The 57,023-nt window shown below is 71.3% G+C and carries 52 protein-coding genes and 2 pseudogenes (2 of these 54 cut by a window edge); 29 read left to right on the forward strand and 25 right to left on the reverse strand.

The window, feature by feature from the left end:
- The 3 genes and pseudogenes from OG870_RS46140 to OG870_RS46150 form a co-directional block, all read right to left on the reverse strand.
- Window positions 1-1,061 carry the 5' portion of an RICIN domain-containing protein gene (locus OG870_RS46140; protein ID WP_405623086.1) on the reverse strand. Its footprint begins 1,156 nt before the window's first position, so the window shows 1,061 of its 2,217 coding nt (coding positions 1-1,061); it begins with the start codon at window positions 1,059-1,061; the stop codon falls past the left edge of the window.
- A 54-nt stretch (window positions 1,062-1,115) separates the two neighbouring features.
- Window positions 1,116-1,991, reverse strand: a pseudogene (locus tag OG870_RS46145) (chitinase); the annotation flags it as partial.
- A gap of 364 nt (window positions 1,992-2,355) precedes the next feature.
- A complete protein-coding gene (locus tag OG870_RS46150) occupies window positions 2,356-3,042 on the reverse strand; it encodes a lipoprotein (RefSeq protein WP_266528139.1) in 687 nt (228 codons plus the stop codon).
- Between the two features lie 74 nt (window positions 3,043-3,116).
- Between OG870_RS46150 and OG870_RS46155 the strand changes: the two genes are divergently transcribed.
- Window positions 3,117-3,905, forward strand: coding sequence for a maleylpyruvate isomerase family mycothiol-dependent enzyme (locus OG870_RS46155; RefSeq protein WP_327692231.1), 789 nt, complete (start codon window positions 3,117-3,119; stop codon window positions 3,903-3,905).
- A 194-nt stretch (window positions 3,906-4,099) separates the two neighbouring features.
- Here OG870_RS46155 and OG870_RS46160 read toward each other — a convergent pair whose 3' ends face one another.
- Window positions 4,100-4,915, reverse strand: a complete 816-nt coding sequence (locus OG870_RS46160) for a class I SAM-dependent methyltransferase (RefSeq protein WP_266928170.1) — start codon at window positions 4,913-4,915, stop codon at window positions 4,100-4,102.
- A 171-nt stretch (window positions 4,916-5,086) separates the two neighbouring features.
- Between OG870_RS46160 and OG870_RS46165 the strand changes: the two genes are divergently transcribed.
- Window positions 5,087-7,192, forward strand: a complete 2,106-nt coding sequence (locus OG870_RS46165; RefSeq protein WP_327692232.1) for a DUF1996 domain-containing protein — start codon at window positions 5,087-5,089, stop codon at window positions 7,190-7,192.
- Between the two features lie 71 nt (window positions 7,193-7,263).
- On the opposite strand, the gene OG870_RS46170 is transcribed toward OG870_RS46165, so the two are convergent.
- The 3 genes from OG870_RS46170 to OG870_RS46180 form a co-directional block, all read right to left on the reverse strand.
- Window positions 7,264-7,560 (reverse strand): hypothetical protein, encoded by a 297-nt coding sequence (locus OG870_RS46170; RefSeq protein ID WP_266928166.1) that lies wholly within the window; start codon window positions 7,558-7,560, stop codon window positions 7,264-7,266.
- A gap of 103 nt (window positions 7,561-7,663) precedes the next feature.
- The gene (locus tag OG870_RS46175; protein ID WP_266928164.1) at window positions 7,664-9,241 is read right to left on the reverse strand and encodes a glycerol-3-phosphate dehydrogenase/oxidase; all 1,578 of its coding nucleotides are present in this window, start codon (window positions 9,239-9,241) and stop codon (window positions 7,664-7,666) included.
- On the reverse strand, window positions 9,238-9,837 hold the full coding sequence (locus tag OG870_RS46180; RefSeq protein ID WP_266528153.1) for a TetR/AcrR family transcriptional regulator: 600 nt from the start codon (window positions 9,835-9,837) through the stop codon (window positions 9,238-9,240). The genes OG870_RS46175 and OG870_RS46180 overlap by 4 nt, the downstream gene beginning before the upstream one ends.
- A gap of 81 nt (window positions 9,838-9,918) precedes the next feature.
- Here OG870_RS46180 and OG870_RS46185 point away from each other — a divergent pair, with 81 nt between their 5' ends.
- Window positions 9,919-11,514, forward strand: a complete 1,596-nt coding sequence (locus tag OG870_RS46185) for an FAD-binding oxidoreductase (RefSeq protein ID WP_266928385.1) — start codon at window positions 9,919-9,921, stop codon at window positions 11,512-11,514.
- A gap of 60 nt (window positions 11,515-11,574) precedes the next feature.
- Entirely contained in the window at window positions 11,575-12,456 is an 882-nt protein-coding gene (locus OG870_RS46190; protein WP_266528155.1) for a YegS/Rv2252/BmrU family lipid kinase, read from the forward strand.
- Between the two features lie 9 nt (window positions 12,457-12,465).
- On the opposite strand, the gene mgrA is transcribed toward OG870_RS46190, so the two are convergent.
- Window positions 12,466-13,509 carry an L-glyceraldehyde 3-phosphate reductase gene (mgrA, locus tag OG870_RS46195; protein ID WP_327692233.1) on the reverse strand — a complete coding sequence of 348 codons (1,044 nt, stop codon included), beginning with the start codon at window positions 13,507-13,509 and terminating at the stop codon, window positions 12,466-12,468.
- Window positions 13,510-13,642: 133 nt separating this feature from the next.
- Here mgrA and OG870_RS46200 point away from each other — a divergent pair, with 133 nt between their 5' ends.
- From OG870_RS46200 to OG870_RS46235, 8 genes are all read left to right on the forward strand, one after another.
- A complete protein-coding gene (locus OG870_RS46200; RefSeq protein ID WP_266528161.1) occupies window positions 13,643-14,095 on the forward strand; it encodes a flavodoxin family protein in 453 nt (150 codons plus the stop codon).
- Window positions 14,096-14,220: 125 nt separating this feature from the next.
- Window positions 14,221-14,694 (forward strand): carboxymuconolactone decarboxylase family protein, encoded by a 474-nt coding sequence (locus OG870_RS46205; RefSeq protein WP_266528164.1) that lies wholly within the window; start codon window positions 14,221-14,223, stop codon window positions 14,692-14,694.
- Between the two features lie 129 nt (window positions 14,695-14,823).
- Window positions 14,824-16,431, forward strand: a complete 1,608-nt coding sequence (locus tag OG870_RS46210; protein ID WP_327692234.1) for a serine/threonine-protein kinase — start codon at window positions 14,824-14,826, stop codon at window positions 16,429-16,431.
- 91 nt (window positions 16,432-16,522) lie between these two features.
- On the forward strand, window positions 16,523-17,716 hold the full coding sequence (locus OG870_RS46215) for a serine hydrolase domain-containing protein (RefSeq protein WP_266928156.1): 1,194 nt from the start codon (window positions 16,523-16,525) through the stop codon (window positions 17,714-17,716).
- A gap of 81 nt (window positions 17,717-17,797) precedes the next feature.
- Window positions 17,798-19,438 carry a phosphoglucomutase (alpha-D-glucose-1,6-bisphosphate-dependent) gene (pgm, locus tag OG870_RS46220; protein WP_266528173.1) on the forward strand — a complete coding sequence of 547 codons (1,641 nt, stop codon included), beginning with the start codon at window positions 17,798-17,800 and terminating at the stop codon, window positions 19,436-19,438.
- A 168-nt stretch (window positions 19,439-19,606) separates the two neighbouring features.
- Window positions 19,607-20,467, forward strand: coding sequence for a PP2C family protein-serine/threonine phosphatase (locus OG870_RS46225; protein ID WP_266588050.1), 861 nt, complete (start codon window positions 19,607-19,609; stop codon window positions 20,465-20,467).
- 50 nt (window positions 20,468-20,517) lie between these two features.
- Window positions 20,518-21,513, forward strand: coding sequence for an MASE1 domain-containing protein (locus tag OG870_RS46230; RefSeq protein ID WP_266588052.1), 996 nt, complete (start codon window positions 20,518-20,520; stop codon window positions 21,511-21,513).
- 111 nt (window positions 21,514-21,624) lie between these two features.
- A complete protein-coding gene (locus OG870_RS46235; protein ID WP_266528182.1) occupies window positions 21,625-21,942 on the forward strand; it encodes a hypothetical protein in 318 nt (105 codons plus the stop codon).
- A gap of 33 nt (window positions 21,943-21,975) precedes the next feature.
- Here the strand turns inward: OG870_RS46235 and OG870_RS46240 are convergent, their stop codons facing one another.
- The 6 genes from OG870_RS46240 to OG870_RS46265 form a co-directional block, all read right to left on the reverse strand.
- Window positions 21,976-22,443, reverse strand: a complete 468-nt coding sequence (locus OG870_RS46240) for a hypothetical protein (RefSeq protein ID WP_266588054.1) — start codon at window positions 22,441-22,443, stop codon at window positions 21,976-21,978.
- 138 nt (window positions 22,444-22,581) lie between these two features.
- Entirely contained in the window at window positions 22,582-24,063 is a 1,482-nt protein-coding gene (locus OG870_RS46245; RefSeq protein ID WP_266588056.1) for an HAD-IA family hydrolase, read from the reverse strand.
- Window positions 24,064-24,173: 110 nt separating this feature from the next.
- Window positions 24,174-25,259 (reverse strand): ABC transporter ATP-binding protein, encoded by a 1,086-nt coding sequence (locus OG870_RS46250; protein WP_266588058.1) that lies wholly within the window; start codon window positions 25,257-25,259, stop codon window positions 24,174-24,176.
- Window positions 25,256-26,086, reverse strand: coding sequence for an ABC transporter permease (locus tag OG870_RS46255; RefSeq protein ID WP_327692236.1), 831 nt, complete (start codon window positions 26,084-26,086; stop codon window positions 25,256-25,258). Before OG870_RS46255 ends, OG870_RS46250 begins: the two co-directional genes overlap by 4 nt.
- On the reverse strand, window positions 26,074-26,970 hold the full coding sequence (locus OG870_RS46260; RefSeq protein WP_327692237.1) for an ABC transporter permease: 897 nt from the start codon (window positions 26,968-26,970) through the stop codon (window positions 26,074-26,076). The genes OG870_RS46255 and OG870_RS46260 overlap by 13 nt, the downstream gene beginning before the upstream one ends.
- Window positions 26,967-28,118, reverse strand: coding sequence for an ABC transporter substrate-binding protein (locus OG870_RS46265; protein WP_266588064.1), 1,152 nt, complete (start codon window positions 28,116-28,118; stop codon window positions 26,967-26,969). The genes OG870_RS46260 and OG870_RS46265 overlap by 4 nt, the downstream gene beginning before the upstream one ends.
- Before the next feature lie 210 nt (window positions 28,119-28,328).
- Here OG870_RS46265 and OG870_RS46270 point away from each other — a divergent pair, with 210 nt between their 5' ends.
- Complete coding sequence (locus tag OG870_RS46270) at window positions 28,329-29,069, forward strand: GntR family transcriptional regulator (protein WP_266528203.1); 741 nt, start codon at window positions 28,329-28,331, stop codon at window positions 29,067-29,069.
- A gap of 88 nt (window positions 29,070-29,157) precedes the next feature.
- Here the strand turns inward: OG870_RS46270 and OG870_RS46275 are convergent, their stop codons facing one another.
- Window positions 29,158-29,892, reverse strand: a complete 735-nt coding sequence (locus OG870_RS46275) for an FAD binding domain-containing protein (RefSeq protein WP_327692238.1) — start codon at window positions 29,890-29,892, stop codon at window positions 29,158-29,160.
- Window positions 29,893-30,110: 218 nt separating this feature from the next.
- On the opposite strand from OG870_RS46275, the gene OG870_RS46280 reads away from it, so the two are divergent.
- The gene (locus tag OG870_RS46280) at window positions 30,111-30,791 is read left to right on the forward strand and encodes an alpha/beta family hydrolase (RefSeq protein WP_266588068.1); all 681 of its coding nucleotides are present in this window, start codon (window positions 30,111-30,113) and stop codon (window positions 30,789-30,791) included.
- Between the two features lie 22 nt (window positions 30,792-30,813).
- Here OG870_RS46280 and OG870_RS46285 read toward each other — a convergent pair whose 3' ends face one another.
- Window positions 30,814-32,121 (reverse strand): alpha/beta fold hydrolase, encoded by a 1,308-nt coding sequence (locus OG870_RS46285; protein ID WP_405626665.1) that lies wholly within the window; start codon window positions 32,119-32,121, stop codon window positions 30,814-30,816.
- 41 nt (window positions 32,122-32,162) lie between these two features.
- Window positions 32,163-33,395, reverse strand: coding sequence for a carbohydrate-binding protein (locus OG870_RS46290; RefSeq protein ID WP_327692239.1), 1,233 nt, complete (start codon window positions 33,393-33,395; stop codon window positions 32,163-32,165).
- 181 nt (window positions 33,396-33,576) lie between these two features.
- Here OG870_RS46290 and OG870_RS46295 point away from each other — a divergent pair, with 181 nt between their 5' ends.
- Both OG870_RS46295 and OG870_RS46300 read left to right on the forward strand, forming a co-directional pair.
- A complete protein-coding gene (locus OG870_RS46295) occupies window positions 33,577-35,271 on the forward strand; it encodes a hypothetical protein (protein ID WP_327692240.1) in 1,695 nt (564 codons plus the stop codon).
- 175 nt (window positions 35,272-35,446) lie between these two features.
- On the forward strand, window positions 35,447-35,755 hold the full coding sequence (locus tag OG870_RS46300) for a hypothetical protein (protein ID WP_266588074.1): 309 nt from the start codon (window positions 35,447-35,449) through the stop codon (window positions 35,753-35,755).
- A gap of 156 nt (window positions 35,756-35,911) precedes the next feature.
- On the opposite strand, the gene OG870_RS46305 is transcribed toward OG870_RS46300, so the two are convergent.
- Both OG870_RS46305 and OG870_RS46310 read right to left on the reverse strand, forming a co-directional pair.
- The gene (locus tag OG870_RS46305; protein WP_266528222.1) at window positions 35,912-36,700 is read right to left on the reverse strand and encodes an SGNH/GDSL hydrolase family protein; all 789 of its coding nucleotides are present in this window, start codon (window positions 36,698-36,700) and stop codon (window positions 35,912-35,914) included.
- A gap of 33 nt (window positions 36,701-36,733) precedes the next feature.
- Window positions 36,734-37,738 carry a LacI family DNA-binding transcriptional regulator gene (locus OG870_RS46310; protein WP_266528225.1) on the reverse strand — a complete coding sequence of 335 codons (1,005 nt, stop codon included), beginning with the start codon at window positions 37,736-37,738 and terminating at the stop codon, window positions 36,734-36,736.
- A 227-nt stretch (window positions 37,739-37,965) separates the two neighbouring features.
- On the opposite strand from OG870_RS46310, the gene OG870_RS46315 reads away from it, so the two are divergent.
- Both OG870_RS46315 and OG870_RS46320 read left to right on the forward strand, forming a co-directional pair.
- Window positions 37,966-38,886: an amidohydrolase gene (locus OG870_RS46315; RefSeq protein WP_327692241.1), complete on the forward strand. Its 921-nt coding sequence runs from the start codon at window positions 37,966-37,968 to the stop codon at window positions 38,884-38,886.
- A 12-nt stretch (window positions 38,887-38,898) separates the two neighbouring features.
- Window positions 38,899-39,399 carry a cysteine dioxygenase gene (locus tag OG870_RS46320; RefSeq protein ID WP_266588078.1) on the forward strand — a complete coding sequence of 167 codons (501 nt, stop codon included), beginning with the start codon at window positions 38,899-38,901 and terminating at the stop codon, window positions 39,397-39,399.
- Window positions 39,400-39,572: 173 nt separating this feature from the next.
- Here the strand turns inward: OG870_RS46320 and OG870_RS46325 are convergent, their stop codons facing one another.
- A complete protein-coding gene (locus tag OG870_RS46325; protein WP_266528233.1) occupies window positions 39,573-39,965 on the reverse strand; it encodes an ATP-binding protein in 393 nt (130 codons plus the stop codon).
- Window positions 39,966-40,301: 336 nt separating this feature from the next.
- Between OG870_RS46325 and OG870_RS46330 the strand changes: the two genes are divergently transcribed.
- Window positions 40,302-41,393 (forward strand): PP2C family protein-serine/threonine phosphatase, encoded by a 1,092-nt coding sequence (locus OG870_RS46330; RefSeq protein WP_266528236.1) that lies wholly within the window; start codon window positions 40,302-40,304, stop codon window positions 41,391-41,393.
- A 49-nt stretch (window positions 41,394-41,442) separates the two neighbouring features.
- On the opposite strand, the gene OG870_RS46335 is transcribed toward OG870_RS46330, so the two are convergent.
- A complete protein-coding gene (locus OG870_RS46335; RefSeq protein WP_266528239.1) occupies window positions 41,443-41,841 on the reverse strand; it encodes an OsmC family protein in 399 nt (132 codons plus the stop codon).
- A gap of 201 nt (window positions 41,842-42,042) precedes the next feature.
- Between OG870_RS46335 and OG870_RS46340 the strand changes: the two genes are divergently transcribed.
- A complete protein-coding gene (locus OG870_RS46340) occupies window positions 42,043-42,489 on the forward strand; it encodes an OsmC family protein (protein WP_266528242.1) in 447 nt (148 codons plus the stop codon).
- A 39-nt stretch (window positions 42,490-42,528) separates the two neighbouring features.
- Here the strand turns inward: OG870_RS46340 and OG870_RS46345 are convergent, their stop codons facing one another.
- The gene (locus OG870_RS46345; RefSeq protein ID WP_266528245.1) at window positions 42,529-43,425 is read right to left on the reverse strand and encodes a PfkB family carbohydrate kinase; all 897 of its coding nucleotides are present in this window, start codon (window positions 43,423-43,425) and stop codon (window positions 42,529-42,531) included.
- Between the two features lie 192 nt (window positions 43,426-43,617).
- Between OG870_RS46345 and OG870_RS46350 the strand changes: the two genes are divergently transcribed.
- The 4 genes from OG870_RS46350 (at window position 43,618) to OG870_RS46365 (ending at window position 48,868) form a co-directional block, all read left to right on the forward strand.
- A complete protein-coding gene (locus OG870_RS46350) occupies window positions 43,618-44,421 on the forward strand; it encodes a lysozyme (RefSeq protein WP_266588082.1) in 804 nt (267 codons plus the stop codon).
- Window positions 44,422-44,531: 110 nt separating this feature from the next.
- Window positions 44,532-45,011: a GNAT family N-acetyltransferase gene (locus OG870_RS46355; protein ID WP_405626662.1), complete on the forward strand. Its 480-nt coding sequence runs from the start codon at window positions 44,532-44,534 to the stop codon at window positions 45,009-45,011.
- Between the two features lie 149 nt (window positions 45,012-45,160).
- Window positions 45,161-46,699, forward strand: coding sequence for a CYTH and CHAD domain-containing protein (locus OG870_RS46360; RefSeq protein WP_266588084.1), 1,539 nt, complete (start codon window positions 45,161-45,163; stop codon window positions 46,697-46,699).
- Window positions 46,700-46,927: 228 nt separating this feature from the next.
- Complete coding sequence (locus tag OG870_RS46365; RefSeq protein ID WP_266588086.1) at window positions 46,928-48,868, forward strand: glycoside hydrolase family 97 protein; 1,941 nt, start codon at window positions 46,928-46,930, stop codon at window positions 48,866-48,868.
- A 109-nt stretch (window positions 48,869-48,977) separates the two neighbouring features.
- On the opposite strand, the gene OG870_RS46370 is transcribed toward OG870_RS46365, so the two are convergent.
- Window positions 48,978-50,621 carry a M1 family aminopeptidase gene (locus tag OG870_RS46370; protein ID WP_327692242.1) on the reverse strand — a complete coding sequence of 548 codons (1,644 nt, stop codon included), beginning with the start codon at window positions 50,619-50,621 and terminating at the stop codon, window positions 48,978-48,980.
- 305 nt (window positions 50,622-50,926) lie between these two features.
- Window positions 50,927-51,541, reverse strand: a pseudogene (locus tag OG870_RS46375) (hypothetical protein); the annotation flags it as partial.
- 94 nt (window positions 51,542-51,635) lie between these two features.
- Here OG870_RS46375 and OG870_RS46380 point away from each other — a divergent pair.
- The 5 genes from OG870_RS46380 (at window position 51,636) to OG870_RS46400 (ending at window position 56,478) form a co-directional block, all read left to right on the forward strand.
- Complete coding sequence (locus tag OG870_RS46380; RefSeq protein ID WP_327692243.1) at window positions 51,636-52,265, forward strand: hypothetical protein; 630 nt, start codon at window positions 51,636-51,638, stop codon at window positions 52,263-52,265.
- 183 nt (window positions 52,266-52,448) lie between these two features.
- A complete protein-coding gene (locus tag OG870_RS46385; protein WP_266588659.1) occupies window positions 52,449-53,828 on the forward strand; it encodes a diacylglycerol/lipid kinase family protein in 1,380 nt (459 codons plus the stop codon).
- Entirely contained in the window at window positions 53,821-54,474 is a 654-nt protein-coding gene (locus OG870_RS46390; protein ID WP_266588090.1) for a phosphatase PAP2 family protein, read from the forward strand. Before OG870_RS46385 ends, OG870_RS46390 begins: the two co-directional genes overlap by 8 nt.
- Before the next feature lie 251 nt (window positions 54,475-54,725).
- Window positions 54,726-55,676 (forward strand): peptidoglycan-binding domain-containing protein, encoded by a 951-nt coding sequence (locus tag OG870_RS46395; RefSeq protein ID WP_327692244.1) that lies wholly within the window; start codon window positions 54,726-54,728, stop codon window positions 55,674-55,676.
- A gap of 226 nt (window positions 55,677-55,902) precedes the next feature.
- Window positions 55,903-56,478: a transcriptional regulator gene (locus OG870_RS46400; RefSeq protein WP_266588094.1), complete on the forward strand. Its 576-nt coding sequence runs from the start codon at window positions 55,903-55,905 to the stop codon at window positions 56,476-56,478.
- 99 nt (window positions 56,479-56,577) lie between these two features.
- On the opposite strand, the gene OG870_RS46405 is transcribed toward OG870_RS46400, so the two are convergent.
- Window positions 56,578-57,023, reverse strand: partial view of a BlaI/MecI/CopY family transcriptional regulator gene (locus OG870_RS46405; RefSeq protein ID WP_266588096.1) — the 3' portion only. 172 nt of this gene lie beyond the right edge of the window; only the last 446 of its 618 coding nucleotides appear in the window; its start codon lies beyond the right edge, outside the window; its stop codon occupies window positions 56,578-56,580.

Below are 57,023 nucleotides of genomic sequence, written 5' to 3' on the forward strand. Positions count from 1 at the left end.
GTGAGCCACTGCTGCTGCGAGCCCGACCGGACCTGCCCGTCGACCTCGGTGTCGGCCATGTACCCGCCGCTGGACCAACCGCCGTCGTCGAGCTGGAGGTTGCCCCGCAGATGGATACGCCGGTACGGCGCCGCCTGGGAGACGGCCCACCGGTCGGTGCCGGAGGCCGGGGTGACGGACAGGTTCTCCGCCGAACGCCAGAAGTTCTGGGTGGCGTTGCCCTGGAACCAGTCGGCCTCCGCGTGCACCGCGCCCCGGATGGTCACGTCGTCGGGGGACAGGCCGAGACCGGCGACCTGCGTGTAGAAGCCCACGTTGGCGTCGGCGTCGTAGGTGCCCGGCTTGAAGAGGAACGCCTTGCGGGCGGTGCCGAACTGGTTGGTCTCCTGCTGCGCGAACGCGGCATTGAGGCTGCTCTGGACCGTGGCGGCCGGGGTCGACGGGTCGAAGACGGTGACGTTCGGCCCCAAGTCCGGTGTGCCGGGCGGCTGTTGGGCATCGACGGGATTGACGTAGAACGACTGCGCGGTGCTCGCGTTGCAGGCGTACTGCTGGAGCTGGACACTGTCCGCGGTGGAGGCGGACGGCACGTCGAGGCACTTGCCGCTGTTGCGGTTGACGAAGTGGTAGGCGCCGTCCTCCTCGGGGACCGCCTGCCACTGCTGGTTGGCGCCGCCGCCGTACGTCCACAGCTGCACGGGCGCGCTGTCCGCCGTGGAGACGTCGGTGACGTCCCAGACCTTGGCCGGGTCGGCCCGGTTGCCGATCTGGACGCGGCCGTCGGAGGCGTCCTGGAAGCGCCACTGCTGGGCCTGTCCCGCGTTGCACGCGTACTGCTGTACGGCGGTCCCGTCGGCGGTACCGGCGCCGCGGGCGTCGACACACTTGCCGCTGCCCTTGTTGACGACGGTGGCCCAGCTCGTGGGCAGTGTCGCCGCCTGGGCGCCCTGTGCGGTGTGCGGCAGGACGGCGGCGAGACCGGTGCCGGTCGCGGCGAGCGCGAAGGCGGTGAGCAGGATGCGCAGGCGGCGGCTGCCGGTGGTTCTCGTGGATCCGGGCACGGCTGTCTCCCATTGCGGGTGGGGGGTGGGAAGTGCGTACGTCCGGGGCGGAGTTCAGCCGGTGTACTGGGCGAAGACGCGCGTGTAGTCCCAGGCCTGCTGGCCGACGCCGGAGCAGCTGTCGGCGGGGCCGCCCGTGCACGGCCGGTCGCGGTTGGCGGACCAGAAGGTGAGCCGGGCCAGATGGTGCTGCTGGGCGTAGCCGAGGATGGTGCGGAAGTCGGCGACGGTGACCTTCTCGTTCTGGTCCGTGATCCCGTTCATGGAGGAGATGCCCATGGTCCGGTAGGCCTGGTCGTCGCCGTAGCCGTAGGCACTCCGGAGCGCGGACTTCAGCCCCTCGGCGGCCTGCTTGGTGAGCGTGCCCATGTTCTTGCCCGCCCCGCCGAAGTCGAACGGCATGACGGCCCAGGCGTCGACGGACAGCCCGGACGAGGCCGCCCGCCTGATCAGGCTCGTGTCGGGTCCGCTCTGGTCCGTGCCGATGGTGATGTACACCTTCAGCCCGGGGTTCTTCGCCTTCACGGTCTTCAGCGCGTCCACCGTGCGCTGCTGCACGGTCGGGTTGCTGTAGGCGTCGGCCTCGATGTCGATGTCGATCGCCTTCAGGCCGTAGGCGTCGACGACCTTCTGGTACGCGCCCGCCAGTTCCCCGGAGTTGGAGCAGGAGCTCTCCAGCTTGTTGCCGCTGTAGCCGCCGAAGGAGGGGATGACGTCACCGCCGTTGCCGCGCACGGTGTTGACGGTCCGCTGGTCGACCCCGCCGGTCAGCGGTCGACTGCCGTCCCACTGCGGATTGCAGTGTCCGTTGCTGAGGACGAAGGCGAGCGTGAACCACTTGACGCCGGTGGCGTTGGTCACGGTGGTGGGATCGGGCGGGCTGCCCCAGCCGTTGTAGAGGTATGGCGCGACGGCCATCGGGGCGGGCGCGGCGGCCCCTGCGGGCGAGACGGCGAGGGCACTGGCGGACAGGGCGCACAGGGCTATGGCGATGCCGCCGCGCAACACGCTGGTGCGGGTGGGGGGTTGGGCGTTCATGAGGGGGGATCACAGCCTTTCGTCGGCCGCGGACGGTGGGGGTGGAGGCAGCACGCCCCGTTCACATGACTGAACTTGGGGCGTACTCGTGAAGCGGTGTGACCGGGAACCTAAAGGTCTGAACCAAACACGTCAAGAGATGAAGCCGCAGTGACACGAGTCCGCTTCATCTCTTCAAGAAATGAGCGGTGGCGGGACCCCTTCATCGGAGTCCCGCCACCGCTTTCGTTGTATCGATCCGCCTGCCCCTGAACCGCTACGCCGTGCGAAGGGTCCGCTTCGCCAGCTCGAACGCGGGGAGCATCGCCCGGTGTTCCCCGTCGTCCAGCCCTCCGAGGTGCAGGACGACCGGTCCGCGCGCGGTGGTGACGGCGAGGGCGTGCTCCTGCTTGGTCTCGTCCAGGAGCTCGCTCGTGTACTGGTACTCCACCTCGACGCCGTCGAGGTCGCCCGCCGTGAAGGTGCGGTACTCAGCCCTGCTCGCACCGTCCTCGGCCGCCACGAAGGCCTTCAGTACGGTGCGTGCGTCGTCGGCGCCCGGTTCGCCGGTCCAGACGCGGAGGAAGCCGATGTTGCCCGCGGGCTTGGCGTCGACCTCACACGCCGCCGTGACCGGGCCCTGGCGGAGGAGAGCGGCCGCGATGTCGGAGCCGAGGTCGCCGGAGTCCCCCGTACCGTCGCCCGAGGCTGCCTCGGCATCGACGGCCTTCGCCTTCCAGTTCCTGGCGATGTCGAAGGTGACGGGCAGTTCGCAGGCCGAGCCCGGCGCCCCGATCGTCGTACCCCTCTCGGCGGCTTTCGCGCCTGGGCCGGACGAGTCCGCCGTCGCCGGTGTGCTCGCCCGTGTCCCCCCGCCCGACGTCTCGGCACAGCCTGTCAACACCCCGGCCAGCAAGGCCGCATGGACCAGCCTCAGCCGTGTGTTCCCCGCCCCGACCGGCATGTGCCGTCTCCTCTCGATCAGGCAGGACACGATATCCGAGCGCCGGCGGAGGGCCCCGCTGGCAGGATGGGCGGGTGGCCTCGCTGACCTTCGACGACTACTGTCACGCAATCGTCTCCCAGACCGACCTGCTCAGAAGCCGGATCCGAGGGGCCGACACGGCCACTCCGGTGTCCACCTGCCCGGGCTGGGACCTCGGCCGGCTGCTGCGGCACGTGGGCGGAGACCATCGATGGGCCGAAGAGGTCGTACGGACGAGGGCCGTCGAACCCGTCCCCGGCGACGGCGTCGACGATCCCGCCGCATACGCGCATGTGGGCGACGACGAGCCGGCCGACTGGCTCGGCGCAGGAGCCGCTCGGCTCAGTGCGACTCTGCGCGGTGCCGGGCCCGTTGCGCAGGTCTGGACGCCGGCCCACGAACAGTCGACGGCGTTGTTCTGGGCCCGGAGGATGACCCACGAGACCGCCGTCCACCGCGCCGACGCCGCACTGGCGACCGGCGCCGAGTTCCCGCTCGACGACCGCATCGCGGTCGACGCGGTGGAGGAGTGGCTGGAGTTCTCGACCGTCCCCGAGGCCTACGAACCCGGACCGCAAGCACCCGGCCTGCTCGGTGCACGCCGTACGCTGCGGTTCCAGGCACCGGGCAGCGGCGACTGGCTGGTCGACCTGACCGGCGACCGGCCGGCCTGGAGGCCGTGGTCCGCGGAGGCCGCGGAGGCCACCGTGACCGTACGCGGACCGGTGACGGACCTGCTTCTGTTCCTCTATCGCCGCCCCGCGCCTGCCGTCGAGACCCGAGGCGACACGGAACTGCTCGAACTGTGGCTCACGCGCACCGGGTTCTGGCTGGAGGCGTAGAAGGCGCGGAACGCTGACGGCAGTTGTGGTCGGACGATCATGGGACGCCTGGATACGGGCGTGGCGCAGGACACGCGGCAGGGCGGATTGCCCGAGGTGCGCGGCTGGCCAGGATAAGGCTCGCCTCGCGGACGCGCCCCACGAGCAAGTGATCCGCATCTCGGCGGCACCGCCACGATCCTGCCCACTCGGGTTCAGCCGGCGACAACTCCTGCCTTACGGCCCCGTACCGCCCAGGCGCGCGCCCGCAGTGCGATCGTGCCGTCCGGGTGAACCGGCACCCGCTCGCGCAACGCCTCCCGCAGCCGGTCCCGGGCTGTCGGGGCGAGCGAGGCCACATAGCCGGGTGCGGGGCCCTGGCCGGCCAGGAACGGATCCCACAGGTCGGCGAAGTCGGTGAAGAGGGTGGGGACTTCGACGGGGGTGACCTCCACGTCGACCAGGTCGGCCTCGCTCCACAGCCGTCGTAGCGGGGCCGGGTGGCAGAGCGGGAATCGGTGGCCCTCGTCCAGCGCCGCCCCCGACGTCGGATCGACCGTCGTCACGGCGTCCCAGAAGTGCCGTAGGAACTCCATGCGTTCGGCGTAGTCCCATACGTATGCGGCGACCAGCCCGCCCGGCGTCACCACGCGCGCGGCCTCGGCGACCGCGGCGCCGGGCGCGGGGAGGAAGTTCAGGACCAGCCCGCTGACGGCCACGTCCACCGCGCCGTTGCGCACCGGCAGAGCCAGCGCGTCAGCTGTCGCGAAGTGGGTCGGCGGGGACGTGGCCGCGCGGGCCGCCGCCACGAATCCCGCGGACCGCTCCACGCCGAGCAGCGTCCGCGGCCGGCAGCGAGTCGCCACCGCCGCGGTCAACGCGCCGCAACCGCAGCCGATGTCCAGCCAGCGCGCCCCCGGCCCGCAGCCCAGCCAGGTCAGGAACCGGTCGGCGACCACTCGGCTCCATCGCCCCATGTACCGCTCGTAGGCGATCCCGGCGGTCCACACGTCGAAGTCCCGTTCGGCCACGATTCCACTGTGCCGCGCGGCCCGAGACCGCGCCACGCGTGGGCGCTCGGGGGCACGCGCTTTCTGAGAGGTTCCTATGAATCTGTGAGGCGGCTGAACACACCGGTGGCGCCGTCCGTATGTGGCGAGGGATTTGTATGCCCGACCGCCGTGATCCGTAGGAGAACTCTCGTGGGACGCAACACGCGCAGACGCCCGACAGGCCCACGCCGCGCAACCTTTGCGGCATTCGCGCTGATGCTGGGCGGAGGCGGGTTGGTGGCGGCCAATGTCTACGCCTCGGCGACGGAAGGCGGTTCGGGTACGGAGGGAGCGCAGACGCGCAGCGCCGCCGGCACCATCGACTGCCCTGACGTCGGCAGCAAGTTGACGCAGGTCCCGGACCAGGCACGGGGCGACGTCGACAAGGAACTCGCCTCGATGGACCAGCAGATAGCCGAGGCCTACCAGCGGCTGCAGGCGGCGACGCCGGAGCAGCGCCAGGACGGTGACTACACCGACGACACGGTCATGAAGCCGCTGAAGGAGAAGCGGAGCGAGAGCCTCGACCGCATCGGCGACGCGATGGACCAGGCCGGCCGGCGTCCCGACGGGCTCGACTCCATGGCGGACTGCTCGATGCGGGCCTGGAACAACCAGAACGGCGGCCAGAACGGTGGCCAGGACGCGGGTGGTTCCCAGAACGGCCAGCAGCAGGGGCAGGGCGGCCAGCAGAACGGGGACGGCCAGCAGAACGGCGGTGGCCAGCAGGGTGGCAACGGCGGCCAGGCCGGCAACGGGCCGGTTGCTGCGGACTACCAGGACATCAACACCGTCCAGCCCAACTCCTCGGCGCCGGACCTGAATTCGTTCGCCTCGAAGGGCACCTTCACCACCAGCTGCGGCGTGAACGCGGGCGGTCTGTTCAACTCCGACAACGTGATCGTCGCCCCTGGTGTCACCAACGGCGCGCACCACTTCCACGACTACGTCGGCAACCAGTCCAACAACGCCTTCGCCAGCGACGACGACCTCGCCAAGGCCGACACGAGCTGCGAGAACCCCGGCGACAAGTCCACGTACTACTGGCCGGTGGTGCGCCTGCAGAACGGCAGCCAGGAGCAGGACGCCGACAAGCCCGGCGGCGGGATCGAGGGCAACGCCGGTGAGATCGTCACGCCCAAGCAGGTCACGCTGACGTTCATCGGCAACCAGCGCAGCCAGGTCACGGAGATGCCCCGACTGCTGCGCATCATCACCGGCGACGCCAAGGCGTTCGTCAACGGCCCGGGCAACGCCAACGCCTCGTGGAGCTGCACCGGGTTCGAGGACCGGCAGCTCAAGGACAAGTACCCGCTGTGCCCGCAGGGCAGTGACGTGGTCCGCACCTTCAAGTTCCAGAGCTGCTGGGACGGCCGCAACATCGACAGCGCCAACCACCGCACCCACGTGGCCTTCGAGGACGCCGCCGGCAACTGCTCGAACGGCTTCAAGGCCATCCCGCAGCTGGTCCAGCGCATCGTCTACGACGTCAAGGCGCCGAGTCTGCAGGACGGCGGCCGTACGACCCCGCTGTTCGCGGTGGACTCCTTCCCGGAGCAGCTGCACAAGCCGGTCACCGATCACGGCGACTTCATCAACGTGTTCGACGAGAACCTCATGAAGGAGGTCGTGTCCTGCATCAACGGCGGCCGTGCGTGCGGTGCCGGCACGAACGAGGACCCGGGTTCGGACGACGGAGCGACCCAGCAGCCGACTGACAAGCCGACTGACAAGCCGACTGACAAGCCGACCGAGAAGCCGACCGACCAGCCCACCGCTCAGCCCACCGAGGACCCCACCACGCCGCCCGCCGGTGACGACAACGGGAACTCGGGCAACGGGAACTCGGGCAACGGCAATTCGGGCGACGGGTCGGGCAAGGGCAACTCCGGCAACGGGTCGGGCGACCAGACCGCGCAGCCCACGACCGCCGCGCCGGAGACCACACAGCCGGCGGGCGACGACGCGCCCACGCTGTCGAGCACGACGGAACCCCGCGTCTACGCGTCGTCCAAGGCATCCCGGAGCGCCGCGGGCGCGCCGCAACAGGGCGCCTCGTCCGACGACAGCTCCACCCAGGCCCAGGCGGCAGGCGGGAACGACGACGCTTCCGCCGCCGGCCAGACCGAACCGCAGGCGGTCCAGGGCGGGCTGGCGGAGACCGGCACGACCCTGTGGCCCGCCCTGGCCGGCACGGTCCTGCTGGTCGCAGGTCTGTTCCTGCTCACCCGCACACGGCGCCGTTACGTGCGCTGACGCGAAGGGGCGCTCGGACCAACCTCCCGGTCCGGGCGCCCGTCCGCGTTCGGGCCTGCCCGCGCGAGGCCCTACCGCTCGGACCGGCGGCTCGTGTGCTCGGAGCGTCTGACCCTCTCGCTGACGTCGGCCTCGACCTCGTTGCGAGGTGTTCCCGTTTCCTTCGCGTACTCGGTGACCGAGGTCTGTGCCTCGCGGGCCAGATCCCGCCAGGCACGCAAGGCGGTCTCGTACGTGTCGGTCTGCTGTCCGGGCCAGCCGCCCTGCTGGGTCGGGGGGCCGTACGAGCGGCGCAGCTCCTCGACCCTGTGGTGCGCCTGGTCGGCTGCGCGCTGCTTCTCCACCAGCTCGTCGAAATGATGTGTCACGCAAATGGAGCATATGCGGGCATTTGCGATTTCGCACGCCGGGCCGAGGCCGCAGCCTGAGCGGATGAGCCTCAGCCCTGCCGGGACTTAGCCCTGCCGGGCCTCAGTCCTGCCGGTCCAGCACCTCGCCGAGCAGTTCCCGCGCGGTGTCCAGTGCCGCGGCGCGGTCCGTCGGCACCAGGCCGATCCGGGTGCGGCGGTCGAGTACGTCGGCCTCGTCGAGCGCGCCCTCGTGGCGCACCGCCCACAGCAGCTCGGCCGCGGTCACCGGGTGTCCCGGCAGGACCCGCTCGCCGAGCCGGGGGTCGTGCTCGCCGAGCGCGAGGACGGCCGACGCCTCGGTGCCGTAGCGCCGTACCAGGTGGCGCGGTGCCGGCAGCGCGTCGAGGGCGCGAGGGGACGCGGCGCCGACGAGCGGCAGCGATGCGGTGGGGGAGGGGCCCGCGGTGAGGTGACGGCCCGCGACGGCGGCGTCCACCGCGTCCTCGGCCATGCGCCGGTACGTGGTGAGCTTGCCGCCGACCACCGTGATCACGCCCTCGGACGAGGTGAGCACCGCGTGCCGGCGGGAGATGTCGGCTGTCCTGGCCGTGGCGCCGGAGCCGGCCTCCGGTGTCGTGTCCAGCAGCGGGCGCAGCCCCGCGAAGGCGCCGACGACGTCCTGGCGCCGGACCGGGATGTTCAGGACCGAGCCGAGGACGTCGAGCAGGAAGCCGATGTCCGTCTCGGGGACCTCCGGCACATCGGGGATGTCGCCCTCGACGGGTTCGTCGGTGAGGCCGACGTACACGCGGCCGTCGCCCTGCGGCAGGACGAGGACGAAGCGGTTGGTCTCCCCGGGGATGGGGATGTGCAGGCCGGCCGGGACGGGGCCGAGGTCCTCCGCACGCAGGATGAGGTGCGTGCCGCGCGAGGGCCGAATGCGGATGCCGTCGACCAGTCCGCCCGCCCAGACGCCCGAGGCGTTGATCACCGCGCGGGCCCGGATCTCGCCCTCCTCGCCGGTGAGTTCGTCACGGACGCGGGCGCCGGAGCCGGTGAGTTCCAGCGCCCTGACGCGGGTCAGGATCCGTGCACCGTGAGCGGCCGCGGTGCGCGCGACGGCGGTCACCAGACGCGCGTCGTCGACGAGCCGCCCGTCCCAGGACAGCAGGCCGCCGCGCAGGCCGTCGGTGCGCAGGGCGGGGGCGAGATGGCGGGTCTCCACCGCGGACAGCCGGCGCGGCGCCGGCAGCGTGGCCCGCGCCGTACGGGCCGTCACACGCAGCGCGTCACCGGCCCGGAACCCCGCCCAGGCCAGCGCTGCCTGGCCCCGGCCGACCAGCGGAGTCAGGGGCAGGACGAACGGCTGCGCGCGCACCAGATGGGGTGCCGTGCGCTCCATCAGCACCCCCCGCTCGACCGCGCTCTCGTGGGCGACGTCGAACTGCGCGGAGGCGAGGTAGCGCAACCCGCCGTGGATCAGCTTGCTGCTCCAGCGGGAGGTGCCGAAGGCCAGGTCGTGGGCGTCGACGGCGACGACACTCAGCCCGCGGGCGGCCGCGTCCAGCGCGGCCCCCGCTCCGGTGGCGCCGAGCCCGACGACGAGGACGTCCACGGCCGGGCCGCCGACGGTCTCGGTCAGCTCGCGCGAACGCCGGGCGGCGGACAGGGACGATCCGGCGGCGGGGCTGTGGCTCATGGGGTGAGGGTCCTCTCCAGGATGGAGCGCAGCTCCGTGAGGAAGGCCGCGGAGTCCAGTTCCGCGTCGTCCTCGTCGGTCATGGTCCGCAGGGACAGGGTGAAGGACTGGACGATCAGCAGCAGGGAGCGGGCCTGGCGCTCGGGGTGGCCCGCCCGGACCGATCCGTCGGCGTGTCCTTCCTTCAGGCCGTCCGCCAGCAGCTCCAGGAGCGCGATCTGGCTCGCGCCGCGGCGGTCCAGCACATAGGGCAGGAGCAGCTCGGGATCGACGTCGACGATCTTCCGGAAGAGGGGATGGGCGCGGAACGAGTCCACCCCGGCCACGAGCCCGTCCACGAGCAGGCCGCGCGCGTCCGCCCCCGGCCGGCGCTCGGGTATCGCCCGGGTGGCCACCTCGACCCACTCCCGGGTCATCAGGTCACCGACGAGGGTGCGCACATCGGGCCAGCGCCGGTACAGCGTCATCCGGGAGACGCCCGCGCGGCGGGCCACGTCGGTGAGCGTCGTACGACGGACCCCGACGGCCAGGACGCAGTCCCGCACCGCGTCGAGCACCGCATCACTGTCCGAGCTGTTGTGACGAATAGGCGTCATGTGTCACAGTGTAACGTCTCGGCGCCCCACGGCGTCGCCAGGAGACGGAATCGCTCGAATCGACCGGTGAGGACGACAGTCATGGACATGCTGTGGAGTGGCTGGGGCGATCCGGCCAAGGCGGCGCCGCTGCCCGACACGGTGATCGGGCTGTTGCGCGATCTGCTCGGCGTCAAGCCGCGCAGCGCCGAGCCGGTCGGCCTCGTGGACATCGCTGTTGCGGAGGGGCAGTTGGAGCCTGCCGCGCACCACGCCCTCGCGGCCGCCGTGGGCGGCGAGGAGTACGTGCGCACCGACGCCGAGACCCGGATCCGGCACACCCGCGGCAAGTCCACCCCGGACCTGCTGCGCATCCGGGAGGGCGACACCGCGGACGCCCCGGCGGCCGTGCTGCTCCCGGCCGGCCACGAAGAGATCGTCGCCGTGCTGCGCGCGTGCGCCGAACACGGCCTGGCGCTCGTCCCGTTCGGCGGCGGCACCTCCGTCGTCGGTGGCCTCGCTCCCGCGCGGGGCACGTTCGTCGCCCTGGACCTGCGGCGCATGGACGGCCTGCTCGCCCTCGACCCGGTCTCTCGCACCGCCACCCTGCAACCGGGCCTGCGCGCCCCGCAGGCCGAGGCGCTGCTCGCCGAACACGGCTTCACCCTTGGCCACTTCCCCCAGTCCTACGAGTGGGCCACCATCGGCGGATTCGCCGCCACCCGCTCCAGCGGCCAGGCGAGCGCCGGTTACGGCCGCTTCGACGAGATGGTCCTCGGTCTCACCCTCGCCACCCCCGAGGGCACCATCGACACGGGCCGCGCCCCGCGCTCGGCGGCCGGCCCCGACCTGCGCCAGCTCGTCCTCGGCTCCGAGGGGGCCTTCGGCGTCATCACCGCCGTGACGCTCCGCGTCCACCCCGTCCCGCAGATCCGGGTCTACGAAGGCTGGCGCTTCGCCTCCTTCGAGGAAGGGTCCGCGGCCCTGCGCAGACTCGCCCAGGACGGGCCGCGCCCGACCGTGCTGCGCCTGTCCGACGAGACGGAGACCCTGATCGGCCTCGCCCGGCCCGACGCCATCGGAGCGGCCGACGCCCCGACTGCCGTCGGCTGCACGGCTATCGCCGGCTACGAAGGCACAGAGGAGGACACCTCGTACCGCCGGGAACGCGCCGCGGCCGTCCTGCGCGAGTGCGGCGGCACCCCCCTGGGCGAGGAGCCGGGCGCACACTGGGCCCACGGCCGCTACTCGGCCCCCTATCTGCGCGACGCCCTGCTCGACGCGGGCGCCTTCGCCGAGACACTGGAGACCGCGGCCTACTGGTCCCGCATCCCGGAGCTGTACGCCGCCGTGCGCGACGCGCTCACCACGACCCTCACCGAGGCCGGCACCCCGCCCCTGGTCATGTGCCACATCTCCCACGTCTACGAGAACGGCGCCTCGCTGTACTTCACCGTCGTCTCGGCGCAGGGCGAGGACCCCGTCGCGCACTGGACGCCGGCCAAGCACGCCGCCAACGAAGCGATCCTCGCCGCGGGCGGCACGATCACCCACCACCACGGAGTGGGCACCGACCACCGCGACTGGTACGTCCGCGAGGCCGGCCCGCTGGCCGTCGACGCGCTGCGTGCCGTCAAGCGGCGACTGGATCCGGTGGGACTGCTGAACCCCGGCGTGCTCCTGCCCCTCGACGACTGACCCGGCACCTCGTCAACCCCTGCCCGGCACCATCGACCCGTCCGCCCCGGAGGCACACCGATGCGACAGTTCACCGCCGTCGTCAACCCCACCGCGGGCGGATCCACGTCGGCCGCCGCGCTGCTCGCCGTGGCCCGGCTGCTGCGCGAGGCGGGCGCCGAGCTGCAGACCGAGTACAGCCGCAGCCTGGCCCACGCCCAGGAACTCGCCCGGCATGCCGGACAACAGGGCCGCGTCGTGCTCGCCGTCGGCGGGGACGGCATCGCGGGCGGCATCGGCGGCGCCCTCAGCGGCACCGGCTCCGTACTCGGCCTGGTCCCCGCGGGCCGCGGCAACGACTTCGCCCGAGCTCTCGAACTCCCCACACAACCCCCGGCGTTGGCCAAGGTGCTGCTCCATCACGAGCCGCGCCCGGTCGACACCATCGAGGTCGAGTCGGCCACCCACGACCGCACCGTCGTCCTCGGCAGCGTGTACGCCGGCGTCGACGCCCTCGCCAACCGCCACGCCAACCACGCGAAACTCCTGCGCGGCGCCGCCTCCTACTACGCCGGCGGCCTGCGCGCCGTCACCACCTGGCGGCCCGCCCGCTACCGCGTCACCGTCGACGGCGTGACACACCAGCACACCGGCTACACCGTGGTGGCCGCCAACTCCGGCTACTACGGCTCAGGACGCCTCATCGCCCCCGCCGCGCGCGTGGACGACGGCCTGCTGGACGTGGTGATGATCAGCGAGGCGCCCCGGCGGCTCTTCTTCACCCTGATGAACGAACTCAGGACGGGCACCCACGTCGACCGGCCGCAGGTGCGCATCCTGCGCGGCAGGGAGATCAGCATCTCCGCAGACCGTGACGTGCCCTACGGCGCCGACGGAGAGGTCGAGGCCGTCCTGCCCGTCACGGTCAGAGTCCTGCCCGGAGCGCTGCGCGTGCTGTGCTGAGCGCCCGGTTCAGCCGAGGTTCCCGGTCCGGGCCTCACGCCACAGGTCGACACCCCCGTCGGTGAGGTACTTGTCGATCTCGGTCAGCTCCTCGGAGCTGAAGTCGAGGTTGTCCAGCGCGGCGACGTTCTGCTCCAACTGCTCCGTGCGCGAAGCGCCGATGACCAGCGACGTGACCCGCTCGTCCCGCAGCGCCCAGGCGAGCGCCATCTGCGCCAGGGTCTGCCCGCGCCGCGCCGCGATGTCGTTGAGCGCCCGCAGCCGGCCCAGCATGTCCTCCGACAGCCACGCCGTGTCGAACGACGTGCCCGCCGCGGCCCGCGAACCCTCGGGCACGCCGCCGAGATAACGCCCGGTCAGCAGCCCCTGGGCGAGCGCGGTGAACCCGATGACCCCGAAACCCTCCTCCTGGGCGGCGTCCAGCAGACCGTCGGTCTCGATCCAGCGGTTGAGCATGTTGTACGACGGCTGGTGGATGAGCAGCGGAGTACCCAGGTCACGCAGGATCGCGGCGGCCTCACGGGTGCGCTCGGCGTCGTACGAGGAGATGCCGACGTAGAGGGCCTTGCCCTGGCGCACCGCCGTGTCGAGCGCGCCCATCGTCTCCTCCAGCGGGGTGCCGGCGTCGAGACGGTGGGAGTAGAAGATGTCGACGTAGTCCAGGCCCGTGCGCCGCAACGACTGGTCGAGCGAGGCGAGCATGTACTTGCGGGATCCGCCGCCCTGACCGTACGGGCCGGGCCACATGTCCCAGCCGGCCTTGGTGGAGACCACCAGCTCGTCGCGGTACGGCGCGAGGTCCTGCTTCATCAGCCGCCCGAAGTTGATCTCCGCGGAGCCGTACGGCGGACCGTAGTTGTTCGCCAGGTCGTGATGGGTGATCCCGAGGTCGAACGCGTGCAGGGCGATCTCGCGCTGGGTCTCGAAGGGCCGGTCGTCCCCGAAGTTGTGCCAGTAACCCAGGGAGAGAAGGGGGAGGTCGAGGCCCGAACGTCCGGTGCGCCGGTAGCGCATGGTGCCGTTGTAACGCTCGGGATCTGCGAGGTGGCTCATGGGGCACACTGTGCTCGCGCACGATTCTGAAGTCCAACAACTCCCTTTCATCGGATTCAGCGGTGTCTTCTCTGAATCGGCTCTGAATCGGGTCGGCATCGGGTCGGCATCGGCTCTGAGTAGGGTGCGGGGTGTGCCCACCCTGCTGATCGTGCATCACACGCCCTCGCCCCACTGCCAGGCCCTGCTGGAGGCCGTCGTCTCCGGCGCGACCGCACCCGAGATCGAGGGTGTCGAGGTCGTGCGGCGGGCGGCACTGGCGGCCACGGCGTCCGACGTCCTGGCCGCCGACGCGTATCTGCTCGGCACCCCGGCCAACATCGGCTACATGTCCGGAGCCCTCAAGCATTTCTTCGACCAGATCTACTACCCGTGTCTGGACGCCACTCAGGGCCGCCCCTTCGGTTACTACGTGCACGGCGGCAGCGACGTCACGGGCGCGGTGCGGGGGATCGAGACGATCACCACCGGTCTCGGCTGGCGGGCCGCCGCCAAGCCCGTCACCGTGACCGGGCAGCCGGCCCGCTCAGACATCGAGGCATGCTGGGAACTGGGCGCGACCCTCGCCGCCGGACTGCTGGACTGACCGAGCCGAAGGCATCGTCGAAGGCAGGGGCCCGGCGAGACGCAGGTCACATTCGTGTGTGTCACATCGGGCCGAGCCGTGCCGTCAGAGAGGTGTAGGCAACGACGACGACACTGGAGCACACCATGGAAGCTCGCCTGAACCTCTTTGAGAACGCGGTCGCGACCAAGGTCTTCCGGCACCTCAACTCGGCGGGCAAGGCCGTCTCGGATTCGACGCTGCCGCACGCCACGCAGGAGCTCGTGAAGCTCCGTGCCAGCCAGATCAACGGCTGCGGCATGTGCACCGACATGCACACCAAGGACGCGCTGGCCGCCGGGGAGGACCCGCAGCGACTGCACCTGGTCGCGGTCTGGCGCGAGGCGAAGGTGTTCACCGAGGCCGAGCGCGCCGCCCTGGAACTGGCGGAGCAGGGCACCCGCATCGCCGACGCGGCGGGCGGCGTCACGGACGAGGCCTGGGCCAACGCCGCCAAGCACTACGACGAGGACCAGCTCGCCGCCCTCGTGACCATCATTGCCCTGATCAACATGTACAACCGCTTCAACGTGATCGTTCAGCAGCCCGCCGGCGACTACCAGCCGGGCATGTTCGGCTGACGCGCGGCACCCGACGACACGCACGGGCCGGGCGGTCTCCCCGCCCGGGCCGTTCAGCCGCGCCACGGACGGCCGCCGACCTCATGCCCGGGGCCACGTGCGCATTTCGCGCCCCTTATGCTCCTCGCCATGAACGAGGGGGACACCGACAGACGGGTCGTCGACGGCCGTTTCGAGCTTCAGGCCCGGCTCGGTGGTGGCGGAATGGGCACGGTGTGGCGCGCCCGCGACCTGCTGCTGCACCGCAGCGTGGCCGTCAAGGAGGTCCGGCCCGCCGACCCGGACCTCGCCGAGTACGACCCGGACTCGGCACGGATGCTGCGGGAGCGGGTGCTGCGCGAGGCCCGCGCCCTGGCCCGCGTCCAGCATCCCAACGTCGTGACGATCCATCACATCGTCGACGGCGGCGAGGGCACCTACCCGTGGATCGTCATGGAACTCGTCGAGGGCGGTTCCCTCGCCGACCGGCTGGCCCGCGGCCCCCTGAAGCCCGCCGAGGCCGCTCGCACGGGTCGCGGAGTCCTCGACGCGCTGCGCGCCGCGCACGACGCGGGCGTCCAGCACCGCGACGTGAAACCCGCCAACGTGCTGCTGCGCACCGACGGCCGGCCGGTCCTCACCGACTTCGGCATCGCCGCGATCCGTGATGCCACCGCGCTGACGGCCACCGGATCGATCATCGGCACCGCCGACTTCATGGCCCCGGAGCGCGTCACGGGCGGCGACGGCGGACCCGCGTCGGACCTGTGGTCGCTGGCGATGATGCTGTACGTGGCCGTCGAGGGGCGGCATCCGCTGCGGCGCGGAACGACCCTGGCCACCCTGGCCGCCGTACTCCACGAGGACGTACCCCCGCCCGTGCAGGCCGGGCCGCTGACTCCCGTACTGGCCCGTGTGCTCGTCCGTGATCCCGCGGCGCGTCCGGACGCGGAGACCGTCGACCGGCTGCTGGCGGCCACGGCAGAGGCCGGCGACGAACCCACGGTCACCTCGTATCCCCTGGCGCCCCCGCGGAACGCCGCCTCGGTCCCGGTCCCTGATCCCTCCGACACCGTGATGCCCCGCCCCGACGCCCGACGAACGCTGCGGGCAGCGCTCGCCGCGGTGGCGGTCGGTGCCGTGCTGGCGGGCGGAGTTGTGTGGGTGGCCCTGTCGGGCGGCGACGGCGACCATACGGCGGCGCCGACGGGCAAGGACCGCCGGACGCACCGGGCAGGTTCGAGTCCCACCGCCTCGACTTCACCCCCTTCGGCCACAGTGACCGGCTCGACCGCCAAGGCCGGCAACCTGCTCACCCCGAACGGCATTCGGACGGTGATCAAGGCTCTGGAGGAAGCATCGGGAAGCGACAGCTTCGGTGACTTCTACATCTATCCGGACCACGCGTCGGCCGCGATGATGGTGGACGGCAGCCGGACCCACTACGTCGACTACGACTACCGCGCCGGCAGCGGGGCGGAGCAGGGAATCATCAAGGGCACCTTGTCCAGCGACACGGAGCCGGTGAGCCTGAAGAACTTCCGATGGGACGCCGTGCCCGCCCTGTTCGCCCGAGCCGAGAAGGAACTGAAGGTCGACAAGCCGACATCCCGGTACCTGGTCGTGAAGCAGCCGGACAACGTCTTCGGTACCCCGGCCGGAATGGCCGTCTATCTGAGCCACGATTTCAATGGCGGCGGCTACCTGGAGGCGGACACCCTGGGCAAGGTGAGGAGGGTGGTGCCGGCCGACGGTTGAGCCGTTCGGCCGGATGCAGCAGCCGGAAGAGCTTCACTCCGCGCACCGGGCAAGGCTTGGCCTGCACGATCGGCCTGCCATGGGAGACCTGATGCCCCTTCGCTCCGCCCCGGCCCGCTCCTTCCGCCTCCGTTCCCGGCTGCGCGCGACCTGTGTCGTCGCCGTCTGCGTGACAGCGCTCGGCCAGGCACCCGCGAGTACCGCCGCCGCTCCCGCACCGCGCGACGCCGACCTGCGCGACCAGCTGGAGCAGCTCGTGCACGCCCCGGGCGGACCGCCCGGAGTGATCGCAGTGCTGCGTCGGGACGGTAGGAGCGAGGTCGTGAGCGCGGGCGTCGCCGACCTTGCCACGGGCCGTCGCCCGAGCCCCGACGACCACATGCGCATCGCCAGCACGGCGAAGGCCTTCAGCGGAGCGGTGGCACTGAGCCTGGTCGACCGGCACGCCCTGCGCCTGGACGAGACCCTGGGCGAGCGGCTGCCACAACTGCCCAGCGCCTGGCACCAGGTCACCCTGAGACAACTCCTCAACCACACCAGCGGCCTGCCGGACTTCACGGAGTCCGCCGAGTTCCTGAGCATCCTCGCGGCCGACCCGCACCACCACTTCGACTCCCGCCACCTGCTCGACTTCGTCGCCGACCGGCCCCTCAACTTCCCCCCGGGCACCGAGTACCGCTACTCCAACTCCGACAACATCGCCGTCGCCCTGATGGCGGAGGCGGCGACCCGCACCCCGTACGAGCAACTGCTGCGCACGCTGGTCTACCGGCCGTTGAAGCTGCGGAACACCAGCCTTCCCCAGGACTGGCGGATCCCCGCGCCCTATCTGCACGGCTATGACGTGACCCCGCCCGAGCCCCCGGAGGATGTCAGCGAGGCCCTCAGCGCCTCCGGTTCCTGGGCGTCGGGCGGCATCATCTCCACGCCCGCCGACATGACCCGCTTCATCCGCGGCTACGCCGGCGGTGCGCTCTACGGCAGAAACGTCGTCCGCGAGCAACGGCGCTGGATCGAGGGCGCGTCCGAACCCGCGGGCCCCGGCGCCAACATGGCGGGTCTCGCCATCTTCCGTTACGCGACCCGGTGCGGCGTGGTGCTCGGGCACACCGGCAACTTTCCCGGATACACCCAGCTGATCGCCGCCACCCCCGACGGCCGCCGGTCCCTGACGTTCTCCGTCACCACCCAGATCAACCAGGAAATGAAGCCGGACCTGTTGAGCCGGCTGCGCTCGGTCCAGGAGAACTTCGTCTGCGCGCTGCTGAACCGGTCCGGCCACTGACGCGGCCTCGCATGCCGCGGCCATGACGAGGGAAGATGGGGCGGCAGGCGTTTTGGTCAACCGATGTGGAGGAGCGGGCACATGCAGCACGAGCGAGCGGGTCAGCAGGCCGGCCCCGAGGATCTCGTCGACGTCGCCCGGCTGGTCACCGCGTACTACGCGCTGCACCCGGATCCGGCCGACCCGGGGCAGCGGGTGGCTTTCGGCACGTCAGGACACCGCGGATCGTCCCTGACGACCGCGTTCAACGAGGACCACATCGCCGCGACCAGCCAGGCGATCTGCGAGTACCGCGCCGACCAGGGCACCGACGGTCCGCTCTTCCTCGGCGCCGACACGCACGCCCTCTCCGAGCCCGCACGGGTCACCGCCCTGGAGGTGTTCGCGGCCAACGGCGTCACCGTGCTCATCGACAGCGCGGACGGCTACACACCCACCCCCGCGGTGTCGCACGCCATCCTCACCCACAACCGCGGCCGCACCTCCGGCCTCGCCGACGGCGTGGTGGTCACCCCCTCGCACAACCCGCCCGCCGACGGAGGCTTCAAGTACAACCCGCCGAGCGGCGGACCGGCGGGCTCCGAGGCGACCTCCTGGATCCAGGACCGGGCCAACGACATCATCACGGCCGGCCTCAAGGACGTACGGCGTATCCCGTACGCCAGGGCCCTCACTGCCGAGACCACCCGCCGTCACGACTTCCTCGGGGCCTACGTCGCCGACCTGCCGCACGTGCTCGACCTGGACGCGGTCCGCGCCGCCGGAGTGCGCATCGGCGCCGACCCGCTCGGCGGCGCGTCGGTCGGCTACTGGGGCCGTATCGCCGAACAGCACCGGCTCGACCTGACCGTGGTCAACCCCCTCGCGGACCCCACCTGGCGCTTCATGACGCTCGACTGGGACGGCAAGATCCGTATGGACTGCTCGTCGCCGTACGCGATGGCCTCGCTCATCGAACAGCGCGACCGCTTCCAGGTCGCAACGGGCAACGACGCCGACGCCGACCGGCACGGCATCGTCACGCCGGACGCGGGGCTCATGAACCCCAACCACTACCTGGCCACGGCCATCTCCTACCTGTACGCCCACCGCAAGGAATGGCCGGCCGACGCGGGCATCGGCAAGACCTTGGTGTCGTCCGGGATGATCGACCGGGTCGCCGCGGACCTGGGGCGCCGGCTGGTCGAGGTGCCGGTGGGATTCAAGTGGTTCGTGGACGGGCTGGTGGGCGGCTCGATCGGCTTCGGAGGGGAGGAGTCGGCCGGGGCGTCCTTCCTGCGCCGTGACGGCTCGGTGTGGACCACCGACAAGGACGGCATCATCCTGGCGCTGCTCGCCTCAGAGATCATCGCGGTCACCGGTAAGACGCCGTCGGAGCACTACGCCGCCCTGACCGCCCGCTTCGGCGAGCCGGCCTACGCCCGCATCGACGCCCCCGCGACCCGCGAGGAGAAGGCGCTGCTCGCCAAGCTGTCGCCCGCGCAGGTCACCGCCGACACCCTGGCCGGCGAGGCGGTCACCGGGGTGCTCACCGAAGCCCCGGGCAACGGCGCGGCCATCGGCGGCATCAAGGTGAGCACCGAGAACGCCTGGTTCGCGGCCCGTCCCTCCGGCACCGAGGACGTGTACAAGATCTACGCCGAGTCGTTCCGCGGCCCCGACCACCTGCGCCAGGTGCAGGACGAGGCGAAGGACGTGGTGATGGCGGCCCTCGGCGGATGAAGCGGTGGGTGACAGGGCGGCTGCCCGACTGTGACGGGCCGTGACGAGGCGAACCGGCGCAGCCTCGAAGGGGTCCCCTCACCCACCATGTCGCTATCATCCTCTGAAGCGCATAATCTGGGGTTTTGCCCCGATGGGGCCACGGCCCACGGCCCCGCCGGAGTGATCATGTCCCTCGAGCGCCCGACAGACGACGGCGACGAGCTGCTCGCCAGACTCGGGTCCTTGACCGCCCAGGCACGCGAGCTGGCGGAGCTGCAGCGTTCCCGGGTCGAGCTGGCCGTCGCCCTGCAGCGCGGCATGCTGCCCCGGGACCTGCCCGCCGCCCCGGGCCTCCACCTGGCCGTCCGCTACGCACCGGCCTTCCACGGCCTCAACGTGGGCGGCGACTGGTATGACGCCTTCACCATGCCCGACGGGCGCATCGGCCTGTCCATCGGCGACGTCCAGGGCCACAACATCGAGGCGGCCGCCTTCATGGGCCAGGTCAGGGTCGGCCTGCGCGCCCTCGCCGCCGTCACCGGCGATCCCGGCGAGCTGCTCTCCCGGACCAACGACCTCCTCCTCTCCCTCGGCACCGACCTCTTCGCCACGTGCACCTTCATGCGGCTCGACCCGTCCACCGGGGTGCTGGAGAGCGCCCGGGCCGGACACATCCCCCACATCTGGGCCACCGCGGACGGACAGTCCGGCATCGCCGAGGACGAGGGCGGGCCGCCCCTCGGCATCGAGGAAGGAGTGCAGTACCCGGTCTCCCGATACCGCCTGACCACGGGCGGCGTGTTCGTCCTGCTCACGGACGGCGTGGTGGAAGGGCCGTCGCTGCATGTCGACGAGGGCCTCGAACAGGTGGTGCGGCTCGCGGGTATCGCCGCGGTCGCCGGGATGGAGGCCGACGCACTCGCCGCCGGTGTGATGAAGGTGGCCGAGCGCGTCGGCCACGAGGACGACGCGGCCGTACTGGTCGTCGGACACGATGGGCCCGACCGCCGGCGGCCGTGGACCGACGGGCCCGACCGGCGGCCGTAGCGCCGGGCCGCCCTTCTCCCGCCTCGCCGAGCGGCTGACATCGGTGTCTGATGGCAGCTGTGGTGGCTATCCAGGACCTGCGGCGGCCGGCCGTCTTCGCCTTCCAGGCGCTGACCGTCGCCGCCTGCTACTACGCCGCCGGGCGGCTGGGTCTCCTGCGCCAGCTCGTCGTCGGGGACGCGGTGGTCACACCCATCTGGCCGCCCATGGGCGTCGCGGTCGCCTGTCTGCTTCTGTTCGGTCTGCGTGCCTGGCCCGGCATCGCCCTCGGCGCACTGTTCGTCGTCATGTCCATCACCTCACTCCAGCCCGCCGTCATCGGCACCCTCGTCGGCAACACCGCCGCCCCCGTCTGCGCGTACTACATGCTGTGCAAGGTGGGCTTCCGCACCGACCTCGCCCGCTTACGCGACGGCGTCGCCCTGGTGTTCCTGGGAGCCCTCACCGCCACGCTCGTCAGCGCGACCGTCGGCGCCGGCCTCCTTGTCCTCACGGGCAAACTCGCCACGCAGAGCTTCTGGCTCGTCTGGTCGGCCTGGTGGGCCGGTGACGCGATGGGAGTCCTGATCGTCACCCCGGTCCTGCTGGTGCTGTACGGGGCGCGCCGGCAGCCGCCCACCCCCCGCTGGAAGGAGGCCGTGGGCCTGACCCTGGTCGCCTGCGTCCTCGTGCCCTTCGCCACCCACAGCGCCGTGAGCCTGCTGTTCCTCGTCTACCCGCTCCTGATCTGGGCGGCCCTGCGCTTCCGGCTCGCGGGCAGCATGCTGTGCGCCCTCTTCGCCTCCGTCATGGCCACGATCGCGGCGACCGACCAGGTCGGACCGTTCGCGGGAATACCCCGGATCCAAGTGATGATCAAACTCCAGGCGTTCAACGGCGCGATGGCGCTGACCGCTCTGCTCCTGTCAGCGGTGATCACCGAGCAGTTCAACACCAGAAACTCGGTGGAGCAGGCCTGCCAGGAACTCGTCGAGGTTCTGGAACACCTCACCGCGGGGGAGGCCACGCAGAGCCGGTTGCCCGTGGAGGCCGATGACCGGCCATGACGTCACCCGCGAGGGGGCATTGCGTGGGCAACGCCTCGATGCGGGGTACTGGACGATGTGCATCGCGACGGAAGGATCGCGACGGAAGGACGGAAGGACGGAAGGACTGCCATGACGACATTCGTGATCACGGTGCCCGGCACCTTCACCACCGACGCCGGAGCACAAACGCGAGCGGAGCTGAAGCGCGCCCTGCGCCCGGCCGATCCGCACCGCACACACATGGGGAGCGCCGAGGACCTCGACGTCCTCAACGTGAACGAGGACAACACCTTCACCATCCGCCTCACCATCGAGGCGGACAGCGGTCCCCGCGCCGAACTCGACGCCCGGCAACTCGCGGAATCGGCACTGGAGGCAGCGGGCCTGGATCCCGGTACGGCGCCGCTCGGGCCTGCCGTGATCACCGGCATCGACTCCGGGGCGTGAGCGTGCAGCTGAACGGGCCGTTGAGCGGCGAGTTCAGTTCCACAGCGGATAGGTCACCGTCCGCGGGAACGTGTCCGGCCTGGCGCCCTGGTACACGAGGGTCATCCGGGTGTAGTGCTGCAGCCGGGGGTGCTTCTTCCAGTGCTTCGGGTGATCCAGCCGTACGAAGACGCGGTACGCGTGGAACCTGCCCGCCGCGCAGTAGGGCTTGCAGTCGTTGACGATGTTGACACCCCGGGCCTTCGCCGCGGTCCGGCCCCACTGCGACCAATGCATCGAGGCCAGGCGGCTGTTGCCGTCACCGCAGGCCAGCACGAAGGCGGTGGGGCGCACGTCCGCGTGCCAGAAGCAGTCGACGAGCACGGGGACGCGGGCCTGCTGCCGCACCGTGTGCGAGGCCGCCGGCGCCGTCGGCCGGGCCTGGGACGGCGCGCTCGCCGCAGCCGCCAGCGCGGCGGCGAAACAGAGCGTGACCGCCGTACTCCATGTGTGCCTGCGCATGTCAGCTCCCCGCTGCCGTCGCCCACCGACCGTACGACGCTACGACCGCTTCTTCGACGCTACGACCGAGTGGGGGGATCCACCACTCGGACGGAGCAATGCGACGGCTCTTCGGTGACGGCTCTTGGCGGCGGGTCGTCAGCGGTGGTTCAACGCGAAGGTGGTGAGGACCGCCGCGTGGTCCGACGGCCAGTCGTTGTCGGCGACATCCGGCCAGGCGCGCGGGACGCCGGTGACGACGGTGCGGGAGTCGACGACCTCCAGGCCGCGGCCGCTGTGCAGGACGTAGTCGATGCGGTCCTGCGGCTCCGGGCGCGTCACGTCGTTCTCGTGCCGGATGTGGATCGGCGACCAGGTGTGGCCCGGTTCGCGGACCGGATCGGGATGCGCCTCGCGGTAGGAGTCGCGCAGACCGGCGGTCTCGGCGGCCCTCGTCACGGGCCAGGCCACGTCCGGCCGGTCGAGGTGGGAGGGGCAGTTGAAGTCCCCGGTGAGGATCACGGGCGTCGCGGCGTCGGCCGACTCGGCGATCCACCGCAGGGTCTCCCGCATCTGGGCCAGCCGTACGTCCTCGTGGGCGATCAGCTCGGCCGGTCCGAGCCCGTCGAAGGCCGCCTCGTACGGTCCGTACGGCGTGTAGTGGAGATGGGCCGTCCACACGTCCACCTCGTACGAGCGGCCGACGCGGATGCGGGCACCGGCCGCTCCGTAGAAGCCGACGCCGGGGTCGCCGAGGGCGGCCGTGACGGGGTGGCGGCTGATGATGCCGAGGTTCTCGCCGGCCTGGTGGTGGTGCCAGCCCAGCGCCTCGGCGAGTTCCCGGGCCGACGTGCCGGCCGTCTCCTGCAGGCCCACGACGTCGGCCTCGCTGTCCAGGATCACCTTCAGCTGTTTGGCGCGGTGGTCCTCGACCTTGGTGCCGCCGTGCCAGAGGTTCCAGCTCATGACGCGCAGCCGGGGGCCGACCAGGCCCCGCAGCCGGCTCGGGGTCACGTCCTCCAGGCTGTCCACCACGGTCCGTCCGGGTGCCGCGTCGATCGGGGCGAGCGACGGCACCGCCAGCACGGCGCACCCGGCGGCCTCGGCGGAGCTGACCCCGGTGGAGGTGTCCTCCACCGCCACGCAGTGGGCCGGATCGACGTCGAGGGCGCGGCACGCGGCGAGGTAGGGATCGGGGGCGGGCTTGGTGATGACGGTGTCGTCGGCGGTCACGGAGACCGCGAAGCGGTGGGCGCCGAGCGACATCAGTACGGTGTCGGCGACATCCCGGGGCGAGGCGGTGACCAGGGCGGTGGGCACGTCCTCCGCGGCCAGCGCGTCGAGCAGGTCAAGGGCCCCGGGGCGGGGGACGACGCCCGCTCGGATCCGGTCGGCGAACTCGCGGTGCAACGCTCCGGCGACCTCGGCGACGGGCCGTCCGCCGGCCGCGCCCAGCCAGGCCGCGGTGTGCTCGACCGGCCGGCCGAGCACGTCCGGCCGGTCGGCCTCGGTCAGGGCCCGTCCGGCGACCTGCTCCACCGCCTCCCACCAGAGCCGCTCGGTGTCGACGAGCGTGCCGTCCATGTCGAACAGCACGGCCGCCAACGAGGGGTCAGGAATACGACCCGCAACGCTTTCCACGGAAACCTTCTCTTTCTTCTTTTCCCGAGTCGGGAAACGGCACTCGGCGTCCCGGAGGACCCGGACGCCGGGGCGACGGTGTGACCACTGCGGCAGCTTCGGGCAGCCGTCTACGGCCGCTGCGCCACCAGGACCTCCTGGTCCTGGAGTCCGACGGCCACCGGTGTGCCGACGGGCAGTTCACCCGCGCGCCGGGTGGGCACGTCGGACTTGACCTCGACGCCGTCCGGGAGCCGTACCGTGACGCGGGTGGACGCGCCCAGGAAGGCGGTGGCCACCACCCGTGCCCCGGCGTCCGGATCGGGCGTGACGTCCACCCCTTCCGGGCGCAGCAGTACGTCGACGTCCGCGCCGGCGGTGACGCCCTCGCCGGTCGCGGGGACCCGGCGCCCCAGCACCTCGACGGTGTCCGGCGCGGTCATGACCCCCGGGATCCGGCTCGTCGTCCCGACGAACTCGGCGACGAACGCGGTGGCCGGGCGGGAGTACAGCTCGGTGGGCGTGGAGCACTGCTCGACCCGGCCGGCCCGCATCACGGCGACCCGGTCCGCCGTCGACAGGGCCTCTTCCTGGTCGTGCGTGACGAACAGGGTGGTGATGCCGAGTTCCTGCTGCAGTCGGCGGATCTCCTCGCGCAGGGTGGTGCGCACCTTGGCGTCCAGCGCCGACAGCGGTTCGTCGAGCAGCAGGACCCGCGGGCGCAGGGCGAGCGCCCGGGCGAGCGCGACACGCTGCTGCTGACCGCCGGAGAGCTGGTGCGGAAACCGCTCGCCCTTGTCGGCGAGCCCGACCAGGTCCAGCAACTCGGCCGCCCGCGAACGCCGTTCGGCCGTGGCCACCTTCCGCATGCGCAGCCCGAAGGCCACGTTGTCCAGCGCGTTCAGATGCGGGAAGAGGCTGTACGACTGGAAGACCATCCCGGCGTCGCGCCGGTGGGCCGGAACACCGGTGACGTCCTCCCCGTCGACCAGCAACGCGCCGGAGTCGGGCGTCTCGAACCCGGCGAGCATGCGCAGCGCGGTGGTCTTGCCACAGCCGGACGGGCCGAGCAGGGCGAGCAGTTCGCCGGGCTGGACGGTCAGGTCGAGGCCGTCGAGCGCGACCGTCGCCCCGAACCGGCGGTGCAGGCCGCGGAACTCGATGGTGGCGGCACCGTCCCGGACGGTCCTGTCGTTCTCGGGGACTGTGAGAGTCATGATGTTGTCTTCCCTCGGGAGACGGTACGGGAGGAGGCACTCCGGCCGCCGAGGGCGGCGAGGGCCAGCAGCAGCGCCCAGGTCACCAGCAGGCTGAGCACGGAGACGGCGACGGACATCTGGGCCTGGGAGCCGGAGACGTCGACGATCCACACCGCGAAGGGCTGGAAGCCCAGAAGGTGGGCGACGGTGTACTCGCCGAGCACCAGGGCGAGGGTGAGGAAGGAGGCGTTGAGCAGGGCACCGCGCAGGTTCGGCAGTACGGCCCGCAGCAGCGCCTGGGTCTGGTTCGCGCCACAGCTGCGGGCGGCCTCGACGAGGGTGGGCACGTCGATCGCGCGCAGTCCGGCGTCCAGGGCCCGGTAGACGAACGGCAGCGCCATCACGACGTAGGCCAGGACGAGGACGAAGGGGAAGTCCGGGTTCTGGATCGCCACGATCGTCTCGAAGAAGGGCGTGCGCGAGAGGTAGTCGGGCCCCCACTTCAGGACCGTGCTGATCCCGGCGACGAACGCGATGGGCGGCACGACCAGCGGCAGCGAGCAGACCACCTCGACGACCGGCCGCAGCCGGGGCGCGCCGAGCCGCAGGGCCACCATCGCGGGCACCATGAGCAGCAGCACCAGGACGATGGTGGCGGCGGCCAGTTCCAGGGCCAGCACCAGGCTGGAGACGAAGCCGCCGGTGGAGACGATCTGGCTGTAGGCGCCGAAGGTGATCCGGTCGTTGACGTCGACCGAGAAGATCACGGAGGCGCCCAGCGGGACGAGGAAGTACAGCGCGGCGAGGCCGAACACGACCCACCGCCACGGGTTCAGGCGAGCCATCGCGCGCTCCGTCGTTGCAGGGGCAGGTAGACCGCCATCACCAGGCCCGCGACCAGCACCATGTCGAGGCTGAGGGCGAGCGCCACGTTCTCCTGTCCGACCAGGACGTTGCCGGAGATCGCGTCGGCGATCTGGAGGGTGACCAGCGGGACGGAGCTGCCCACCATGGCGGCGGCGGTGGCGTAGGCGGCGAACGCGCTGCCGAAGAGCAGCACGAAACCGCCGAGCAGGGACGGCGTGAGCACCGGCAGGGCCACGTGCCGCCAGTACTGGGCGTGGGTGGCGCCGTTGTTCTGGGCGGCCTCGCGCCACTGGGCGCGCAGCCCCTCCAGGGCCGGGGTGATGGTGAGCACCATCAGCGGGATGAGGAAGTACAGATAGACCAGGGTCAGGCCCCAGAAGCTGTAGAGGTCCCAGCCCGCGTCCTTGAGGCCGAGGTGCTGGGTGAGGACGCCGGAGTTGCCGAGGGTGGCGACGAAGGCGAACGCGAGCGGTACGCCACCGAAGTTGGCCAGTACCCCGGAGGCGGTCAGCACGGCGTCGCGCAGCGCCCGGAACCGCGAGGTCACCACGGCCTGCGCCAGGAACAGGCCGAGCACGGTGGCGAGGGCGGCGGAGAGGGCGGACAGCTTGACACTGCCGAGCAGGGCCGTCAGGTAGGCGCCCTGCAAGGAGTCCGTGAGGTTCGCCGTGGTGTACGAAGTCGCGCCCGTCGCCTGGTCCTTGACCGTGAACGCGCCGTTCAGCATGGCCAGCGCCGGGATGCCGAAGGCGATCACGGTGACCACGAGCAGCGGGACGACGGCGAGCCAGCCGGGCGCACGGCGCCGCCGCTGCGGTGCAGCGGCGGACGCCGTGTCGACCCTCGGGAGGGTGGAGGTCATCCGGAGATCGCCTTCGCCCAGCCCTCGGCGATGGCAGTCTTGGCCTTGCTCTGCTGGGCCTCGGTCGGGAAGGACGGCGTCCCGGAGACCTTCGGGAGCTTGGCCGCGGCCGTCTTGTCCAGCGTGCCGGCCTTCTCCAGGGCCGTCATCAGTGCCGGACGGGCGTACCCCTTGAGCCACAGGTTCTGGCCCTCGGCGCTGTACAGGTACTCCTGCCACAGGCGGGCGGCCGCCGGGTGCGGGGCGTCCTTGTTGATGGCCTGGGAGTAGTACTGCGCGTACTGGCCGTCGCTCGGCACCGACACCTTCCAGTCGACGCCCTTGGACTTGAACTCGTCGGCGTAACCGGCGTTCAGGTAGTCCCAGTCGATGCTGATCGGCGTCTCGCCCTTCTCGACGGTCGCCGGAGTCGACTCGACGGGCGTGTAGTTGCCGTTCTTCTTCAGCTTCGCGAAGAAGTCCAGGCCGGGCTGGATGTTGTCGAAGGAGCCGCCGTTCGCGAGCGCGGCCGCGTACACACCGCCGAAGGCCGAACCCGACTTGGTGGGGTTGCCGTTGAGCGCGACCTGGCCCTTGTACTGCGGCTTGAGCAGATCGGCGAACGTGGTCGGGCAGGTCTTGATCCGCTTGGCGTCGCAACCGATGGAGATGTAGCCGCCGTAGTCGTTGAACCAGCGCCCCTGCGGGTCCTTCTGCCCGGTCGGGATGTCGGCGAAGGAGGCCACCTTGTAGGGCGCGACGAGTCCCTGCTGGGCGGCGCTGAGCGCGAAGGAACTACCGAGGTCCAGAACGTCGGGCGTGCGGTCCTGGCCCTTGCGCGAGGTGACGGCGTTGATCTCGTCCTGGCTGGAGCCGTCGGGGTTCTCGACCGTGATCTTGATGCCGTACTTCTTGGTGAAGCCGTCGATGAGGGCGCCGTAGTTGGCCCAGTCGCGGGGCAGCGCGATGGCGTGCAGCGTGCCTTCCTTCTTGGCGGCCTTCACGAGGGCGTCGAGGCCACCGAAGTCGGCGGCGGAGGTGGCGGTGGCGGCGTTCTTGCCGTCGGCGGTCGTCGACGCGTTGTCGGGAGCGGCGCCGCAGGCACTCAGGGCGAGCGCGGCGACGACGGCGAGGGAGCCTGACAGGGCGGCTGTTCTCGACTGGGACACGGTGACTCCAGAAGGGGGCGCAGGGACGCACTAGACTGAGAACTTGTCTGAACAAGTTGGCCTCAGTAATGCTGCCTGCGGTGACGCGTTCGTAAACAGTGGCGAAATTGTGACCTCCCAATCCCTGCACAGTTCGGGGAAAGCGCAGTCACCCGGCGGTCTCGATTAGGGTGGTCACGCTGTGCACAGCTGCCGACTCGGAGGGACACATTGCCGACGCGACACGAGGAGATCGCCGACGAGCTGCGGAGGGCGATCGACCGCGAGGAGTACGCGGTCGGCAGCAGGCTGCCCGCCGAGACCGAACTCGCCGCGCACTACGGCGTCTCGCGCGGCACCGTCCGTCAGGCCGTCGCGGCACTGACGGCCGAGGGCCTCATCGGCTCCCGGCAGGGCGCCCGCCGTGTCGTCCTCGCGAGTCGCCGCAGCCAGAGCTTCGCCGAGCTGCGCAGCTTCGCCCAGTGGGCCCGCGCCATGGGCCGGGTAGCGACGGGGCGCGTGGTGTCGCAGGAGTATCTGCCGGCCACCGCACAGGACGCCGCCCGCCTCCAACTGCGCGAGGGGGCACGGGTGTTGCACGTCCTGCGGGTGCGTGGCCTGGACGGCGAGCCGGTCCTGGTCGAGCGTACGGTCTACGCCGACTGGATCTCGCCGGCCGTAGAGGCGATCGACCCGGACGCCGCGTCCGTCACCCAGCAGCTCTTCGAGGACACGGGTCTCGTCTTCGCGTACGGTGAGCACGTCATCGACGCGGTCGCCGCCGGCGCGCAGGACGCAGGCCTTCTCGGCATCCGCCGCACCAGCCCGCTGCTGCGCGTCCGGCGCGTCACGACCACCCGCGAAGGACGCCCCGTGGAGTGGTCCGACGACCGCTACCGCTCGGACGCCGTGAGCTTCAGCGTGCACAACTCGATAGGCAACAACGCGCTGGCCCGCAAGACGGCGGAGTGAGACGCGTCCTTCAACTCCTGTATGAGCATGGAGAGTTGATCGTCGGCCGCCCCCGGGCGGCGACCGAAGTACCGGACGTGAAAAGGCCTCACCGACTGACCGGGCGGGCCAGGAGCTGGGTGACGTGCTCACGTACGGCGTCCCACGCCGGGGTGTGGAGCGTGCCGAGGGACGTGTCGCCCAGAGCGTTGATCGCCCGGTCGGCGCCGGCGCCACCGCCGGCGTGGCAGGGGACGTCGTCCGTGAGGACCTCGTAACCGTCCCGGACGGCGACGTGGAGGCGGTCGAGTCCGTCGTCGTGGGCGTGCACCGCGGCGGCGACGGCGAGCGGCGGCGCTCCCCCCGCCTCGCCGGACAGCTTGCGATAGCCGCTGACGAGGGGTTCCCGCCAGTGGAGGCTGAGCAGGAGGTGGTGCTTGGCCACCACCTCGGCCAGGTCGGTCTCGAAGACCCGGTCCCGGTCGAGCACGATCCCCCGGGCGTTCAGCACCAGCGCGGCCGGCAGCAGACAGCGCAGCGTACTGCCGACCAGGTTGCCGCCGACCGTCGCCGTGCGGCGCACGGCTCCCGTTCCGACCCCGGCGGCCGCATGGTGCAGCACCTCGGGCACGCGCTCGTCGATCCGGCTCAGCACCACCGCGGCGCCGAGCGCCCCGCTCGCGATGACATTGGCCTCCGGCACGTTGCGCAGCGACATCGCCCGCTCGGGGAATCCGTCGCGTTGCCAGCCCGCCCAGATCAGCGTCGCCCCGCCGACGGGTACAGCTCCTTCGGCGATGCACTCCTGCGCTTCGGACACGGATTCGGGCAGACGTAGCAGCACAGGAGCCGACCTGCTTTCTCGACGAGTTGGACCTGAGGTACCGGGCGTCCCGGTCAGGAGGCCGCCGACACGGCGCATCTTCCTCACTCGCGTGGCGGCGCGTACAGAGCTCACTGATCCATTGCGTGCGCCCCCTCCGCGGCGCCGCCCCGGATCTTCGGGGGAGGATGAGGCGTCCGGAGTGGAGAGGTGCCGTACGCGTGAGGAATGGTGGGGTAATGCAGCGGAACGAGTCCGCGCTGATCGTGCGCCACGCGCCGCCCGCAACGGCGGCCGCGGCGATCATGACACTGCACGGCGGCCTTGAGCTGAGCCGCCGGACGGCGCGCCCCTGGCAACTCGCCGCGCTCCGCATGCGCCCGGTACTGCGGGCCGCCGCCGCGGACTCACCCCCGGACACCCTGCTCGGGCAGGTCCGCTACCGGCACCGGGGCTGGAACACCGGTGACCCCGCTGACGACGCCCTGCGGGCGCTCGACGAACTGCAGCGGTCGGCGGGAGCCGTACCCACGGTCCTCGTGGGGCACTCGATGGGAGCCAGGGCTGCCCTGCGAGCCGCGTCCCACCCGCTCGTACGCGGCGTGCTGGCGCTGGCGCCCTGGTGCCCGCCCGTGGACTCCGCCCGCCATCTCGCCGGCGTAGGGCTGTTGGTCCTGCACGGTGACCACGACCGCGTGACCCCTCCCGCCGAATCCGCCGACTACATACGCCGGGCCCGCGAGGCCGGAGCCCAGGCCGGCATGGTGGTGGTCACGGGCGGCGACCACGCGATGCTCCGCCGCAGCGCCGACTGGCACCGGGCCACGACCGCGATCGTCGCCCACCTGCTGCGGCCGGAACCGGGCGCCGAGGGGCTGGTCGCGCAGGCGTACGCGGCGGACGGCGCCGTCCACCTGTAGCGGGGCCGGCGCCGCCGGCCGGTCAGGGCAGGAGCGGCAGGCTGGAGCAGTTGGAGGCGGCGGGACGGGCGTTGAGCCGGTCGATGAGCCAGGAGATCGCGTCGCCCTGGTCGGCGAGCAGTGGGGCGAAGTGGTTGATCAGAGCGCGTCCCAGGTTGGGCAGGACCACGGGTTTGTAGGCGACGTCGGCACCCTTCGCACACCAGGCGGCGGCGAGGCGTCGCGCCTGCGCGTGAGGCACGAGGTCGTCGCCGGTGCCGGTGGCGACCCGCACCGGTGACGCGGGTTTCATCGTGCCGATCCGCTGCTCGTCCAGGAAGGCCTTCAGCGCCGGCTCGGACTGGATGATGTCGCTGACGGATCGCCCGTCCGTGGTCCAACCGGTGCTGTGCACCGAGTTGTAGGCGAGCAGCGCGTCGCCCACGCACATCGTCGACAGATCCTTGAGAGCCGCCCGGCCCGCGGCGTTGAGGTGGGCGTCGGCGATCGGCCGGAGGGCGGGGTCGGACTGCAGGAAACCGTTGACCGACCAGCCCAGCGCACCCGCCAGGTCGCTGCCGTCAATCGCCTTGGTGACCTCCGTCAGGTCGGCCGGCGGGGCGCCCGAGTAGGTTCCGGCAAGGGTGACGTCGGGAGCGTAGGAGGGCTGCAGTTCGGCGGCCGCAGCGGTCGCGCCGCCGCCCTGGCTGTAGCCGAACAGCGCCACGCGCGAACCGGATGTGATCGAGGTGCCCGGCAGGGAGCGTGCCGCACGGACGGCGTCGAGGACGGCGTGGCCCTCGTCCACTCTGTTGACGTACGTGTGCAGCCGGTCGGTCGCACCCAGGCCCGGGTAGTCGGTGACGACCACGGCGATGCCCTTGGCCAGCAGGCGGTAGACGGCCAGGTCCTCGTAACCGACCGAGACCGTCCGGCCGTTGAACCGGAGCGGGTGCTGCATCCCGAGGGAGGCCGCGCACTGGTCGCCCTGACCCATGGTGCCGGGCGCCACGGCGACCAGGGGCCGTGCTCCGCTGCCCTTCCATGCGGCGGCCGGTTCGATGTAGGCGCCGGTGACCGCCACCGGACGGCCTCCCGAGTCGGTGGACTTGTACATCAGGCGGGTGGCCGTGCCCGGCAGCGGCCCGTCGATGCCCGGCAGGCTCAGCGCGAGGGGAAGGGGCTCGCTGCGCACCAGGGCGCCGTCGGCCGAGGGCAGGTCGGCGGGCGGGGTGTAGAACTCCGGGATCGTCACACCGCGGGAGACCACGGGACCGGCCGGCTGAACGGCAGTGGCCGGCAGGGAGCTGACGCCGAGACACGTGGCGGTGCTGACGGCGACGGCCAGCAGATATGGCGGCGCCGGCTACGGACGGCGCCGCCCTGTGGCTGTCAGCAGGCCCCCTCGTCCTGCCACGGCCCCCAGTCGGAAGCGGTCGGCGCCTCGTTCTGGGTCCACCACTTGGCCTTCCAGTTGTGCTTGTTGTACGAGGCCTCGTTGCCGGCGGTGTAGACCGCGCTCGAACTCCATGCCGTCTTGCACCCGTTGGGCGTCGGCGTCGGCGTCGGCGTCGGCGTGGGAGTGGGGGTGGGTGTGGGCGTCGAGGACGGCGGTGTGGCGCCCGCGAACTTCACCGAGTACTTGGCGAAGTCCCAGGAGTTCTGCGCCACGCTGGAGCAGGTGCCGGAGGTGCGCCCGCCGTTGTCGACCGGAGAGCACTGGCGGTCACGGTTCAGGGACCAGAAGGTGAAGCGGTCCATGTGGTGACCGGTGGCGTAGTCCAGCACGGTCTGGAAGTCGGCCTGGCTGAACACCTCGCCGGTGTCGCTGCGCCCGTTCATCCCGGAGAAGCCCTCATGGGCGTAGGCCGTGGCCTGGTCCCAGCCGAACGTCGACTGGAGGATGGAGTTGAAGTTGGTGAGCGCGCTCGTCTGCGAGGCCGCGCCGTTGAAGCCGCCGTCGAACGGCATGATGGAGAAGTTGTTCGGCGTGAAGCCCTGTGACTTCGCCTCCAGCAGCATCTGCTTGCCGAACCAGCCGGTGCCGTCGGCCGTGCCGGCCGTGGTCACGGAGACGTACAGGCCCGGGTTGTTCTGCTGGAGTATCTTGGCCGCGCCGATCTCGTTCTTGATCGCCGCCGTGTTCTCGTACTCCGGTTCCTCCAGGTCGAAGTCGATCGCGTGGAGGCCGTACTTGGTGATGACCTGCTGGTACGCCGCTGCCGTCGCCGCCGCGTCCGAGCATGTCTGACCGAGCTTGGTGCCCCCGTATCCGCCGATGGAGACGGACACGTCGCCGCCCCTGCCGCGGATGGTGTTGATGACCGACTGGACGGCGGTGTCCGAGGAGACCGGGGCGGTCCCGCCCCAAGTGGGCGAGCATCCGCCGCCGTTGGGGGCGAGGACGAAGGCGAGCTGGAAGGCCTTGAGCCCCGTGGCGTCCATGATGGCGGCCGGGTCGGGCGGGTCGTTGTCGAGCGGCATCAGGTAGGGGGCCGCCGCGTACCAGCGGTTGTCGAGCGCGTTCGTCGCGCCCGAGGCGTTGCCCGCTACCAGGGCTGTGGTGCCCGCGGCGGTGAGTCCGACGGCGGCTGCTGCGCCCAGACATGCGCGAAGACGTCTCACGGTGTGCCTCCGGTGGGGTGGGGGAATGCCTCAGCTTCCTGCTGTCCGGTGACGACGTCCACGCTTTGGACTAGACCAAATGCGTTCTTGGTCTAGACCATGCAATTCCTTTGCGTTGCGTCCGCTCCCGGCCGGGGGTGGGGGTTGTGCGTTACGGGCGATGTGCGGTATTTCGTGATTGATGAGCTACTACGACCTCGGCAGCCACGGTCGGCGCGTGACGACATCGTCCTCCGAGGCGCAGACGTGGTTCGACCGTGGACTGAACTGGACCTACGCCTTCCATCACGAAGAGGCCGTCCGATGTTTCGAGGCCGCCGCTGCGGCGGATCCCGACTGCGCCATGGCCGACTGGGGCGTGGCCTACGCACTGGGCCCGAACTACAACAAGCCCTGGGAGTTCTTCGACGAGCGGGAACTGGCGCGGACGGTCGAGCGCACCCACGCCGCGGTACAGCGCGCGCACACCAAGGCCGTCGCTGCCACCCCGGTCGAACGGGCCCTCGTCGACGCCCTGCGCGCCCGCTATCCGCAGGAGCGGGCCCCTGCCGTCGAGGACTGCTCCGTGTGGAACACCGACTACGCCGACAGCATGCACGCGGTCCACCGACTCGCCCCGGACGACCTCGACGTGGCCACCCTGTACGCCGACGCCCTGATGAACCTGACCCCATGGCAACTGTGGGACATCCGTACGGGCACACCCGCCGCGGGCTCGCGCACCACGCAGGCCAGGGCCGTCCTTGAGCGGGCGCTCGCCACGGAGGGGGGCGCGCGGCACCCGGGCCTGCTCCACATGTACATCCACCTGATGGAGATGTCGCCGACCCCCGAAGCCGCCCTGCCGGCCGGTGACCGGCTGCGCGGACTGGTCCCGGACGCCGGACATCTGCAGCACATGCCGTCACATCTGGAGGTGCTCTGCGGCGACTACCGCCGGGTCGTCTCCGACAACGACACGGCGATCGAGGCCGACGAGAAGTTCCTCGCCAGGGGTGGGGCGATGAACTTCTACACCCTGTACCGATGCCACAACCACCACTTCAAGATCTATGGTGCGATGTTCCTCGGCCGCTTCCAGGACGCCGTCGATGCGGTGCACCGGCTCGAAAAGGCCGTGCCCGAGGACCTGTTGCGGGTACAGAGCCCACCCATGGCGGACTGGCTGGAGGGCTTCCTCGCGATGCGGGTGCACGTGCTCATCCGCTTCGGCCGCTGGGACGACATCCTCGGCCTTCCGCTGCCCGCCGACGCGCGGCTCCACTGCGTGAGCACCGCGATGCTGCACTACGCACGCGGGGTCGCCCTCTCGGCCACCGGCCGGATCAAGGAGGCCGACGCCGAGCGCGCGCTCTTCCACGACGCGGTCACCCGCGTCCCGGAAACCCGGATGCTGTTCAACAACACCTGCGCGGACATCCTGGCCATCGCCGCGGCGATGCTGGACGGCGAACTCGACTACCGCAAGGGCAAGCGAGAGGCGGCGTTCGCGGCACTGCGCCGGTCGATCGAGCTGGACGACGGTCTCCCGTACGACGAGCCGTGGGGCTGGATGCAGCCCACCCGGCACGCCTACGGGGCGCTGCTCCTCGAACAGGGCCTGGTCGCGGAGGCCGAGGCCGTCTACCGCGCCGACCTGGGCCTCGACGACACCCTGCCGCGCGCCCGCCAGCACCCGGCCAACGTCTGGGCCCTGCACGGCTTCCACGAGTGCCTCGTGCGGCTCGGCAAGGACGGCGAGGCGCGGATCGTGGCCCAGCAGCTGAAGATCGCCGCGGCGACGGCGGACGTACCGATCGAGGCCTCCTGCTTCTGCCGTCTGGAGACCGTCCCGAACGTCACCGCCGTCGATCCCTGCTGGGACCAGGAGGCCTGAGCGCCGCGGAACACCCCCTGCGAGGCGCGGCCCGGTGCGCGGTACGGGTTTTCCGGGCTTTGTCACGATTCACGGGTGTTCGGCGTCGTACGACTGATCCGCTCGCTCCGTGGCCCCGCAGCACAGGAGGCGGCCGGGCGCGTGGGCTCGTCCGGGCTCGGTGGAGGACCCGCCGGTGGCGGTGGGGCAGCTGCGGACGCTGACGGCCGGGATCGGCACGACGCTCGACGAGGCCACGACCTGTGCCGAACCGACCCGCGTCGTAGTCGCGCGGCTCGGCTGCTCGGCGGCGGTGATCCGGGGCGACGGAGCGAACGTCACCGGCCACGAGGCGATCGCCGGCGACGCGGACGCCCTGCCCGATGCCCGGTGGGCAGCCGCCGGCGCCTGGGACACGGTGGCCCCGTCCGTCGACGGCGGGCGCGGGCAGGCGTCGCCCATCCGGCCGTCGGCCGCTCCCGCCCCGCGCTCCACGTGCCCCTGACGCCGCTGGTCGTGGCGGTTCACCGGGCCCGCTGATCCCGACGCTTCACCGGACCCCCCTGGCCGAAGCGGATCACCGCACCCACTGATCCCCGCGGGCCGCCGGACCCCACTGGTCGCGGCGCTTCACCGGACCCCGCCGATCCCGGCGCAACGTTCAGCCCGCGTGCTGCGGCGTCACCGGGCCGGGAACGGGCCGTTTCGCCGTGAAACCGTCGCCCGGCACATGTCCCCGCAGTCGCCGCCACAGCCAGGGGCCGACGTGGTCCATGGCCCAGCGCACATCGGCCCCGAGCGCCTGCCGGGCGGTGACGGGGGAGCGCGGAGGCAGCGGTTCGGTCCAGTCGTCGTAGCCGGGCAGACCGAACGTGTGAGCCATGCCGGCGGCGATCCGTGCGTGCCCGATCGGGCTCGCGTGCAGCCGGTCGTCGCTCCACAGACGCGGATCGGCGGTGAACGGGTGCGGGAAGACGTCCAGCACGACGACGCCGTGTCGCGCCGCGATGACGCGCACCCGCTCGTTGAGGTCGAGGATCCGGGGCCGCACCCGGCGCGCGACCGGAGAGATCTTGCCCAGGTCCGGGAAGGTCATGGTGGCGACACGAGCACCCGCCGCGGTCAGCCGCGCGAACGTCTCCTCGATGTTCGCGGCGACCGACTCGGGGTCGTAGCGCGGTCGTACGACGTCGTTCATGCCTGCCGTCACCGTCACCAGGTCCGGCCGCAGCGCGAGGGCGGGGGCGAGCTGATCCGTCCTGATCTGCGTGCTGGTCTTGCCCCGCACGGCGAGATTGCCGTAGGTGAGTCTTGGCTGCGCCTGCGCGAGGATCTCGGCGAACCGGTCGGCCCAACCGCGGTGCCCGCCCGCCGGACCGGGGTCGCCTATGCCCTCCGTCAGACTGTCGCCGATCGCGACGTAGCGCAGATACGGGTGCGAGACGGTCATGCCGGATGATTCTATCTTCAGTACATCCCGAGTTCAGACCCGCACGGTCGACCGGCGCTCCCGCATGTGCGGTGCGCACAGCACCCGCTTCTTGCGCACCCGCTTGCCTTCGATCGCCGCGACGGTCAGCCGCGCCGCCTCCGCCGCGATCTCGCCGAGGCCCCAGTCCACCGTGGTCAGGGGAGGCGTGAGCACCCGCGACACCGGATGGTCGTCGAAGCCGACCACGGAGACGTCCCGGCCCACCTCCAGCGAGTCCTCGGCCGCGGCCGCGTACACCCCGTACGCCAGCGAGTCCGAGAAGCAGAACACGGCCGTCGGCGAGTGCGCGCTCTGCAGGACGCGCCGCGCTACCGCCGTCGCCTCGCTCAACTCCTGTGGACAGGGCACCAGTTCGGCCCGCAGCCCGAGCCGGTCGGCCGCCTCGCCGACATAGACGTCGGCCGGCCGGTCCGGTGTGCTCGGCCGGGTCGGCGTCAGGACGGTCACCCGGCGGTGGCCGAGTCCGTGCAGATACTCCATCACCGTGTCGATGCCCGAACGGTTGTCGAAGATGACCTGGCCGGCCGTCCGGGCCCGGCTCAGGGAGTCGCCGACGGCCACCACCGGCAGTGCCTCGGCGATCGCCGCCCAGCCTTTCGCCGAGGGGTCCACGGGAGACACCAGCAGCGCGTCGACCCGCTGGTCGCGCAACTGCTTGGCGAGGACCAGCTCCCGGTCGGGGTCACCTCCCGCGTCCAGGATCAGCGCGTACCGGTCACCGGCCAGCAACTCCCGGCCGATGGCCGCCATCAACTGCTGCTGCCACAGGTCCTGGAGGTCGCCCGCGAGGACGCCGACCATGCTGGTGCGGCCGCTGGCCAGCGCACGGGCGATGGGATCGGCCTCGTAACCGAGCTCGGCGGCGGCCCTGCGCACCCGCTCCTCCGTCTCCTTGGAGACGTGCTTGCCGCGCAGGGCATAGGAGACGGCTGCGGTGGAGAGGCCCGTGGCCTCGGCCACCTCCCGGAGGGTGGTGCGCTTGGTGGGCCTGGCCATGCCGCGAAGCCTACCGGGATGCGCGCACGTCGGGGGCACACGGCCCGCCGCCCACGTCCCCGAAAGCCTGTCAGCAGCCGCGAGACGGCCTTGGCCGCAGTGCCTCCGGATCTCCGAACCCTTGACAGACCTCTTTGTTAAGCGGTTAAGTTAACCGCATAAGTGAAACGCTTAACAAACCGTGGCCAATCGTTCCAACCACTTGCCCGCCCAGAGGACCGCCCCGCGTGCCCATCGACGTTCACCAGCACATCTGGCCGCCCGCCCTCATCGAGCTGCTGCGCTCCCGCACGACACCCCCCTGCCTGGACGGCTGGACCCTGCACCTGACGGGCGAACCGCCCTACACCGTCGACCCGGCCGACCACGACATCGTGGCCCGTACCCGCCTCGCCGCCACCGACGGTCTCGACCTGGCCCTGGTGTCCCTCTCCAGCCCCCTCGGCATCGAGGGCCTCCCGGCCGCCGAAGCCGCCCTGCTGCTGGCCGCGTTCCACGACGGCGCCCTCGCCCTCCCCGCACCCTTCGCCGTGTGGGCCTCCTGCTGCCTGTCGGCACCGGACCCCGACGCCGTGGAACGCGAACTGCGGCGCGGCTGCGTGGGCCTCCAGCTCCCCGCCACAGCACTCCTCGACGCCGAGGGCTGGGCCCGCTGCGCACCACTCCTCGACCTCCTCGCCCGCCACGACAAGCCTCTGTTCGTCCATCCCGGCGCGGCCCCGCCCGCCCCCGGCACCCCACCGTGGTGGCCCGCCCTGGTCCCGTACCTGCAGCAGATGCACGCCTCCTGGTACGCCTTCCGCGCCTTCGGCCGCGCTCGACACCCGCGACTGCGCGTCTGCTTCGCCGCGCTCGCGGGCCTCGCACCCCTGCACGGCGAACGGCTCGCCGCCCGGGGCGGAGGGCGCGGCGAGATCGACTTCGACGTGTTCTACGAGACCTCCTCCTACGGCACCCGAGCCGTCGACGTACTCGTCCGCACCGTCGGCATCGACGTGATCGTCAGCGGCAGCGACCGCCCCTACGCACCGCCCGCCCTCCCCGACCTCGGCGCGGACGCCGCCCTCCACGCGCTGCGCACCGCCAACCCCGCACGTCTGCTGCACGGCCGCACCCGAATCCCCGCCCCCGTGCCCACGCAGCCCTGAGAGGAGCCACTCATGACGTACGAGTCCCTGCCCGAGCGAACCCTCCACAAGCGCGAACTCCAGGCGCTCGTGACGGACCTGGCGGCCCACCCGGACCTCTGGCGTGGGCACGTGGCCTTCTCCGACAGCCGGCGGCACTACGCGTCCCTGCACCGCGACGAGTACGTCGACATCTGGCTGCTGTGCTGGACCCGCCAGAACGACACCGGGTGGCACGACCACGACACGTCCGGGGGCGCCGTCGCCGTCGTACAGGGCCAACTCAACGAGTCCACGCCACGTATCGGCGGCAGCCACCACCGCGTCACCTTCGAGACCGGCGAGTCCTTCTGCTTCGGCCCCGAACACATCCACCGGCTCACCGGCGCGACCGACGACGCCGTCTCGATCCACGCCTACTCGCCGCCACTGTGGCGCCTGGGCCAGTACGACATCGCCGAGGACGGCCTGATGCGCCGCCTCTCCGTCTCGTACGCGGACGAACTGCGGCCGCTGGACACCCCGGCCGCCTGACGGCGTGGCTAGTGCCGCAACAGGCAACGTTCGCCCCGTCGGGACGCCCGGCACGCACTCTCACCGCACGGGCCGAAAGCCCAAGTACGTCCAGTACGAGGACTTCCGGCCGGCACGCCGAGAGCACGCACCGGACGCCGCTCCTTGACGGGCAAACGTTCCCTGCCGCGGCACTAGTTGGAAAGGGCCAGGACCGCGCGCACCCGCTTGCCGCCACCCGTGACCGACGTGACGTCCAGATGCTGTGTCAGGCAGCGCACCATGGCCAGCCCCCGGCCGCTCTCACCGTCGGCGGTGAACGGCCGTACACGAGGCGGGAGCGGGCTTTCGTCGTAGACCTCGACGGTCACCCGCTCCTCGGACACCCGCAGCCGCAGTCGGCAGGCGCTGCGGCCGTGCCGGGTGGCGTTGGCGACCAGCTCCGAGACCACGAGTTTCACGTCGTCGATCTGCTCGGCCTCCACCTGCGCCGTCCGCAGCCGGGAGCACGCCAGAAACTTCGAAGCGAGCCCTCGTGCCCGACGTGCCGACGCGGCCTCGTCGAGCAGCAGGTACTCCACTCGCACGGAACGCCCATGGGTACGCCTGTGCGCACGCATGGCGGATCACATCCCCTCCTAGGACACCCGGCTTCCCCGCGGCCAGTCCGCCCACCGGGGCCGCGGCATCTCTTGCGCGGCCGGTCCTGCCCACTCGTGATGCCCGGTGCCCGTGATCGGCAACCCTTGCGGCTCAACTCCGGGCGTGAACGGGTCAGGAAATATCAGCTCCCGGCCTCAATTGGGTAAAGCGCCGGGCCGCAGGCCGGGATTGCCTGGCAGCCTGTGGAGCGTCCGAAGGTGGGAATGGGGCGCCTGCGGAAAACGGCATCCTCGGGTGCCACGATGTCGATGGAGCACTCCATGACTGCAAAGAGGACGCAGCGCAGTCATACGGTGCTGACCTGGCTGCCGGTCGTGGTGATGGCGGTGGTCGCGGTCGGGGACGTCCTGACGGGACCCGGGGTGGGCTTCCTGCCCCTCGCCTCACTCGGCCCGGCCTTCGCCGGACTGGTCGGAGGATGGCGGCGTACGGCATGGTTCGGCGCGGCCGCCCTGCTGCTGTGCGTGGCGCTCGGCCTCTACGACGGGCTGTTCCAGGAACGCCGGGGCTTCATGGCGGTGGTGTCGGTGGTGGGCGTTACCGGCGCGAGCATCGCAGCCGCGGTGATGCGCCGACGCCGGGAGGCCGAACTCGCCAGCGTGCGGTCGATCGCGGAGGTCGCCCAGCGTGTGCTGCTGCGGCCGGTGCCGCTGACCGCGGGACCGCTCCAGGCGGCGGTGTCCTACACCTCGGCCGTGGCGGAGGCCCGTATCGGCGGCGATCTGTACGAGGTGGTGGCCTCCCCGCACGGCGTGCGGATGATCGTGGGTGACGTGCAGGGCAAAGGACTGGCCGCCGTCGAGACGGCCGCCGTGGTTCTCGGCGCGTTCCGGGAGGCGGCGCACGACGAGCCCGACCTGGTCGGTCTGGGCGAACGCCTGGAGCGCAGCGTGTCGCGTGTGCTGGAGGGCGAGAAGTTCGTCACCGCGGTCCTCGCCGAGGTCGGTCCCCGTCACGAGGTCGTCTTCCTCAACTACGGCCACCCGCCCCCGATGGTCGTACGCGAGGACGGCACCGCCGACTTCCCGCAACCATCGGCCTACGCCCTGCCCCTCGGCCTGGGCCTGCAGGGTAGCGGCAGCCCCGAACCGTTCTCGGTCGGCTTCGCCCCCGGCGAGCAACTGCTGCTGTACACCGACGGCGTGACCGAGGCACGCGACGAGAACGGTGACTTCTATCCGCTCGGTGAGAGGGCCCACCTCCTCAAGGAGGCCGACGCCCAGAGCGCCCTGGACACCCTGCGCGAGGACCTGGTCCGTCACGCCGCGGGACCGCCGCACGACGACGCGGCGATGCTCCTGATCCGCTACCACCAGCACGCGCCCGGAGAATCCGCCGGGGCGGCCGGGTGAGTTCCGGGCCACCACCGGCACCCGCAGCCGCCCTTGCGCGAGCCACGTCCTACGTCGCCCTCCGGGTGACGCGGGCGCCGGCTCGGATCGCCTTCGGGATCTCGGCGACCTCGTCCACGACCTCCATCAGCCGGTCCAGGTCCGCGGCAGGCGCGGTCGAGTCCAGCACGACCGAGTAACTGATGCCGGTCGAGGCCCAGTTCTCCGTGTCGAACCCGCCGGCCGCACTGACGCGCACACCGTCGAGCACGATGCCCGAGCCGGCGGCCTCGCGGTACAGGTCGTTGAGCACACAGCCGGCGGCGGCCAGATGAAGCAGATGCGCCCCGGTGAAGTCCGCCTCGACGGTGACGCCCTCCGTGGTCCACCGATGAGGGAAGCCGACAGCGTGCTCGTCGAGGGAGCGGAGGCTCCCGGCACTGACCACGACGCCGAATCCGTCAGCCATCCCCGGTCCTTCCGTGGTCGGCGGGCGACGGCCGGTTCAGCGCACGCCGCGTGCGCAATTCAAGCAGAATCGGCCCGGCGCGCATCCGGCGGCGGTGAGGCTATCAACCTGCTGAAGATCGAGGTCTACGGTTCTGTCCTGCGCCAAGTGGCCTCGGACCGCGAACTGAACGGCACCGGTAACGGCACTAATGTCGTCCGCATGACCGAAGACTCCCTGCGCTCCGTCACCGTCGAGCGAACCAGCACCGGACACTTCGTCGCCACGAACGCCCGCGGCGGCACGATCAGCTTCGGGACCGCTTCCGATTCCGATCCGCACGGGGAGAGCGAGTTCACCCCGGTCGAACTGCTGCTGGCCGCGATCGGAGGCTGTACGGCGGTGGACGTGGACATCGCCGTCAGCCGCCACGCGGAGCCCGCCAGGTTCTCCCTCGGGGTGTCCGGCAACAAGATCAATGACGAGCTGGGCAACCGGATGACCGATCTGCACGTCACCTTCAGCGTCGCCTTCCCGGACGGCGAGGGCGCGGAGCGGGCGCGGGCGATCCTTCCCCGGGCGGTCAAGACGTCCCACGACCGGCTCTGCACGGTCAGCCGCACGGTCGAGATCGGCACACCGGTCACCGCGACGGTCGAGGACGCCTGACCTGACCTCGTCGCGCTCGACGACCGAGCAGGTCGTCGGTCACCCCTCCCGCATCCAGGCCCGGGTGCCGAACGAGGTGCATGCCCGCGAGGCCACCGCCACCGCGCCGCGCAGCGCCTCGACGAAGCCCTCCGCCGTCAGCCGGCCCTGAACGGCGAGGTGATGGGCGAGTGCCCCGTGCAGCACGTCACCCGCCCCCAGCGTGTCCGCCACACGGACCGCGGGCACCTCCACCGTGCCACCGCCGTCGTGACCCGCCCACACGAGGGGCCGCCCTCCCCGGCTGACGGCCGACCAGAGGACCCCGTACTCCCGCAGGACCCGCAGGGTGTCCGCCGGAGTTCCCGCGCCGGGCGGGTGGAAGTCGGCCGAGCAGACGGCCACGTCCACGAACGGCAGCAGCTTCTCCGTGCCGTCCTTCCAACTCCCGCCGTCCAGCACGGTCACCCGGCCGGCGGTACGCGCGGCCCGGGCTGCGGACAGCGCAAGTTCCATGTGGTGGCCGTCGAACTCGACGACGTCACAGGCCGCCACCAACGCGTCGAGATCGGCGGGCGGGGTGAGCCGGTGGCCCGTGGCATTGGTGGAGGCGACGGCACGTTCCCCGGTGGAGGCGGTCACCAGAACGGAGGACACGGCAGGCGGCTCGACCGAGTCCGCCGCGAGGTCCGAAACGGTCACTCCCAGCCGGCTCAGGTCAGCGGTCGCCGCACGTCCCAGCGGATGGGAGCCGATGGCGGTCAGCAACCTCGCCGAGCCACCCAGGTGGCTGAAGGCCGCTGCCGCGTTCGCCGCCGGGCCGCCCGCGGCGACGACCTGCTCACGAGCCGTGAGTTTCTCGTCGGAGGCCGGCGCATGGTCCACGAGCTGGATGACGTCCAGCGTGCACAGGCCGACGAACAGCCCCTCAGGACGCCCCCTCGTCGCCGGCTCCACCCACCAGCACCTCCTCCTGCCCGGGCCTGCGGTCAGTGTACGAACCGATGGAAACGACGCCACTGCCGTGCCGGGATGCCTGCGTTGGGCGGTACTTGACGTGCGGTCCGGGACTCCTCGGGGTCAGATGATTGCGTGCGAAGATCCATAAGCTCCCAGTACGGCCGCTCGTGCCTGCGTCTCATCGCGGCCATGGCCGGCCTTCTCCTCGCTCTGTCCGGACTGCAGGCCGCACCCGCGGCGGCCGAGCCCGTCCCCAGCCCCGTACGCGGCAGCGCCTACATGGGCATGGGCGTCAGAGCCCACGACACGGTCAGTGACCCGCCCGACGTCACGGCCCCGACCGTCACAGCGCCGACCGTCAAGGCCACTCAGACCGAGGGCGTGGACGTCGCCAGCTACCAGGGCGATGTCGCCTGGGCCACTCTGTGGAGCGGCGGCGTCAGATGGGCCTACACCAAGGCCACGGAGGGCACGTCCTACCAGAACCCCTACTTCGCCCAGCAGTACGACGGCGCCTACGACGTCGGCATGATCCGCGGGGCGTACCACTTCGCGGCGCCGGACTCCAGCAGCGGCACCGCACAGGCCGACTACTTCGTCGACCACGGCGGGGGCTGGTCCGCCGACGGCCTGACACTGCCCGGCGTACTCGACATCGAGTGGAACCCCTACGGTGACGCCTGCTACGGCAAGTCCACCAGCGCCATGGTCACCTGGATCCGCGACTTCCTGAAGCGCTACAAGGACCGCACGCATCGCGACGCCGTCATCTACACGGCCACGGCCTGGTGGGACAGCTGCACCGGCAGCTACAGCGGCTTCGGTGCCACCAACCCCCTATGGGTCGCCCGCTACGCCTCGTCGGTGGGGGCGCTGCCGGCAGGCTGGAAGACGTACACCATGTGGCAGTACACCTCGTCCGGGGCGATCGTGGGCGACCGTGACAAGTTCAACGGCGCCGTGGACGTGTTGCGCAAGTTCGCCACCGGTTGACCTTCCCGCGCCGCCGACCTGCGTGAACGCCGGTCCCGGTGCACTGAGATACTCCGGCGGTGGATGCTGAGTTGACGGGGAACGGCGGGGAGTCCGACGCGACGTCGCCTGTGCGGAGCGCGTCGGCACCCGCCGTGGGCTGGGCGCTGCGCCCTGCGGTGACGGCGGACATCGAGGTCGTCGCGGAGTTGCGGGCCGAGGTCATGCGCGCCGACCTGGAGCGCCTCGGGCGCTACGACGAGCACCGTGTACGGCAGCGGCTCCGGGACTCGTTCTCCCCGCGGCACACCTCGATCATCACGGTCGAGGGTGAACTCGCGGGATGCGTCACGGTCCGGCCCGCCCGAGGCCGCCAGTGGCTGGAGCACTTCTACCTCGCCCCGCACTGCCAGGGCCGAGGCCTGGGTTCCGCCGTCCTGCGCACGGTGCTGGAGCGGACGGACACGCAGGGCATGACCGTGGCGTTGAACGTCCTGCAGGGCAGCGCCGCCCGCCGCCTCTACGAGCGCCATGGCTTCGTCGTCGAAACGCAGGATCCGGTCGACGTGTTCATGGTGCGGCCGCCGGACCGCTCGGACCGCGTGCCGTAGGAACGCGTGGCGCAGGACGACGTGGTCCGACCGGTCCGGCGGAGCGCGAGGCGGGCCGGCAGCGGTCCGGAAGATCAACAGCGCAGCGAACATGGCGGCAGACCTGCTCATGCGCGTTTGAGTCGCGCCGAGGCGTGTACGCGTTATGTATGGCCCACACGAAGATGGAGACAGAACGAAAGTACGAAGCCCCGCCTACCGGTGACACCTCGTGGCTGGCGGAGCTGACCGGTGTGGGCGGCATCGCGTCGGTTCAAGAAGAGGGCACTGACGAGCTGGACGCCGTCTACTACGACACCGAGGACCTGCGCCTGGCGGGCGCATCGGCCACACTGCGGCGAAGGACCGGCGGATCCGACGCCGGCTGGCACCTCAAACTTCCCGGGTCCGGGGACAGCCGGGAGGAGATCCAGGCCCCCCTGTCCGATGCGATTCCGGACCCGCTGCGGGACCTGGCGCTGTCCCGTACCCGAGGGGCGGAGCTGAGGCCTGTCGTCCGGATCCGCTCCACCCGCGGCACGCGGCACCTCGTCGATTCCGACGGCGCGCTCCTCGCGGAGCTGACCGTCGACCGGGTTCGGGCCGAGCCCTCGTCGGTCACGACCACCTGTGCCGAATGGACCGAGATGGAGGTCGAGCTCGCTGAGGACGCCGACCCCTCACTCCTCGACGTCGTGGACAAGACACTGAGCAAGAGCGGCATCGGCCGTGCGGCCGGCCCGTCCAAGCTGGCCCGGGCCCTGGAGGAGACGGGAGTCGGCGCGCCCCGCCTGCCGGACATGCGTACCGAGGCCGTCACCCCGGGTTCGGCCGGCGAGCAGTTCCTGACGTATGTGGACGAGCAGGTCCGCGCCCTCGTCGATCTCGATCCGGCGGTACGCCGCGACCTGCCCGATGCCGTGCACAAGATGCGCGTCACCTGCCGCCGGCTGCGCAGCACCCTGCGTTCCTACCGCTCCGTACTGGCTCGCGAGGTCACCGATCCGATCCGCGAGGAACTGAAGTGGCTCGGCGGCGAACTGGGCGCGGCGCGCGACCACGAGGTCCTCATGGACCGGCTCGGCTCGCGCATCGACGCCCTGCCTCCCGAACTGATCCTGGGACCCGTGGACGCCCGCTTGCAGGTGTGGAACGTCGCCCGGACAGTGAAGGCCCGTGAACGCACCCTCGATGCCCTGCACTCGCCCCGCTACCTGGCTCTCCTGGAGTCCCTGACCCTGCTCACCGAGCAGCCTCCGCTGCGTCGGAAGGCCGCCAGCAAGCCGCGCAAGGTGATGGCCAAGGCGGTCCTCAAGGAGTACGAGCGGCTGTCCGTCCGGATGACACACGCGCTGGAGCTGTCCCCGGGCACAGAACGCGACGTGGCGCTCCACCAGGCCCGCAAGGCCGCCAAGAAGACGCGGTACGCCACCGAACCGGCGCGCGCCTCACTCGGCAATCCCGCCAAGCGGCTCGGCCAGCGGGTCAAGCGCGTTCAGAAGGTCCTGGGGGACCATCAGGACAGCGTCGTGGCACGGGACGCCCTGCGTGAGCTGGCCGTTGCCGCGCACACGGCAGGAGAAGGAGGCTTCACCTGGGGCCTGTTGTACGGCCACGAGCAGGCCACGGCCGCGGGCCGTGAACGGGAACTGCCGGGCGCGTGGGCCGACGCGTCGAAGCCGAAGCTGCGCAAGAAGCTCGCCGACTGACCACGCGTTCCCGGACGCAGGCAACCGCAATACATCGGATGAGTCAAGTGCTGCGGGCCGGGGTTGTTGATGTGGGTGTGTTGTGCCAACTTGCCCGTCGATCTGCCGAGTTCGGCTGGCCATGACCCGCTCTCGTAATTGTTAAGGTTGTTGACAGGTTCACGAGGTGTGCCTACGTTCGCCAAGACACCCGATGTATCGATGATCCATCAGGTCTGGAGGACGACGATGACCTCGCAGCCGGGAAAGCGCTCGCCGGTTCCGATCAGAGCCGCGGTCGCCGCGCTCTGCGCCGGACTGGCCGCCGCGCTCTGCACGACCGTGCCCGCCCGGGCCGACCAGGACGCCGGCTCCCAGCCGCACGTCTGGGCGGTGGCGGGCCCCGAACGCGCCGCGGCGGCGCACGAACCACGCGCCAAGGTGTCGCTGGACGCCACTACCGGAACGCTGAGCCTGTCCGTCTCCCGTGCCGGCAGGACGGTCATCGAGCCGTCACCCGTGGGCATGGTCACCGAACAGGCCGACTTCTCCCACGACGTGCACTTCCTGCGGCGGGCGGACCGGCTGGTCAGCGAGCGGTACCGCACGAAGTCCGGCAAGCGGCTGGAACGCCGGGTCCTGATGAACGAGTCCCGTCTGTCCTTCGCCACCGCCACCGGCGCCCGCCTCGACCTCGTCGTCCGTGCCTCCGCCGACGGCGTCGCCTACCGCTACGTCCTGCCCGCCGGTCATGGCGACGTGCTCGGCGAGACCTCGGCCTTCCGCCTGCCGCCGGACGCGAGCGCCTGGCTGAGCACCTACCGCGTCGACAACGAGGGCCCGTTCGCCCAGTACACCGCTGCGAGCGCCCCCACCGGCGAGTACTCCGACCAGGCGCTCTTCGCGACCGACGGTGGCTACACCCTGCTCGCCGAATCCGACCTCACCGGCCGGTACTCCGGCGCCCGCCTCGCACACGACCAGGGCACCGGCACCTACCGCGTCAAGCTCGCCGACGATCGCGTCCACACCGACGGCCCCCTCACCACCCCCTGGCGGGCCATGGTCACCGGCGACCTCGCCACCGTCACCCGCTCCACCTTCACCGACGACCTGGCCCCCGCCTCCGAGGTCGCCAACTCCTCCTGGATCAGGCCCGGCACGGTCCTGTGGACCTGGCTCGCCGGCGGCAAGGAGGCAGGCCAGAGCCTGGCCGCCCAGAAGGCCTATGTCGACTACGCCGCCGAGCGCCACTGGCCCTACGAGGCCGTCGACGCCGGCTGGTACTTCAAGACCGACGCCTGGGACACCACCGACCCGAACTGGCAGACCGACAGCTGGATGCCCCAACTCGTCGACTACGCCCGGGCCAAGGGCGTCGGCATCGTCGTCTGGATCCACCAGCGCGACCTCGACACGCCCGAGGAACGCGCCCAGTGGCTGCCCACCCTGGAGCGCTGGGGCGTCAAGGGCGTCAAGATCGACTTCATGAACTCGGAGGCGCAGTCCATGCTCCAGTGGTACGACGCCATCCTCCCGGAGACCGCTGCCCACCACCTCATGGTCGACTTCCACGGCTCCACGATCCCCAAGGGCATCCAGCGCACCTGGCCGCAGGTCATGAGCCTGGAGAGCGTCGGCGGCGAGGAGAAGCGCACCAACACCGCCGCCCATCTCACCACCCTGCCCTTCACCCGCAATGTCATCGGCTCGATGGACTTCACCCCCGGCGCCTTCCAGCGCGTCGGTCTGCGCCCCAACTCGGACGCGGCCGAGGTCGGGCTCACCGTCGCGTACGAGTCGGGCCTGCAGATGTTCGCGGGCACCCCCGAGTCGTACGACGCCCGGCCGCTCGCCCGGGCCTACTTCGACCAGGTCCCGGCCGCCTGGGACGACACGCGGCTGCTCGCCGGACAACCGGGCCAGGAGGCCGTCCTCGCCCGACGCAGCGGCGACCGCTGGTTCCTGGGCGGGGTGTATGCCGGCGCCGCCCGCACGGCCGAGGTACCGCTCGCCGTCGGATCCGGACGGTGGCTGGTCGAGACGATCCGGGACGGCGCCGACGGCCTCGTCCAGGAGCGGCAGGTGCTGCGCGGCGGCGACACGCTCGCCGTCGACGTCGTGGCCAACGGCGGCTTCGCAGGAATCGCCTGCCGCTGGCACCCGGGCGTGACGACCTGCTATCGGTGAGTCCTGCGCACGGACCGGTGGTGATGCCGGCGGCGAGGGCGGTGGGAGCCACATCGGCCCACCGCCCCCGCTCCACAGAGACCCGCGGTCGGGTACGACCCGCGTCGGTTCAGCTGCGGCCGTTGCGGGCGTGGAGCATGCGGCGGACCGAGTCCGAGCGTTCGAGGAGCGTGTTGCGGACCACCGGGGCCGCCTTGTCGGCGGTGAGCCGGGCGGTTTCGATGTAGGCAGGATCGATGGCGTACGGCGGGAAGAGATGGTTCGTGAAGACCATCGCCGGGATCATGCCGCCCTGGTGCAGGTGGGGGACCGCGTCAAGGTAGTGCTGGGCGTAGGGGGCCAGCAGGGCGTCCTGCGCGGGGCGCCAGAAGGCCGCCGCCACCTGGCCGACCGCGTGGAGGGGAACGGCGCGGTCGACAGCGAGCCGCTGCCAGACCTCCGCCTTCGTGGCGGCATCGGGCAGAGCGGCTCGTACGGTGAGAGCGCGGACCCAGGCGTCCGGATCCGGGTCGCGTTCCAGCAGCAGGGTGGCCTCGGACGAGACGTCCCCTCCCAGTTCCGCCTCGCGGACCAGCGCACGCCAGTGCAAGTCCACGTCGTCGCCCGCCTGTTCACGCAGCCAGGCCAGGTCGTCCGCGGTCGTCGCGGTACGGGCCAGACCGCGCAGAGCGACCTGGCGGCGGCCGGGTTCCGCCGCGAGGTCCCGACACGCTCGGGCCACCGCCGCTGTCAGGTCGCCGCGCTCGCCCGGCGCAGCCCACAGCTCGGCGACGGTCGCGGCGAGGGTCAGACAGGGCTCGATCACGGCGTCGGACGTCTCGGCCGCAAGGACCGCGGTGATGCACTGCCCGGCCTCCGCAGCCGTGGCCTCACCGGTCGTCAGCATGTCCCACACGGTGGCAACGGCCACGCCCCGGGAGATGGCCGTGGGCAGGCGTGCCGCCGTACGGAAGAAGGCGTCCCTCGCCCTGGCGTCCGGGCGGATCGTGGCGAAGGTGAGGTCGTCGTCGTTGATGAGCAGGAGGTCGGCCGAGGGCGGAAGACCGGGGACGGCGGTACGTGGCTGCGTCACCTCGACCCGCACCAGCGCCGTACGCTTCAGCGCTCCGCCCTCTTCGCCGTCCGTGCTGTACGCGCCCACCGCGAGCACCTGCGGGCGGGGATTGCCGGCGGTGACGAGAGTGACGGTGTCGCCGGCACGCTCCAGTGAGAACCGGTCGGTGCCGGCCGTCGCGAGCCAGGCCGTGCGCCAGGCGTCCAGGTCGCGCCCGCTGGCCTCGGACAGTGCGTCGATGAGGTCCTGCAGCGTGGTGTTGCCCCAGGCGTGGCGGGCGAAGTAGCCGGCCATGCCCGCCCTGAACTGCTCCTCACCGACGTATGTCATGAGCTGCTGGAGGACGGAGGCGCCCTTGGGATAGGTGATGTTGTCGAAGATCGACGCGGCCTGGGCGACGTCGTGGATGGGCTGGTGGATGGGGTGGGAGACCGGGCCCTGGTCGGCCAGGTACGCCTTGAGCTTGTCGCCCACCAGGTGGCCGGCCCAGGCGTCGGTGTACCGCGTGGCACGCTCGGCGGCCCAGTGGCAGGCGAACTCGGCGAACGCCTCGTTCAGCCACAGGTCGTCCCACCAGCGCATGGTGACGATGTTGCCGAACCACATGTGCGCCATCTCGTGCAGCAGCACCTTGGCGAACAACTCCCGCTCGGCGGGCGTCGGATCGGCCCGTCGCAGGAACCCGTCCGACCAGGACACACAGCCGTAGTTCTCTCCATCGCCCCGCCGAACTCGGGCATGAACACCTGGTCGTACTTGCGCTGCGGGAACGGCATCGCGAAGACCTCGCCGAAGAAGGCGAGACCCTGCCGGGTGACGGTGAAGATCTCGTCGGCGTCGCGTTCGAGGACCTCGGCGAGGGAGCGACGGGCGAACAGCCCCAGGTCGTGGCCGTCGATCTCGCGACGGATCTCGTGGAGTGGGCCCGCGTTGATGACGGTGTTGTACACGGACAGCGGCGGCGTGTCCGGGAAGACCCAGCGGCGGGCCTGCGCCAGTTCCTCGACGCGCGCCCCGCCCGAGTTGCTGGTGACGGTCCAGGCGGCCGGGGCCGTGACGGTGAAGGCGTGCGGGGCCTTGAGATCGGGCTGGTCGAAGCACGCCCACACGAACCGGGCCTCGTCCGGTTCGAAGCTCATCCACACGTAGACCTCGCCGTCCGCGGGGTCGGTCGCCTTGTGCACGCCCTCACCCGTTGCCGTGTCGGCCTGGACGCTCTCCACGCGCAGCACATTGTGCTCGGCCAGGCCGGACAAGGGGATACGGCCGTCACCGGTGGCAGTGACCGCGATGCCGTTCAGCGTGGCGCTGCGTACCTGCGCCGCGCAGTCCACGAAAGTCTGCGCGCCCGGCTCGCGGCAGGTGAAGGTCACGGTGGAGACGCAGCGGACCTCGGGCCCTTTCGGCAGGGCCGTGAGGTCGATGTCCACCTCATACCGTTCGACGGTCAACAGCGCGGCCCGGCGCTCGGCTTCGATACGGGTCAGGCTCCGGATCCCCATGCATCCTCCCTCGGCAGACAACGGCCGCCAGCGTATGACGGAGTGCCGCGGCGAACGCAGCGGTTTTTGATCTCGAACGGGGGCGCGGGGCCTGGGAGTTGGCGCGGAGGCGGGCATACGCGCACATGGTGGGGCCCTGTTGGTCCGGCCCTGACGGCGTGCCCGCCTCCCACCGGACGCCTATGCTGCGGCGAGGCAACGGGAGGCAGGCATGCGTAAACCAGGCGTCCGGGCCCTGACCTGGGCTTGGGCGGCAATGCTGGCGTTTGTGACCATGGTGGCGTGCGGTCACCAGGACTCGGCGGCCCGAGCCCCCTCCGGAAGCGCCTCCCCGAACTCCTCGGACTCCTCGGACTCCCCGGACTCCTCGGACTCCGGGGTGTACGCCTTCCCACTGGAGAAGAGCGACCTTCCCTGGAGCGGCAGTCCGAGCCCGTACAACGCCCAGGTCAAACTCGATGACGGCCGCCGGGTGGCCATGCACTACCGCCGGGGCGAGGGGCTCGTCGAGCAGCACTACAGCCCCCGGGCGAAGGCCTGGACGAAACCGACGGTCATCCACCGCACCAGGACCGACGCATGCCAGGGCATCGAACTGCGGACCAGCGCAGGAACCGTCGCGGCGATCGCGGACTTCGGCGCCTACTGCTACGACGGCGAGCCCCCGACCGAGTCTCTCGCGGCCGTCGGCACCGGCAGCCTGACCACGTGGGACGTCGACATCAAAAAGGACTTCGACGGCTGGGAGCGGGTCTCCGTCTCCGACGACGGAAGTCGGGTCGTCTTCGGGCGGGACGTCACCCTCCGCTGGAACCGGGCCGACGGGTTCGAAACGGAGTAACCGACTGCCGGATTCATGACCTCAGCGGCAGACTGGAACGGGCGATGCCGGGAGGCCCGCACGGACCTCCCTCCCGGCTGGGACGCCGCGGCGAGGATCCCGACATGATGGGCACTGCTCCGGGCATATGGATCACGCAGTGCGATGATGACAGTCCGATCCAGTGGTGACCGGGAAGTGACATTGAACGCGACCGGAACGACGAGTGAGACGGAGCCCGACGGCTCCGGCCGAGGTGCGGCTGCGGCGCGAGCGCTGGCACGACTCGCCCTTCTCTGCGTTGCCGGAGCCGTCGCGGCGGTGGTGGCGGGCGCCGGCCAGTGGCTGATCCTTCTGCTCGGCCTGGCCGGACTCGCCGTGGCCGGCGCGGGCATCTGGTGGGCGCTGGCGCATCACGGAACCGCCCGGCTCCTCGGCGCGCTGCTCGCGATCGCCGCACCCGTCGGTGTCCTGGTGCTGTACGCGGCGTCGGGTCTGTGGGTGGTGGCCGTGACGGCGCTCGCGGCGTGGACGACCGCGCTGGCCTGCGCCAGGAGTGCACTGCGCAGACTGCGTACGCCGCAGCACATGCACTCCCACTCGGCCCGGCCGCCCCGCCGCGCCGTACTGATCATGAATCCGCGATCGGGGGGCGGAAAGGTCGGCCGGTACAGGCTGGTGGAGCGGGCCGAGGAACTGGGCGCCCGGGTGATCCTGCTCGATCTGGACACCCATCCCGACCCGGTGGCGCTGGCCCGGCAGGCCGTGGCCGAGGGCGCGGACCTGCTCGGCGTGGCCGGTGGCGACGGCACCCAGGCCCTGGTGGCGGAAGTGGCCGCAGAACACGGCCTGCCGTTCATGGTCGTGGCCGCCGGAACACGCAACCACTTCGCCATGGACCTCGGCCTCGACCGTGAAGACCCGTCGAGCAGTCTCGACGCCCTCACGGACGGCGTGGAACTCCGTGTCGACCTGGGCGACGTGGGAGGCCTGCCCTTCGTCAACACGGCTTCGTTCGGCGCGTACGCGGAGATAGTGCAGAGCCCCGAATACCGCGACGCCAAGGCGGCCACGGCGCTCGATCAACTGCCTGACCTGCTGGCGGGCGAGGCGGGAGCCCCCCTGAACGCACAGGCTGACGAGGAGCGTCTGGAGGCCCCGCAGACCCTGCTGGTGAGCAACAACCCCTACGCACGGGCCGATCCGCTCGGTGGCGGACGCAGACCACGGCTCGACACGGGCACGCTCGGCGTGATCGCGGTCCGGGTCGTCGGAGCGGCACAGGCAGCCGAACTGGCACTGCTCGGGGAGCGGGCCAGCGGCATCACCTCACTGACCGCCCGTCGCGTGGTGGTCGAGTCCGACGAGCAGCTCATTCCGGTGGCCGTCGACGGTGAGGCACTCACCCTGCCCGCGCCCGTCGTCTGCACGGTACGGCCGGGCGGCCTGCGGATGCGGGTCCCCAGACATCGTCCCGGCGCCCCGTACGTCGCACCGTCCGTCGACTGGCGGCGCATCGTCCGGCTCGCGTTCGCCCGAACTCCCGACCCGCGCGAGAAGAACCAGGAGCAGAGCGATGACTGACCGCCCGCCTCGGGAACAGCGGGAACTGCGGGGGCAGCAGGAGCCGCGGGGACAGCGGCTTCCGCGGGGCCTGTTGCGTGATCTCGCCGCCCTCGACCAAGCGCTCTACGAGTCCGTGACCGTCACCAGCACACCCGCGCTGGATTCCGCCCTGCGTCGGCTGTCCGCGGCGGCGGACCACTCCAAGATCTCGTTCGCGGTGGCAGGAGCCCTGGCGGTGTGCCCCGGCCGATCACGCCGCGCCGCCGCTCTCGGCCTCGCGGCGATCGGCGTCGCCTCGACGACGGCAAACCTGCTCGGCAAGCGTCTCGTCCGACGACGACGCCCGCACCGCGCCGAGGACTCGCCGTTCCCGGGCCGGCACGTTCCCATGCCGAAATCCGCCTCGTTCCCCTCGGGCCACACGGCCTCGGCAGTCGCCTTCGCCGCGGCCGTGGGCCCCGCGTTCCCGGCGGCCACAGTGCCGCTCGGCCTGCTGGCCTGCGCCGTGGGCTACTCCCGCGTTCACACCGGGGTGCACTACCCGGGCGACGTCATCGCCGGCGCCGTACTCGGAACCGGCGCTGCGGCCGCGGTCCTCGCGGCAGCCCGCTGGGACGGCCTGAGCGGCACGGCGTTTCGCCCCTCCGAGCTGCTGGCTCGATGACGATGCGGTGACGACTTCCACGTAGGGTCCGCCGGGCCCCACCTTCCCGAGCTCACCCACGGAGCGCTGAGCCGGCAGCTTCGGCTCGCGCCGATGTGCGACCACCCCGTGCCCAGCCTTGGGCAGGCAGCACTCCCGCAATGGCGGCTTCCCGACCTCCGGACGCCCCAGTTCCGAATTCCAAGGGGTCATGAAGATTCTGTGCGGGATGCCTGTTTAGGATCTGGAGCCTGTACGGAGAGGGAACACACGTGAGTGAAGCGGCAGGCCCCAGCTGTCCGGAGTGCGGCGAGCCCCGAGCAGCGGACGGCACTCCGGCCTGCTCCTGCGCGCGCCGCGCGTCCGACGCCCACCGCGAGACGAGGACGGCGGAGGCGGCGGACGCCGAGGACTTTGACCCGGTGCGCATACGGCCGTTCGTCGAAATCGATGTCAACTCCGGCCCAGTGGAGGACCTTTCGGCCGATACCAGGGCCGAGGAGACACAGTCGCCCAGTTCAGTGGGATCGGGCGCCGCACCCGCCGCGCCGGCCGACGAAGCCGACGAAGACATACCGATCCCCTCAACCTCCGACGAGCCGACGCCACAACCCCCCTCCGGCATCGTTCCGGACCGCCGGCGACGGCAGCGGGCGCTGATGGTCAGCGGCGCTGGAGCCGCCGTGGCCGTCCTGGTGACGGGCGGCATCATCGGGGGCCTGCTCTGGTACGACAGCCCCTCGCGCGACGACTCGGTGTCCGGCGGCGTCCGGGCGGGCCTGCCGCAAGAACGGCCCTCGGGCAACAATCCGTCGCCACAGGACCCTTCCCGTACGGCGGCCTCGCCGCAGTCGTCCGCCACGTCGACGCCCTCACCGAGCGCACCCCCGATCGGCGGCCAGGCGACACGGACCGGTGCCGACGGACCGAGCGGGAGTGCGCCCAGCGCCACGGCCACTGCCCCAGGCGCCCCCACGCCGAGCAAGCCGAGCCACCAGGCACCTGTCCTCCGCCTCGGCGACAAAGGACCGGAGGTCGTCGAACTCCAGTTGCGGCTGCGGCAGATCGGCCTCTACGACGGGGACGCCGACGGCGACTACGACCGCCCGCTCGAAGCCGCGGTCCGCGGCTACCAGCTCACCCGAGTCATCCTCCAGGACGAGTCGGGCGTCTACGGCGCGGCAACCCGAGCATCACTCGAATCCGAGACGAAGGAGCCGTGAGAAACGACCGACCAGGGGAGTTCGTTCGGCAGGGGCCGGCCGACTGAACGGGCGTCTCTCCGGCGAGCCGGGGCATCCGTAGAAGCACGGAGAAGATGAGCCCGCCTCATCCGCCCGCAGGGCCTACCGAGGGCAGCAGCAATACTCCCTGGCAGAACCGGCCAGTTGACTCAGCCGTGTGCCCGCCCGGAGCCGGTAGATTGTCCGGGGCGAAGGAGGAACACGCGTGCCTGAGCACACCATCGAGTTCGGCAAGTACGGTGCCCGCGGCATCAAGGGTCACGAAGCCGTGGCCCGTCAGCTCGACGCCCTCGCCCACTTCATCACCACGCCGATCACGGCACGCCGTGGGCTCACGGCCCGCCTGCACTACCTGACCCGTACGGACCATGCCCGCATCGCCGCCCGCGAGGCGGGTCTGACCGTCGCCGACCGCACCCTCAGGGCGTGGCTGGAAGGCAGTCGCAGCCCGTCGAGGAAGAACCTGGAGCGCATCGAGACCGCCTACCGGGCGGTGCGTCGGCACAATGTCGCCCGCTATCTGCTCACCCGCCTCAACCGTGAGGGCCGGGGGACCAGGGTCGAGTTCCACCCGCTCAACCAGTCCCAGGTCGACCGTCCCCGCCAGCGCGCAATGGAGTACCGCACGCTCAACGTGCGTCACTGGGACCGCATCGTGCAGGCCTGGGCCGACGAGGACGAGCAGGCCCTGGACGATGCCTGGGTGAACGACGTCGCTGTCGACCTCGGCTCGCAGTGGGGCCAGTACGAGTACGTCACGAACATCGGTTTCGCCGCATAGACCGCATGGGAGTCGCAGGAACACACCCACGGAACCGTGAAGGTGGCCGAACTGCCGACCTGCCGCGGTTGGGGGACCGCAGCCGTCGACGAAGGGTGATCAGGCGGACTGCTCGGGACTCTGCTCGTCCTTTGCGGCCGACTCGGCGTCGTCCGGGGTCGTGTAGAAGACGGACCTGCCCTGTTTGGTGCGCTGGGCGTGGTTCTTGGCCACCAGTCCTTCGAGTGTGGTGCGCACGACGGTGGCCTTGATGGCGCGCTCGGGGTGCTGCTCTGCGAGCGCGGTGGTGATCTCGGCGGCGGAACGTGGCTCGCTCTGGCTCGCCAGATGTTCGCCGACCAGGTCGACGAGCGTGGGGGCAGATCGTCCGGCCGTGGTCTTGGCGGCGCTCTTCTCGGCAGTTCGCTTCTTGGCGGGGGCCGTGGACCTCCTGGCCTTGGTCTGCTTGCCCTCGCCCGATGCGCGCGCAGCCTTCTTGCGGGGGGCAGGCACCGTCGCGACGGCTTCGGGGGCGGCGGGCTCCGCCGGGATGCCCAGTGCCTGCT

This window comes from Streptomyces sp. NBC_00461 (assembly GCF_036013935.1).
GTDB lineage: Bacteria > Actinomycetota > Actinomycetes > Streptomycetales > Streptomycetaceae > Streptomyces.

What these genes read in the sequence shown, in the direction of transcription:
- OG870_RS46330 (WP_266528236.1), top strand. Translation starts at nt 40,302, where the DNA reads ATGACTGCAAAGAGGACGCAGCGCAGTCATACGGTGCTGACCTGGCTG.
- OG870_RS46390 (WP_266588090.1), top strand. Translation starts at nt 53,821, where the DNA reads ATGACTGACCGCCCGCCTCGGGAACAGCGGGAACTGCGGGGGCAGCAG.
- OG870_RS46225 (WP_266588050.1), top strand. Translation starts at nt 19,607, where the DNA reads ATGTCCCTCGAGCGCCCGACAGACGACGGCGACGAGCTGCTCGCCAGA.
- OG870_RS46150 (WP_266528139.1), bottom strand. Translation starts at nt 3,042, where the DNA reads ATGCCGGTCGGGGCGGGGAACACACGGCTGAGGCTGGTCCATGCGGCC.
- OG870_RS46310 (WP_266528225.1), bottom strand. Translation starts at nt 37,738, where the DNA reads ATGGCCAGGCCCACCAAGCGCACCACCCTCCGGGAGGTGGCCGAGGCC.
- OG870_RS46305 (WP_266528222.1), bottom strand. Translation starts at nt 36,700, where the DNA reads ATGACCGTCTCGCACCCGTATCTGCGCTACGTCGCGATCGGCGACAGT.
- OG870_RS46365 (WP_266588086.1), top strand. Translation starts at nt 46,928, where the DNA reads ATGACCTCGCAGCCGGGAAAGCGCTCGCCGGTTCCGATCAGAGCCGCG.
- OG870_RS46230 (WP_266588052.1), top strand. Translation starts at nt 20,518, where the DNA reads ATGGCAGCTGTGGTGGCTATCCAGGACCTGCGGCGGCCGGCCGTCTTC.
- OG870_RS46280 (WP_266588068.1), top strand. Translation starts at nt 30,111, where the DNA reads ATGCAGCGGAACGAGTCCGCGCTGATCGTGCGCCACGCGCCGCCCGCA.
- OG870_RS46260 (WP_327692237.1), bottom strand. Translation starts at nt 26,970, where the DNA reads ATGACCTCCACCCTCCCGAGGGTCGACACGGCGTCCGCCGCTGCACCG.
- OG870_RS46175 (WP_266928164.1), bottom strand. Translation starts at nt 9,241, where the DNA reads ATGAGCCACAGCCCCGCCGCCGGATCGTCCCTGTCCGCCGCCCGGCGT.
- OG870_RS46335 (WP_266528239.1), bottom strand. Translation starts at nt 41,841, where the DNA reads ATGGCTGACGGATTCGGCGTCGTGGTCAGTGCCGGGAGCCTCCGCTCC.
- OG870_RS46235 (WP_266528182.1), top strand. Translation starts at nt 21,625, where the DNA reads ATGACGACATTCGTGATCACGGTGCCCGGCACCTTCACCACCGACGCC.
- OG870_RS46360 (WP_266588084.1), top strand. Translation starts at nt 45,161, where the DNA reads ATGGCCCACACGAAGATGGAGACAGAACGAAAGTACGAAGCCCCGCCT.
- OG870_RS46210 (WP_327692234.1), top strand. Translation starts at nt 14,824, where the DNA reads ATGAACGAGGGGGACACCGACAGACGGGTCGTCGACGGCCGTTTCGAG.
- OG870_RS46255 (WP_327692236.1), bottom strand. Translation starts at nt 26,086, where the DNA reads ATGGCTCGCCTGAACCCGTGGCGGTGGGTCGTGTTCGGCCTCGCCGCG.
- OG870_RS46340 (WP_266528242.1), top strand. Translation starts at nt 42,043, where the DNA reads ATGACCGAAGACTCCCTGCGCTCCGTCACCGTCGAGCGAACCAGCACC.
- mgrA (WP_327692233.1), bottom strand. Translation starts at nt 13,509, where the DNA reads ATGAGCCACCTCGCAGATCCCGAGCGTTACAACGGCACCATGCGCTAC.
- OG870_RS46380 (WP_327692243.1), top strand. Translation starts at nt 51,636, where the DNA reads ATGCGTAAACCAGGCGTCCGGGCCCTGACCTGGGCTTGGGCGGCAATG.
- OG870_RS46240 (WP_266588054.1), bottom strand. Translation starts at nt 22,443, where the DNA reads ATGCGCAGGCACACATGGAGTACGGCGGTCACGCTCTGTTTCGCCGCC.
- OG870_RS46190 (WP_266528155.1), top strand. Translation starts at nt 11,575, where the DNA reads ATGCGACAGTTCACCGCCGTCGTCAACCCCACCGCGGGCGGATCCACG.
- OG870_RS46185 (WP_266928385.1), top strand. Translation starts at nt 9,919, where the DNA reads ATGGACATGCTGTGGAGTGGCTGGGGCGATCCGGCCAAGGCGGCGCCG.
- OG870_RS46295 (WP_327692240.1), top strand. Translation starts at nt 33,577, where the DNA reads ATGAGCTACTACGACCTCGGCAGCCACGGTCGGCGCGTGACGACATCG.
- OG870_RS46215 (WP_266928156.1), top strand. Translation starts at nt 16,523, where the DNA reads ATGCCCCTTCGCTCCGCCCCGGCCCGCTCCTTCCGCCTCCGTTCCCGG.
- OG870_RS46350 (WP_266588082.1), top strand. Translation starts at nt 43,618, where the DNA reads ATGGCCGGCCTTCTCCTCGCTCTGTCCGGACTGCAGGCCGCACCCGCG.
- OG870_RS46320 (WP_266588078.1), top strand. Translation starts at nt 38,899, where the DNA reads ATGACGTACGAGTCCCTGCCCGAGCGAACCCTCCACAAGCGCGAACTC.
- OG870_RS46180 (WP_266528153.1), bottom strand. Translation starts at nt 9,837, where the DNA reads ATGACGCCTATTCGTCACAACAGCTCGGACAGTGATGCGGTGCTCGAC.
- OG870_RS46205 (WP_266528164.1), top strand. Translation starts at nt 14,221, where the DNA reads ATGGAAGCTCGCCTGAACCTCTTTGAGAACGCGGTCGCGACCAAGGTC.
- pgm (WP_266528173.1), top strand. Translation starts at nt 17,798, where the DNA reads ATGCAGCACGAGCGAGCGGGTCAGCAGGCCGGCCCCGAGGATCTCGTC.
- OG870_RS46250 (WP_266588058.1), bottom strand. Translation starts at nt 25,259, where the DNA reads ATGACTCTCACAGTCCCCGAGAACGACAGGACCGTCCGGGACGGTGCC.